This window comes from Bradyrhizobium sp. SZCCHNR2028, from assembly GCF_032380995.1.
Lineage (GTDB): Bacteria > Pseudomonadota > Alphaproteobacteria > Rhizobiales > Xanthobacteraceae > Bradyrhizobium.
On record NZ_JAUHJF010000005.1, the window covers coordinates 1 to 56147 of the forward strand.

The window sequence follows — 56147 nt, forward strand, 5'->3', positions numbered from 1 at the left end:
GCCCCGCGTTGACCGTTTCTTTCGAATGCCCATCGCAATCTCCTCATCGAGTGTTGCGACGACCAATTGAATCCACCGGTGTTCTCGGCCAGACCTGTGGTACCTGCCGCCTGCATTTTCTTTCGCAGGCGGGCCACGGGCGCGGCCAGCGCCCGGCCTTCCCCGCGCCCTCATGATTCGAGGGCGGTGAGTTTCAGCACAGCTCGGGCGCATCGTGTCGCGAGAACGAGATCGTTCGCCTTCGATCTGCGTCTCGGAGGCAACGACGGGCGCGCCAACCACAGCTGTCGTCCCGGGCAAGCGCGAAGCGCGCCGACCCGGGATCCATAACCACAGGGTTCAGTTGTCTTGCACGGGACTCGCAGCCTGCCCCTTACAAACACCATGCGGTATGGGTCCCGTTCGCAGGGACGACGCCGGTTATTTGGCGCGCGCTTGGCCCTCACGATCTCAATGATAAAGAGAGGGGCCCCAGCTTGCGCTGGGGCCCCTGAACGGTCAGGACATTGCCGGGTATTTGCCCGAACCGAAGTTGCGGACCTGGTCGCGTACGACCAAGTCCTGGGCTGTAGGCGCGCTCGCCGTGCTTGATATCCAGCGCTCCTCAATCCCTGTTGCCCGGCGTCTGAATGAACCCGCGATTCCATGTCGGGCTGATCAGGATCTCGTTGACGCAGACGCGCGGCGGCATGTTGGCCACGAACGCGATGGTGCGGCCGAGGTCTTCCGGCTGCAGCATCCGCGCCTGCTCCTCGGCGCTCGGCACCACCGGGCGCTGCTCCAGGATCGGCGTGGCGACCTCGCCGGGCATCAGGCAGCAGGCGCGCAGGCCGTTCACGCATTCCTCCATGTTGAACGAGTGCGTCAGCGCCAGCACCGCGTGCTTGGTCGAGGTGTAGGCCGGTCCCGGCATCTTCGAGACATGGCGGCCGGCCCACGACGAGACGTTGATGATGGTCCCATCCTGCTGCGCCCGCATCGCCGGCAGCACCGCCTTCATGCAGTAGAGCACACCGTTGAGATTGATCTCGACCAGCTGGTTCCAGCCATCGATCGTCAGGTCGTCCCAGCGCCGCTTCGGCACGTTGACGCCGGCCGAGTTGACCAGCAGATCGATGCGGCCGTGCCGCGCCAGGATGGCATCGGCCGCGGCCTGTACGTCGGCGGCCTTGGCGACATCGAGCGGCACGGCCTCGGCCGTGCCGCCGGCCGCGGCAATCTTGGCCACCACGGCCTGGAGCGCGGCCGTGCGCCGGCCCGAGACGATCACCATCCAGCCGTCGGCCGCGAGCGCCAGTGCGCCGGCCTCGCCGATTCCGGTGCCGCCACCGGTGATCCACGCGATCCGTTTTCCCTTGACCATATCCCAGCGTCTCCCGGTTGCCTTCGAAAGGGCGTTTTTGCTAGAGCAGCCTCGATCAGAGATGGCGACCGTGGTGACTGCGATGTCACCGGTCTTGTTCGCTGTCCCGGCCCTTTTCGTCTTCGTCGAGCATGATGTTCCGCCGGCTGGCACTGCCGGCCTGCCGATGCTCCCAGGGGAATGTTGCATGAACCAAGCCGCCAACGCCAATCTGTTCTCTCGCCTGTTCGATGGCCTCGACGATCCCAGCCGCCTGGCGATCGAGACCCACGACGGCCAGCGCATCACCTATGGCGATTTGATCGCGCGGGCAGGCCAGATGGCGAACGTGCTGGTGGCCCGTGGTGTGAAGCCGGGTGATCGCGTCGCGGCGCAGACCGAGAAGTCGGTGTCCGGCCTCGTGCTCTATCTTGCCACGGTGCGCGCCGGCGGCGTCTATCTGCCGCTCAACACCGCCTATACGCTCAACGAGCTCGACTATTTCATCGGCGACGCCGAGCCGACCGTCGTGGTGTGCGATCCCGCGAAGGCCGAAGGCATCGGCGCGCTGGCGGCCAAGGTCGGCGCCAAGGTGGAAACGCTCGATGCGTCAGGCACGGGCTCGCTGACGGAAGCCGCCGACAAGGCCGGCTCCGCCTTCACCACCGTGCCGCGCGGCGCCGACGATCTCGCCGCCATTCTCTATACGTCGGGCACCACCGGCCGCTCCAAGGGCGCGATGCTGTCTCACGACAATCTCGCCTCGAACTCGCTGACCCTGATCGACTACTGGCGCTTCACCAAGGACGACGTGCTGATCCACGCGCTGCCGATCTATCACACCCATGGCCTGTTCGTGGCCAGCAACGTCACGCTGTTCGCGCGGGCGTCGATGATCTTCCTGCCCAAGCTCGATCCGGACCTGATCATCAACCTGATGGCGCGCGCCACAGTGCTGATGGGTGTGCCGACGTTCTACACGCGCCTGTTGCAGAACCCGCGGCTGTCGAAGGAGACGACCAGCCACATGCGGCTGTTCATCTCCGGCTCGGCGCCGCTGCTCGCCGATACCCATCGCGAATGGTTCGCGCGGACCGGCCATGCCGTGCTCGAGCGCTACGGCATGACCGAGACCAACATGAACACGTCGAATCCTTACGAGGGCGAGCGCGTGCCCGGCGCGGTCGGCTTCCCGCTGCCCGGAGTCTCGGTGCGCGTCACCGATCCCGAGACGGCGAAGGAGCTCGCGCGCGACGAGATCGGCATGATCGAGGTGAAGGGCCCGAACGTGTTCAAGGGCTATTGGCGGATGCCTGAGAAGACCAAGTCGGAATTCCGTGACGATGGTTTCTTCATCACCGGCGATCTCGGCAAGATCGACAAACAGGGCTACGTCCACATCGTCGGCCGCGGCAAGGACCTCGTGATCTCCGGCGGCTTCAACGTCTACCCGAAGGAGATCGAGAGCGAGATCGACGCCATGCCGGGCGTGGTCGAGTCCGCCGTCATCGGTGTGCCGCATCCTGATTTCGGCGAAGGTGTCACCGCGGTCGTGGTGCGCCATCCGGGGGCTGATGTCAGCGAGGCCGGCGTGCTCAAGGGCCTCGACGGCCGACTGGCGAAATTCAAGATGCCCAAGCGCGTGTTCGTGGTCGACGAGCTGCCGCGCAATGCGATGAGCAAGGTGCAGAAGAACGTGCTGCGTGACCAGTACAAGGACATCTACACGAAGTGACGGCGGCCTAGCGCCGTCGTCCGATCGCGAGGCCGGCGAGCGCGGCCAGCGGCGGCGCGGCGCAGATCAGCACGAATTCGAGCACGGCGAGCGAGGCGATCTCGTGCTGGATGGCGAATGCGAGACAGGCGGCGAACAGGCCGGAGGCGGTGAAGCCGAGCACGCAGGTCAACGGCTCCTCGGCGGGCTCGTGCGACGACACCTTGCGCGCCGGCAGTGCCGCCGGGCGTTCGGTGGTTGTCGGTCGGACCGTCGGCAGCGGCATCAAGGCTCCCTGCACCGCGTCTGTTGCATGTCGCCTAAGACTAAGCCGCTTCGCCGGGCGGCGACATGCGGCAAAATCGACCGGCGAAGGGGCCGTGTGCGCGGCGAGGAACCTGGGAGATCGAGGGAGATTTGCTGCAGCGCAGGCGGTCGCCGACGCAGGTTGTTGCTCCGCGTATCGCTCCGGGCAGGTTTGCAGAATCGTCAGATGGCACTGGCTCTTGTCGCGAAACCCGCTTCCTCAAGACCGAGGTTAAGCGGTGAATCAGTGCTCGACAGTCGGCGCTATTCAACAGTCTCGCCGCGTTGGTAACGGCCTTGGTGAGGAGATAAGAATGAACGATGGTTCGTCATATCCGGTCAGGATGGGTTTCTGGTATACCACGGCGGCCATTGGTCCTTTTTCCACCGGTCGCCTAGCACTGAATCGTCGTTCGGTTTTGGGCGATTTGTTCGTTGCAACGCCTGTTCCTTCTCCGTAAATAAACCCCGCCTTGCCGATCCACATGGCCGCAAGCCCCTTCCGTTCACGGCCCACAAGAAATCATCAAAGCAACCAATGACAGCCAGGATCGAACGACCGCTTTCGCCGCATCTGCAAACCTACCGCTGGACGCTGACGATGATCCTCTCGATCGTCCATCGCGCCACCGGGGTTGCACTATATTTCGGGACGCTGCTGCTGGCCTGGTGGTTGATCGCCGCCGCGTCTGGTCCCAGCGCCTACTCCTACGTCCAGGGGTTCATGGGCAGCTTCCTCGGCCGCCTGATCGTGTTCGGCTACACCTGGGCGCTGCTGCACCATCTCTTGTCCGGCATCCGCCACTTCGTCTGGGACCTCGGCTACGGCTTCAAGCCCAATGAGCGCGAGACGCTCACCTGGGGCGCCCTGATCGGGGGCATCACGTTGACTGTCCTGGTCTGGATCGTGGCTTACGCAGTGGGAGGCGGCCGATGAGCAACGCACGCGCGAAGTCGATGCGCACCCCGCTCGGCCGCGTCCGCAACCTCGGCGCGGCCCATTCGGGCACCGGTGATTTCTGGCGCCAGCGCATCACCGCGGTCGCGATGACCCTGTTGATCGTGCCGGTCGTGATCGTGGTGATCATGCTGCTCGGCCGCAACCAGGCCGGCGCGGCGCAGATCCTGGGCTCGATTCCGATTGCGGTGATCATGCTGCTGTTCGTGATCGCGAGCTGCTGGCACATGAAGATCGGCATGCAGGTCGTGATCGAGGACTACGTGCACAGCGAGCCGCTCAAGCTCGTCGCGATCATGGCCAACAACTTCTTCGCGGTGACCGTGGCGCTCGCCTCGATCTACGCCCTCATCAAACTTTCCACTGGAGTCTAGGCCATGGCCGGCGGAGCAAATGGCAGCGCGAACGGCGCGCCCGCGACGAACGGAAAAGCATATCCGATCGAGGACCACACCTATGACGTCGTCGTGGTCGGCGCCGGCGGCGCCGGCCTGCGCGCGGTCGTCGGCTGCAGCGAGGCGGGCCTGCGCACCGCCTGCATCACCAAGGTGTTCCCGACCCGCTCGCATACGGTGGCGGCGCAGGGCGGCATCTCGGCCTCGCTCGGCAACATGCATCAGGACGATTGGCGCTGGCACATGTACGACACCGTCAAGGGGTCGGACTGGCTCGGCGACCAGGACGCGATCGAGTACATGGTGCGCAACGCGCCCGAGGCGGTCTACGAGCTCGAGCATTGGGGCGTGCCGTTCTCGCGCACCGAGGACGGCAAGATCTACCAGCGGCCGTTCGGCGGCATGACCCTGGACTACGGCAAGGGCCAGGCGCAGCGCACCTGCGCCGCCGCCGACCGCACCGGCCACGCCATGCTGCACACTATGTATGGCCAGTCGCTGCGGCACGCCGCAGAGTTCTTCATCGAGTTCTTCGCCATCGACCTGATCATGGACGACCAGGGCGTCTGCCGTGGCGTCATCGCGCTCAAGCTCGATGACGGCACGCTGCACCGCTTCCGCGCCCAGACCACGATCCTGGCGACGGGCGGCTATGGTCGGGCCTATGCCTCCTGTACCTCGGCGCACACCTGCACCGGTGACGGCGGCGGCATGGTGCTGCGCGCCGGCCTGCCGCTGCAGGACATGGAGTTCGTGCAGTTCCACCCGACCGGCATCTATGGCTCGGGCTGTCTTGTCACCGAAGGTGCGCGCGGCGAGGGCGGCTATCTCGTCAACGCCGAGGGCGAGCGCTTCATGGAGCGCTATGCGCCGTCCGCAAAGGACCTCGCCTCGCGAGACGTCGTCTCGCGCGCGATGACCGTCGAGATCCGCGAAGGCCGCGGCGTCGGCCGGAAGAAGGACCACATCTTCCTGCATCTCGACCATCTCGATCCGAAGGTGCTGCAGGAGCGCCTGCCCGGCATCTCCGAATCCGCCAAGATATTCGCCAATGTCGACGTCACGCGCGAGCCGATCCCGATCGTGCCGACCGCGCACTACAACATGGGCGGCATCCCGACCAACTATCGCGCCGAGGTGCTGACCAAGAAGGACGGCGACGACAACGCGATCGTGCCCGGCCTGATGGCGGTGGGCGAGGCGGCCTGCGTCTCCGTGCACGGCGCCAACCGGCTCGGCTCGAACTCGCTGATCGACCTCGTGGTGTTCGGCCGCGCGGCGGCGCTGCGTCTGGCCGAGAAGCTGACGCCGAACGGCAAGCAGCCGGACCTGCCGAAGGACTCCGCCGATAAGGCGCTGGGCCGGCTCGATCATTATCGCCACGCCTCCGGCGGCACGCCGACCGCGAAGCTGCGCGAAAGCATGCAGAACGTGATGCAGACCAACTGTGCCGTGTTCCGCACCGGCGAGGTGCTGCAGGAAGGCCACAACCTGATTCACAAGGTGTATGGCGGCATCGGCGACATCGCAGTGTTCGACCGCTCGCTGGTGTGGAATTCCGACCTGATCGAGACGCTGGAGTTCGACAATCTGATCGCGCAGGCGGTCGTGACGATGGACTCGGCGGCGAACCGGACCGAGAGCCGCGGCGCCCATGCACGCGAGGACTTCCCGGATCGCGACGACACGAACTGGATGAAGCACACGCTGGCGTGGATCGACAGCAAGGATGGCAAGACCACGATCGATTACCGTCCGGTGCACAACTACACCATGACCAACGACGTGCAGTACATTCCGCCGAAGGCGCGCGTGTACTGATCGCGTGTGACCTGAGCCCGTCCGTCAAACCCAAGAAGGCCTTCCGAAATGGCTGAGTTCGCACTTCCGAAGAATTCTCAGATCACCGGCGGCAAGACCTGGCCCAAGCCGGCCGGCGCCGCCGAGGTTCGCGAGTTCAAGGTCTATCGCTGGAATCCGGACGACGGCAAGAATCCGAGCGTCGATACCTATTACGTCGACGTCAAAGATTGCGGCCCGATGGTGCTGGACGGGCTGATCTGGATCAAGAACCACATCGATCCGTCGCTGACCTTCCGCCGCTCCTGCCGCGAGGGCGTGTGCGGCTCCTGCGCGATGAACATCGACGGCCAGAACACCCTGGCCTGCACCAAGTCGATGCACGACGTGAAGGACGGCGCGGTCAAGATCAACCCGCTGCCGCACCAGCCTGTCGTGAAGGACCTGGTGCCGGACCTCACCAATTTCTACGCGCAATACGCCTCGATCGAGCCCTGGCTGAAGACGACCTCGCCGACGCCGCAGAAGGAATGGCGGCAGAGCCACGAGGATCGCGAGAAGCTCGACGGCCTCTACGAGTGCATCCTGTGCGCCTGTTGCTCGACTTCGTGCCCGAGCTACTGGTGGAACAGCGAGCGCTATCTCGGTCCGGCCGCGCTGCTGCAGGCCAACCGCTGGGTCAAGGACAGCCGCGACGAGGCGACCGGCGAGCGGCTCGACAACCTCGAGGATCCGTTCCGGCTGTATCGCTGCCACACCATCATGAACTGCGCCAAGGCCTGCCCGAAGGGGCTCAACCCGGCCGAGGCGATCGCGGAGCTGAAGCTCAAGCTGGTCGAGCGGCAGATCTAGCCGGGCCGACCACTTTCGATCTGATCTTCCACGCCCGAAACTGGTGCAAGTTCCGGGCGCGGCTAGTTTGTAGCTGCCGTCGATTGCGTTAAGCTCGTGGCCCTTTGAAGCCGGAGCGACCGTGCAGACCGCACAACGCAAATCGCTGACGATGCTGCGCTGGATGATGATCGCGTCCCTCGCGCTTCCCGTCGCGCTGTTCGTGATCGCGGCCTACGTATCCCACGGCACGACATATGAGGAGGCCGATCGCGAGATCCGCCGCTCGCTCGAAATCGTCCACGAGCACGCGCTGAAGGTGTTCGAGACCATCGAACGCAGCCTCTCGGAGATCGACGAGGTCGTCCGCGACCTGTCGGATGCCGATATCAAGGCGCGCGAGCAGGTGCTGCATGCCCGGTTGCGGCAATTATCGGATGCGCTGCCGCAGATGAAGTCCGCCTGGGTGTTCGACGCCAATGGCCGGCCGCTGGTCAACAGCATGATCTATCCGGCGCCGGACATGACGTTCCTCGACCGCGACTACTTTAGTGCCCACGTCAAGGACAGCATCGGCACCTTCATCGGCGCGCAGTTGACGCCGCGGCCGCCCTATCAGGGCGCGCCGTTTTTCAGCATCAGCCGCCGCCGCCAGAGCGACGACGGCAGCTTCACCGGCATCATCCAGGCTTCGGTGCTTCCGGATTATTTCGAGCACTTCTATGCCCGGATCGGCCGGGCGCCCGGCAGCTACTTCGCGCTGCGCCGCTTCGATGGCCTCATTCTGGCGCGCTTCCCGGCCGCCGGGAGAAGCACGGCCGCGGACCCCAGCGACGTCCCCGCCGGGGCCGCAGATACGGAGCAGCTCGTGACCGAGATCTCGCCGGTCGATGGCGTTGAGCGTCTCGTCGGCTATCAGCGGCTCGGTGGCTATCCCGTCTACGTCTCGGCAGGGCTGGCGACGTCGACCATCCGCAACCGCTGGCTCGGCACGATCGGCCGGCACCTCATCTTCGGCATCCCGGCAACCGCGCTGCTCATCGTCTTCCTGGCCCTTGCCCGGCGGCGGACCGAGCGCCTGCATGTCGAGGCCGCCCGCCGCCTCGAAGCCGAGGATGCGCTCAAGCACGGTCAGCGCATGGAGGCGCTGGGACAACTGACCGGCGGCGTCGCGCACGACTTCAACAATCTGCTGACCGTGATCCGGGCCTCGGCCGATCTGTTGCGCCGGCCGAATCTGGCTGATGAGCGGCGGCAGCGCTATATCGACGCGATCTCGGATACGGTGGCGCGCGCATCGAAGCTCACGTCGCAGCTCCTCGCGTTCGCCCGGCGCCAGACGCTGAAGCCGGAGGTCTTCGACATCGGCCGCAGCGTCGTCGCCCTGCGCGACATGACCAAGACCCTGGTCGGGTCGCGCGTCGAGGTCGTGGTCTCCGTTCCCGACGAGCCGTGCTACGTTAATTCCGACGCCGGCCAGTTCGAGACGGCACTGATCAACCTGGCCGTCAATGCCCGCGATGCGATGGCCGGCCAGGGACGTCTCAGCATTACCGTCGCCCCAGCAGCGGCGCTGCCGACGCCGTCGGCGCCGCACGACCGTCCGCCGCTGGGCTATGTCGCCATCACTGTCCAGGACACCGGCGTCGGCATCCCGTCGGAGCATTTCGGACGCATCTTCGAGCCATTCTTTACGACCAAGACCATCGGCCAGGGCACCGGCCTCGGTCTCTCGCAAGTGTTTGGCTTCGCCAAGCAGTCCGGCGGCGAAATCGGGGTCACAAGCGAAAAGGGTCGCGGCGCGACGTTCACGCTCTATCTGCCGCGCGTCGCTCCTGCCCAAGTGCAGCGTGGCGAGGACGGCAGCCATGCGGAGCCGATCGGCGGTCGAGGCATGTCGGTGCTGGTGGTCGAGGACAACATCGACGTCGGCAGATCGGCGACCGAAGCGCTGGCCGAGCTCGGCTATCGCACCACGCTGGTCGACAACGCCAGAGACGCGCTGGAGGAGTTGATCGGCGGCACCAGCCGGTTCGACGTCGTCTTCACCGATGTCGTGATGCCCGGCATGACCGGGCTGGAGCTTGCCGAGGAAATCAGGCGGCTCGAGCTCAACGTGCCGGTCGTGCTGGCGAGCGGTTACAGCCATGTGCTGGTGCAGCGGGGCACGCACGGCTTCGAGCTGCTGCGCAAGCCCTATTCGATCGAGGAACTGTCGCGTGTGCTGCACAAGGTCGTTCCCGTGCCGCTGTATCGCGCCCCACCGATGGCGCCGAACACGCAGGTGCCCTGAAAGCGCCGCGAATTGCGCGGGAACCCGGGTGGGAACCTTCTGGTTGCGTTGCTGTTATCGCGGAATGGGACAGGTTCAGGACATCGCGCGGCCGGGGGGACAGGCGCCCGAGAAGGCGCCGATCATCGAGATCGCCGCTGAGAATGGTACCCAGGTCGAGCCGCCGCCGCCCGAATTGGTGGAGGCCGATCCGGAGCTGTCGCCCGAAGAGGCCGAGCAACTGCGCAAGCGCTATCTGCTGACCCGGTTCTGGATCAGCGCCCGCGGCTATTGGGGCAAGAGCGGCGACCGTCTGGCGTGGGCGTTCACGCTCGGGCTGCTGTTTCTGATCGTTGCGACTGTCGGATTTCAGTACGGCATCAACGTCTGGAATCGGTCGATCTTCGACGCTATCGAGAAGCGCGATTCGGCGACCGTCTTTCATCTCACCGCGATCTTCTTCCCGCTTGCGATCGGCAGCGTCATTCTCGGCGTCACCCAGGTCTATGCGCGCATGTCGATCCAGCGGCGCTGGCGTGCCTGGCTGACCAACAGCGTCGTCACCCGCTGGCTGGCCAGCGGGCGCTACTATCAGCTCAATCTCGTCAGCGGCGACCACAAGAATCCGGAATACCGGATCGCCGAGGACCTGCGCATCGCGACCGATTCGCCGGTCGACTTCATCGCCGGCGTGACCTCGGCGCTGTTGTCGGCTGCGACCTTCATCGTCGTGCTCTGGACCATCGGCGGCGCGCTGACGCTGCATCTCGGCGCAACTGAGATCACCATTCCCGGCTTTCTGGTCATCGCCGCGATCGCCTACGCCGCCATCGCCTCGGGCTCGATCATGACGATCGGCCGCCGCTTCGTGCAGGTCTCCGAGGACAAGAACCAGGCGGAGGCCGATTTCCGCTACACCCTGACCCGCGTCCGCGAAAACGGCGAGAGCATCGCCCTGCTCGGCGGCGAGACCGAAGAGCGCGCCGGCATCGACCGGACGTTCGGCAACGTGCTGCAGCAATGGGCGCGGCTCGCCGGCCAGCACATGCGCACCACCCTGGTGTCGCAGGGCTCCAGCCTCATCGCCCCTGTCGTGCCGCTGCTGCTGTGCGCGCCGAAATTTCTCGACGGCAGCATGACGCTCGGGCAGGTGATGCAGGCGGCGAGCGCGTTCACGATCGTGCAGACCGCGTTCGGCTGGCTGGTCGACAACTATCCGCGGCTCGCGGATTGGAATGCCTGTGCCCGCCGCATCGCCTCGCTGATGATGTCGCTCGATGCGCTGGAGCGTGCGGAGAGAGGCGACGGCATCGGCCGCATCAAGCGCGGCGAGACCTCCGGCGACGCGATGCTCAGCCTGAATGATCTGCAGGTGACCCTCGACGACGGCACCGCCGTGGTCGGCGAGACCGAGGTCGTGGTCGATCCCGGCGAGCGCCTGCTCGTCGCGGGCGAATCCGGCACCGGCAAGAGCACGCTCGTGCGCGCCATCGCCGGGCTGTGGCCGTGGGGCGGCGGCAGCATCAACTTCCACCCCGACCGCAAGCTGTTCATGCTGCCGCAGCGGCCCTACGTGCCATCGGGCACCCTGCGCCGGGCCGTCGCCTATCCCGGGGCTGCCGAGGATTGGAGCGTGGCGCAGGTCGGCGAAGCCCTGCACAAGGTCGGTCTCGACCATCTCAAGGACAAGATCGAGGAGGACGCGCCCTGGGATCAGACGCTCTCCGGCGGCGAGAAGCAGCGTCTCGCCTTCGCGCGCCTGCTGCTGCACAGCCCCGACATCGTCGTGCTCGATGAAGCCACCTCCGCGCTCGATGAGAAGAGCCAGGACCGGATGATGGAGATCGTGACGAGCGAGCTGCCGAAGGCCACCATCATCAGCGTGGCGCATCGCGCCGAGCTGGAGGCCTTCCACAGCCGCAAGATCGTGCTCGAGCGGCGCAAGGGCGGCGCCAAGCTCGTCAGCGACATTGATCTCATTCCGCGCAAGGGACGGCGTCGCCTGATCGGCCGCTTCCTGCGTCAGCGCAAGGCGGCCTGAGCGGCTCGGGTGTTGCCTCAGCGCGGTCCTGGTGACGACACAATGCGGCCACGCCGCCTGCATTGGAGATCGCGGCGAAACCGGCTATCACACGTCGCCCTCAGCCCAGGACGCGACCTTGACGCCCGACAACGATCCTTCTCCGCCCTCCTTTGGTGCCTTCGCTCCGAATGCCGCCCAGGCGCTGGTGATCCGGCTGGCGCACGGCTCCGGCCTGAAGCGCGGCGCGTTCCGGCCGATGTTGACGCGCGTCGTCAACGTGCTGGGGGCAGGTCCTCTGGATGTCGGCTATCAGGGCGCCAATTTCCGCTTCTATCATCAGGTCAGTGCGACCGAACGTGGTGCGCTGTTCAATCCCGACTACAATCGTGAGGAGCTGGATTTCCTGCGCAGCCACGTTCCGCCGGGCGGCGTGGTGGTGGACGTTGGCGCCAATGTCGGAACGTTCGCCTTGCCGCTCGCGCGTCACGTCGGGCCGGGCGGTCTCGTGATCGCAGTGGAGCCGCATCCGGTCACGCATGCGCGGCTGAGCTTCAATCGCGATGCGTCCGCGCTGTCCCAGGTCAAGCTCGTCGCGGCGGCGGCAGGCGAGAGCGACGGCGAGGTGATGATCGAGACCGATGGCGACAATCTCGGCGCCAGCCACATCGTGACCGGAGAGGCGGGTGCTGAAGCATTCAAGGTCCCGTCGTTGCGGCTGCAGACCATCCTCGAACAGGCCGGAGCGACCACGGTCGATGCGCTGAAGATCGACGTGGAAGGCTTCGAGGACCGCGTGCTGACCTGCTTCTTCCGTGACGCGCCTGCCGCGTTGTGGCCGCGGGCCGTTGTCATCGAACACCTGTCGCGCGACGAATGGCAGAACGATTGTCTCGCCGACATGCTCGGTCGCGGCTACCGCGAATGCGGCCGCACGCGCAGCAACACGCTGTTGCTGCGCGGCTGAATCGGCATTCTGTCGCCGTCCCCAATACGTCCGGAACATCGGCGCCCCACGCGGCGTTGTCGTCCCTGACATTGAGGGAGCCGGCCATGAGCAACGACGACGCGCGCGACCAGGGTCGCGTTTGGGACCTGATGAAGAAGATCGGCTTCGCGATGCTGGTCACCCGCGACGGTGACAGGCTGCGGGCACGGCCGATGAGCGCCTATCTCGCGCGCGACGAGAACATGATCTACTTTCTCACTGACGCGCGGCATCACAAGGACGAGGAGATCGCGCGCTCGCCCGAGGTCAACCTGTCGTTCGCAGACGTCGGCAGCCAGAAATACGTGTCGCTGACGGGCACCGCGGCCATTTCCAACGATCGCGGCAAGATCCGAGAGCTGTTCTCGACGCCGGCCAAGGCCTGGTGGGACAGCGCCGAGGATCCGAACATCCGCCTCTTGAAGATCACGCCTGACGACGCCGAGTTCTGGGACTCGCCCGGCACCATCGTGCGCTACGTCAAGATGGCGGCGGCCGCCGTCAGCGGCACGCGTCCCGACCTCGGCGACCATCGAAAGGTTGCGATGTGATGCCGATCGAACCGCCAGAGATTCCGCCGGCGACGCCGGGCCGCCCGGTCGAACCGCCGCCGGAGGATCCGGTCGGCAATCCGCAGCCCGACATTCCGCCGCCGGTGTACGAACCCGATGCGCCGGCGCCCCCGCGCGAGCTGCCCGGGCAGACGCCAGACGAGATCCCTGGCCGAGGGCCACTCGGCCCGACCACGCCCAATCCGGCCACGGATTGACCGCGATTGAGTGGTCATGATGATCGCCTGCGAAGGGGCTGGCCGTGCGCCGGTCCCGCATTTCGGCGATTGGGCCAAGTCCTTGAAAATCAAGACTGAATGAAACCTGAATGGCGGCCCTGCGGGGGTGGTTTCGCGTCGAAATAAATCCGCCTGCGGATTTGAACTGCGCCACAATCCGGCCTAACGCATACTCGTTGATCTCTCCGTGCTTGAAAAAGATCGTTCCGGGAAAACAAGACACATGAGCAAACTTCGCGTCCTGCTGCTGGCGACGACTGCGCTGTCGGCGATGCAACTAATGAGCTCCGGCTCCCGCGCGCAAAGCGCGCCGATGATCATGGCGCAGGGTCCAGGCGGCCCCGGCGGCGAGGTCGGCCCGGACGGTCGGCCCAAGCAACCGCCGCATGGTCAACCGCCAGGCCCGCCGCAGCGGCCGGGTGGCCCGCCGCCGGCCGCTGCACCGCCCCACCAGGCACCGCCTGCAGCTCCGCCGCCACCCGCGGCGGCTCCGCCTCGTCCTGCTCCCCCGCCGCCTCCCCCGGCAGCGGCGCCGCGGCCCGCGCCCCCGCCACCTCCCCCGCCGCCACCGCGTGCGGAGCCACCGCGCCCCGCACCGCCGCCGCCGCGCGCAGAGCCGCCTGCGGCTCCTCCGCCGCGTCCGACACCGCCGCCGCCCCCGGCCGCTGCGCCTCCCGCGCATCCGCCGGCTCCGCCGCCCGTGGTGCGCGAGCCTCCGCGTCCGGCGGCTCCGCCTGCTCCGCCGCCGCCCGCTGCGGCACCATCACGGCCGACGCCGCCCTCGCCGCCCGTGGTTGCTCCGCCTCCGCCTCCAGCTCCGCCTCCAAGTGCGGCGCCGACTCAGCGGCCTGGAACGCCGCCGCCCCCGGCTGGCGCGACGCCGCCCCATTCGCCGCCGGCCGCAAGCCCGTCGCCGCAGCCTTCCGCCGCGCCGACTCCCGCTCCGGGTGGACCGGCGCCGGGAGGCCGGCCGGGCGCTGGTGGCCCGCCGCCTGGCTCCCCGCAAGGCGGGCCCCCGCCGCGGGGTGCTCCCACCGCGCCGGCCGGTACGGTCGCGCCTGCTCCGGGAACCCCGCCGGCGCCACCCGCGCCTGCGGCCACCCAGACGCCGTCGCAGCAAGGCACGCCGTCCGGCAGCCCGCCGCCCGGCGGACGTCCGGGAACGCCTCCAGGCGCTCCGGGTGCGCCGCCTCCAGCGGCAGGTCCCGGTGCTGCTGGACCGGGGCCGGGACCCGCCGGCGCGCCGCAGGCCGGTCCGGGCGCTGTGCCGCCCGCCGGACCCCCGGCCATGTCCAATCGGCCGCCGCCGCAGGTCACTGCGCCCATCCCGGCGCCGCCACCGCCGACGGCACAGCAGCTCACACCGATCGCGCCGGGCGCGCCGATGGCTGGGCCGCAGCGGCTGGACGATTTCCGCGGCCAGCGCCGCGAGGTCCAGGAGGGCGGTCGCACGCTGATCTACGAGCCGGGACGCGTCATCGTGCGCGATCCGAGCGGCCAGTCCTTCGTGCGTCACGACGAGCTCGAGCGCTTCCGCTACGGCGCGCGTGACATCCGCGTGCAGCGGGAGGATCGCGGCGAGATGCGCACGGTGGTGATCCGCCCCGACGGTAGCCAGATCATCACGGTCACGGCCGCCGACGGCCGGCTGCTGCGCCGCATCCGCCGCGATATCGGCGGCCGCGAGATCATCATCATCGACAACGCCTATCGCGATCCCGCCGCGGTCGGCGGCTTCTATGTCGACCTGCCGCCGCCGGAGATCCGCATCCCCTACAACCGCTACATCGTCGACGCCGAGGAGGCGCCGCCGGATGTCATCTACGACACGCTGATCGCGCCACCGGTGGAGCGCGTCCAGCGCCGCTACTCGCTGGACGAGGTCCGCTACTCCCCGTCGGTGCGCCAGCTGATGCCGTCGATCGATCTCAACACGATCACCTTCGAAACCGGATCGTGGGAGATCGGTCCCGACCAGGTGGCGAAGCTGCAGGTCATCGCCGACGGCCTCAACCAGGCGATCCAGCGCAACCCGCGCGAGGTCTTCCTGATCGAAGGCCACACCGACGCGGTCGGCAACGAGACCGACAATTTGTCGCTCTCGGATCGCCGAGCCGAATCGGTCGCCACGCTGATGACGCAGCAGTTTGGCGTCCCCGCGGAGAATCTGACCTCGCAGGGCTATGGCGAGCAGTATCTGAAGGAGCAGACGCAGGGGCCGAGCCGCATCAACCGGCGCGTCACGGTCCGCCGCATCACGCCGCTGCTCAATGGCGGCCAGGCCGCGCTGCCGCCGCCGCCTCCGGGCGTGGCACCGCCGCGCTGAGGTTGCGTCCGATCTGAAAATGAAAATGGCCGGGAGCGATCCCGGCCATTTTTGTAAGTGGCAATCCGTTTCGTCCTGTTCGGTGTCGTCCCCGCGAACGCGGGGACCCATACTCACAGGATCCAGTTTTGCGACGGCTGGAGCCGCAGCCGGCTCTCACCATGTCAGTCGGTGGATATGGGTCCCTGCGTTCGCAGGGACGACAGCGGTGGAGACGGGGCGGATTGCGCTCGACAGCTCCAACTCAGCTCTTGTCGTGGCCGAGCTGGAAGATCTCCGCGCCTTCCGATCCCGACAGCAGGCCCGTGTCCGAATAGAGCTTCAGCTTGGAGCGGGTGTCGGTGATGTCGAGATTGCGCATCGTCAGCTGGCCGATGCGGTCGGCAGGCGTGAAGGCGGCGTCCTCGACCTTCTCCATGCTCAGCCGCTCCGGCTGGTAGGTCAGGTTGGGGCTCTCGGTGTTGAGGATCGAGTAGTCGTTGCCGCGGCGCAGCTCCAGGGTCACCTCACCGGTGACGGCGCGCGCTACCCAGCGCTGCGCGGTCTCGCGCAGCATCAGGGCCTGCGAATCGAACCAGCGGCCCTGATAGAGCAGGCGACCGAGGCGCATGCCGCTGATGCGGTACTGCTCGATCGTATCCTCGTTGTGGATGCCGGTGACGAGCCGCTCATAGGCGATGTGCAGCAGCGCCATGCCCGGCGCCTCGTAGATGCCGCGGCTCTTGGCCTCGATGATGCGGTTCTCGATCTGGTCGCTCATGCCGAGACCATGACGGCCGCCGATCGCGTTGGCCTCCAGGAACAGCGCCACGGGATCGCTGAAGGTCTGCCCGTTCAACGCGACCGGCTGACCCTCCTCGAAGCGGACCACGACCGTCTCCGGCTTCACGGCGCAATCCTCGCGCCAGAACGGCACGCCCATGATCGGATTGACGATGCGGATGCCGCTGCTGAGGCTCTCGAGATCCTTGGCCTCGTGGGTGGCGCCGAGCAGATTGCTGTCCGTCGAATACGCCTTCTCGGCGCTCATCTTGTAATTGAAGCCGTTGGCGGTCAGGAACGCCGACATCTCGGCGCGGCCCCCGAGCTCGTCGATGAACTGCTGGTCGAGCCAGGGCTTGTAGATCTTGAGATTGGGATTGGTGAGCAGGCCGTAGCGGTAGAACCGCTCGATATCGTTGCCCTTGTAAGTCGAGCCGTCGCCCCAGATGTTGACGCCGTCCTCCTTCATCGCGGCGACCAGCATGGTGCCGGTGACGGCGCGGCCGAGCGGCGTGGTGTTGAAATAGGTGATGCCGCCGGTCGAGATGTGGAAGGCGCCCGACTGAATCGCGGCGATGCCCTCATGCACCAGCTGAGTGCGGCAATCCACGAGGCGCGCCTTCTCCCCGCCGAAGCTCAGCGCCTTGCGCGGGATCTCGTCGTAGTCGGACTCGTCGGGCTGCCCGAGATTGGCCGTGTAGGCAAAGCAGCGCGCGCCCTTCTGCTTCATCCAGAGCAGCGCGGCGCTGGTGTCGAGGCCGCCGGAAAAGGCGATGCCGACTTTCTCGCCCTTGGGCAGGCTTTTCAGGATCGTGGTCATGGGGAGTCCAACCAGTGTTTAGGGCTGTGCCGTTCAGAAATTCGGGCGCGAATAGCAGATTTAGCCTCGATCGGCACGCGATTAATCGGTTTCGCGCCGCGCTCAGGCCGCGGGGCTGGTGTCTGGCTGGCGGCGGCCGAACAGCCGGCGCATCAGCCGGAAGCCCGGCCAGGCGAAGCGGGTCAGCGCGGCGTCGATGCCGGCGTCGGTGAGGCGGGTGGACGGCCAGCGGTAGATGTAGCCGTGCAGCAGCCAGATCACGATGAAGGTGACGAGGCCGGCGGCGGCGATGTCGGTGAGGAAGTGGCCGCCGAAGGCCATCCGCAACACCGAGGTGGCGAGGCCGAACAGGACGGCGGCGCCGTAGGCGACGGGCCGGATCGCCGGCGGCGTCAGCGCGGCCGGCGCCAGGGTCCAGAATGCGGTGGCACCCTCACCGGAGAAGAACGAGCAATTGCGGCCGCAGCCGCCGCGCGGATCCCACCACGGCACGAACTGCATGTCGCCGCCGAACTCGGCCACGACAACCGGGCGCGGCCGGCCCCAATAGGATTTGAAGGTGAAATTGGTGAGCACGCCGGCCGAGAGCGACAAGGTCAGCAGCAGGAACGCCATGGTGCGGCCCTTCACCAGCAGGGGCCGGTCGGGACGGATGAGCTTCACCACCAGCGCAACGATGGACGGCAGCGCGATGCCCCAGGCGAGCCACATCGCGGCATCGCGCGCGAACGCGGCATAGCCGTCGAGCTTCAAGGGGAAGCTGCGCGTGCGCGGATCGTAGAACAGCGCGGCCAGCTTGAGATCGAGCTCGGGATAGACGCCGAACAGCACGCCGATGACGAGCGCGAGCGACAATGCGATGAAGAGACCGGTCCGGTTCATGACGCGCGGTTTAGCGAAAGCAGGCGGCGATGGAAAGGCCGGCGGCTCAACGTGGCGATCCCGACGGCAATGGTGGCGGTGGCGGCAGACGCGGCGGCGGCTCGCGCCAGCGGCCGGCGTTGCGCCCGGCAATCAGCCAATAGACCAGTCCGCCGACGATGCCGGCGCCGGTCAGGATCTCGAGATGGCGGCGCACGATGCCTTCGAAGCGGAAGGTCTCGGGATCGAACGGGACGAGACCGAGATAGCAGGCTGCGCCGACCACCCCGCCGCCGATCGCATAAGCAACCACGCTGCGGATCGAGAACGCCTCGGTGATCAGTGAGATCAGCAGCGCCGGGATCAGCGCGAAGCCCGACACGAAGATGAAGCCGAAGCCGATGATGACCTCGAACGCGCCCTGATCGATCGGGCCGTTGCCGAGATCGGCGAACTCCGGAAACAGGATCGCGGTCACGACGATCAGCCCCGCGAGGAAGCACGCGCCGAGAAAGGCGAAAGCGATCACGAAGAGACGGCCAATCAGCGCCATGGCTTTAGACCCGTGTTACCCAAGCGAGGCCCCGCTTTCTTCGCCCGTCATGGGCCGGCTTGAGCCGGCCATCCATCATTCAGTCGATGAATTGATGGGTGGCCGGGTCAAGCCCGGGCATGACGATCTTGTTCGGAGATGCAGCCGCGATCAATCATCAATCCGTCATCGCCATCGCGCGCAGTGCCTGACGCTCCCGCGCGGACAGCTTCTCCGTCTCCGACTTCAACTGGCCGCAGGCGGCGAGGATGTCGCGGCCGCGCGGCGTGCGCACCGGCGAGGAGTAGCCGGCGTTGAAGACGTATTCGGAGAACTTCTCGATCTGCTCCCAGTCCGAGCACTCATAGGCCGAGCCGGGCCAGGGATTGAACGGGATCAAATTGATCTTGGCCGGGATGCCCTTGAGCAGCTTGACCAGCAGCCTGGCGTCATCGAGCGAATCGTTGACGCCCTTGAGCATCACATATTCGAAGGTGATGCGCCGCGCGTTGGAGGCGCCCGGGTAGTCGCGGCAGGCCTGCAGCAGCTCTTGGATCGGATATTTGCGATTCAGCGGCACCAGTTCGTTGCGCAGCTCGTCGCGCACGGCGTGCAGCGAGATCGCCAGCATCACGCCGATCTCCTCGCCGGCGCGCTTGATGTTCGGCACCACGCCCGAGGTCGACAGCGTGATCCGGCGGCGGGAGATGCCGATGCCCTCGTTGTCCGAGACGATCAGCAGCGCGTCGCGCACCGCATCGAAATTGTACAGCGGCTCGCCCATCCCCATCATGACGATGTTGGTGATCAGCCGGTTGCCGAGCGGGGTCTCGCGGTCGGCCCAGTCGTTCAACCGGTCGCGCGCCACCATGACCTGGCCCACGATCTCGCCCGCGGTGAGGTTGCGGACCAGCCGCTGCGTACCGGTATGGCAGAACGCGCAGTTCAGCGTGCAGCCGACCTGCGACGAGACGCACAAGGTGCCGCGATCGGTCTCGGGGATGTAGACGCACTCGACCTCGTGGGCCTTCTGCAGATCGTCGCCGCTCGGCAGCCGCAGCAGCCATTTGCGGGTGCCGTCGTTGGAAATCTGTTCGGCCACGACCTCGGGACGCTCGACCGTGAAACGTTCGGAAAGCGCGGTGCGCGTGTCCTTCGACACGGATGTCATCTCGTCGAACGACCTGGCGCCGCGGAAATAGATCCAGTGCCATAGTTGCTGCACCCGCATCTTCTGCTGCCGCTCGGGCACGCCGATGTCGCCGAGCCTGGCCGCCAGCTCCGCGCGCGACAGGCCGATCAGCGAAGGTTTCGCCGGCGGGACGTAGGTTTCGAGCGGAGTCTTTTCGAGGGGCGCGGAGGAATCGCGCAGCCCGGCAGTCGTTGCCATGTCGATGGGCCCAAAGTGCTGCCCGGCCGCGGCGGCCGAAGGCTTTCAGCGGGCATATATAACGATCCGGCCGGCAAATGCGACCCGCCCGGCGAGCGGTATCGGCGGCTGCCGTCTACCGGCGGCAATCCTGCGCGATGCGGTCGAGCGCCTGGGCCAGGCCCTTCATTGAGAACACGTCGGTGGTTTCCGTGCCCTTGACCGAGACGCCCTTGACCACCGCCTCGGGCGCCTTGCGCATGGCATCGACCATCCGCTCTTCCTCGGCGGCGTTCTTGATCCAGAGCCCGTCGCCCTGGGTATACATGGCATAGGAGGCGCCGCCGACTTCCACCGCGGCGTCGGATCCGGGCTTGAGCGCATAGCCGATCATGATCGAGACCTCGTTGAAGACCTTCTCGGAGGGCCGCGTCGACACGAAGGCATAGGCTGGATCGCGCGGACGGTTGGGCGGATTGGTCTTGGAAGATGTCGGCTTGGCCAGCGCGAAGCAAACCTTCTTGCCGCCGGGCATCGCGGTATAGGCGCCCCAGCCGCCGAACTGTCCGATCAGCGTCGGTTCCGCCCCCCCGATATTCGGGACGGCTGGCTTCGGTTCCGATTTCGGTGCCGCCTTCGATTGCGGAGCGGCGGCCCTCGGCGCAGCGCTCTGTGCCGCAGCGAGGCTCGGTGCTCCGAACAGCAGCACGCTGCCGACCAGCGTTGTCAACAATCGCCCGAACAACATGATACGTTGAGTTCCCCCGCGACTTCGTTCCACCAATATTGTGACTGGAAAATGGCCCGGAATCGCTGATCCTTGGTCGCGATGGATAGCGGCTAAACGCTTCGCTTGCAAAGGCCGCAGACCTGGATTGTCCGGCGCTCCGCGTCCTCGAACCGGCGCCGCGCACATGCCGCGGCCTCATGATGATTGTGGCGCGGCGGCAAATCCGGCATGACGTTCCCAAAGCCGGACCTCCGATCCGGCATCAACGACCAAGGAGCGCCAATGAAAGCCATTCTCTGCTCGCAATTCTGCCAGCCCGACGATCTCGTCCTCACCGAGGTGCCCGATCCGATGGCCGGTCCCGGCGAGGCTGTGATTGCGATCAAGGCGGCGGCGCTGAACTTCTTCGACATCCTGATGATCCAGGGCAAGTACCAGATCAAGCCGCCGTTCCCGTTCTCGCCGGGTGCGGAGGTCGCGGGTATCATCGAAAGCGTTGGCGATGGCGTCACCGACCTGAAGGTCGGCGACCGTGTCGTCGCCTCCTGCGGCCATAACGGCGCGCGCGAGAAGATCGCGCTGCCAGCAGCGTCGATCGTCAAGATCCCGGACAATCTCGATTTCGACCGCGCCGCCGGCATCATCATCATCTACGGCACTGCGCTGCATGCGCTGGAGGATCGCGCCAGTCCGAAGCCGGGCGAGACCTTGGCCGTGCTCGGCGCGGCCGGCGGCACCGGCCTTGCGGCTTGCGAGCTGGGCAAGCTGATGGGGTTGAAGGTCATCGCCTGTGCCTCTTCGGACGAGAAGCTCGAATTCGCCAGGCAGCACGGCGCGACGCTGACGCTGAACTACGCCAAGGAGGATCTCAAGGAGGGGCTGCGGCGGCTCACCGACGGCAAGGGCGCCGACATCATCTTCGATCCCGTCGGTGGTGCCTACGCCGAGGCGGCGCTGCGTTCCATCGCCTGGGAGGGCCGCTTCCTGGTGATCGGCTTCGCCGCCGGCGACATCCCGAAAATGCCGCTGAACCTCGCGCTGCTGAAGGGCTGTGATATCCGCGGCGTGTTCTGGGGCGCCTGGACCCGACTCAACCCCGCCAAGAACCGCGCCAACCTTGAAAAGCTCGTGCGGTGGACCGCAGAGGGCAAGCTGTCGTCGCATGTCGACCGCACCTTCCCGCTGGCGCAGACCGCCGATGCCTTGAAGGTGCTCGCCGGCCGCCAGGCGATGGGCAAGGTGATCCTGCACCCCTGAGGACGTGCAATGAAGGCGCCCGGGGTGCGTATCCCCGGGGTAGCCTCGCCCTGATCCGCGCAACCAAACCGAGCAGAGCCCTGCCTGCTCTGCGGACGGCTTGCTCGAGCCGGCCCGAGGTCGCTGTGACATCCTCGCGCTGCGAGGCGCCCCAAATTTGTTCTGCGGGCTGCCGCGCCGGCGTCACGGATTCGCAACCGGAAGCAGAAAATCCGAAAACGAGCGTTTCTTGGTTAACGCAACCGAGCCACATTGTGGCATGGTAAATTGTAGGGCTTGGCTGTTGTTATTTCGACGTTTCTGGATTTGGTGCGGTGCGATGTCGCACTCGCGTTGCCACAATCAGATCAAAATATTTCCAGAATCATGCCGGCTCTCGTCCACTTTTAGTCGGATTCAATTAGTCAATTAGTTGTCGGCAGTGGGGTGCCTCTGGCAATCGTGACGTGTCTCGAGCTTCTGACGGGCTTGGGACCAAAAGTATGTTGCGTGAAGTTGAGATGGGGATGAAGGCCATGGCTGAGCGGACGACGCGCGGGCGTTTCAACAACAGAACTCCTTCGGAGCCTGACTTCAGGCCTTTCCCCGATGAACTCCCTCAGGAGCGCCCACCGAACTATCGTTTCGGCCGGTCGACCCAGGACAACTATCCAAACGACGAATCGATGCCGATGTTCCTCTCTGAGTATGAGAGCGGCAATCAGATCGACAGCACGCATTTCGAGGACCAGTGGCCGGTGCGGACCCGCCGCGTGTCGGTCTCGTCCCGGATTCTTCTCGCCGTGGTGGCTGCGGCCGGCGTCGCGGTGCTCTTCGCGCTTGTCACCTCGGATGCGACGCGCGACCTGATCGCCAGTGCCAAGGCGTCCATCATCGGCGCCACGCCGGATCCGACGGCCCCGCCGCAGGCCACCAACACGCAGCTCACCGCGCGCGACATGCAGCTGAACGAGCCGGCGCGACTGCCGCCCGAGCCGCCGGCTGCGGCGGCGCCGGTGCAGACGGCAGCCGTGGCCCCGACGCGTGACGACATCGCCAACGCCTACCAGACAGCGCTGCAGAATCGTAGCGTGACGCAGCCCGCGCCGGCTGCAGCACCACCGAGCTTCGCCACGGCACCGGCCGCGCCGGCCCCGAGCGCGATGGAGCCATCCTCGATCAATTCGCCTGGCGCGGGATCGGCAATCGTCGCACCCGGCCTCGGCGCCGTGACCGCTGCTCCGCCGCCCGCGCAGGTCCGCCGGCTCGATCCCGACGAGCTCGCGGGCATCATGAAACGCGCCAAGAGCCTGCTGGCCGCGGGTGACATCCCGCCGGCGCGACTGCTGCTGGAGCGCGCCGCCGAGGCGCAAGAACCGGCCGCGGCGCTGATGCTTGCGCAGACCTACGATCCGCACGTGCTGGGAACGAAGGACATCCGCAACATCAATGCCGATCCGGCTGCGGCGCGCAACTGGTACCGCCGCGCCGCCCAGCTCGGCTCGACCGAAGCGCAGCGCAGGCTCGATCAGTTGCAGAACTGAACGCTCGTGACGGCAGCGATGCCGCCCCGTTTCATTTTTTTGTTTCACGCGTGATTTTCGAGTCCGTTCATGGGCGACGCCAGGCGAGACTTGGTGCTGCCCGCGTTCCGGCTCGTAAACATGTGCCAACCTTACATCGAGGGGGACAGATGCGACGTGTTGTTGGAGCGGCCGTAGCCGCAATGATGATGATAGCGTGCGGCTTTGCTGCCCACGCCGAGGAAGGCGAGTTCGACCCCGCCAAGGTGAGCGACAGCCTCAAGGCGATCTTCCAGTTCGGCTCGGTGCAGACCAAGCAGGCGCTGAACGCCAACACGGTGACGCTCATCACCGGCACCATCGGCGGCACCTATGTGCAGTTCGGCGCCGACCTGGCCTCGCTGCTCGATGACGGCAACAATCTGCGCGTCTTGCCGATCGTCGGCCGCGGCTCGGTCCAGAGCGTGGCCGACATCCTGTTCCTGCAGGGTGTCGATCTCGGCATCGTCCGAGCCGACACGCTCGACTATCTCGAGCGCAAGGGCTTCGCCAAGGACATCAAGCGGCAGTTCACCTACGTCACCAAGCTCTACAACGAGGAGATGCAGGTCATCGCGCCGCGCGCGGTGCGCACGCTGCGTGACCTCGAAGGCCGTCGGGTCAGCGTCGACCTGCCGAATGGCGGCACCTTCGTCACGGCGCTGACGGTGTTCGAGCGGTTGGGCCTGCGCGCCAACTTCGCCTATATCGAGCAGCGCATCGCGATGGAGAAGCTGAAGCGCGGCGAGCTCGATGCCGTCATCGTGGTCGGCGGCAAGCCCTACAAGTCGGTCAGCACCTTCGTCAACGACGGGCGCTTCCATCTCGTCAACGTCGATTACGATCGACCGCTGCAGACCGACTACCTGCCGGCGACCCTGACCGCGAAGGACTATCCGAACCTGATCGCCGAGGGCGAGAAGGTCGACACGATCGCGGTGCCGGCCGTGCTCGCCGCCTATAATTGGGCGCCGAACACCGACCGCTATCGCAAGCTCGCGACCTTCGTCGATGCCTTCTTCACCAAATTCCCGGCGTTCCAGAATCCGCCGTTCCATCCGAAGTGGAAGGAGGTCTCGCTGTCGGCGCCGCTGGCCGGCTGGCAGCGGCTGCCGTCCGCGAGCAAATGGCTGGAGAGCCATGCCATGGAAGGCGCACAGCGCGACCGCTTCGATGACTTCCTGAAGCAGAGCAGCGCCGGCAGGGCGATGCCGAGCGAGGCCGACCGCGAGGCACTGTTCAAGCAGTACCAGGCCTGGGAGGCCGAGAAGACCGGCAGCGCCCGCGCCCAGGCGCGCGGCCAGCGCTGAGATCGTAGCGTTCAACGAGGTCCCATCAGGAGAAAAGCCCCGCGAACGCGGGGCTTTTTGCTGTTGTTTGCCGTTGTGCCCTTCCGAGGCGCTGACTGCGGGAACCCGGCTTGCCGGCCCGAGCCGCCGTCAGCCGATATTCTCGCCGTCCTTCGCGACGTCAGCGTTCTTGTCTGCCGCCAGCCGCGCGAGTACGGCGCGGGCCGCGGCATGATGGTCGGGCGTGATGTTCGAGGCGACCATGCGGATGGCGGTGGCGAGCACCGCCGCGTCGTCGGTGAAGCCGAGGATGGGCAACACGTCAGGCATGAAGTCGAACGGCACGACGAAGTAGGCGATGGCGCCGAGCAGGGCGACCTGGACGTGCCGCGGTGTCTCCTTGTCGAAGGCGCAGTAATACGCCGCAAGCAGCTCCTCGGCGAACGGCAACCGCGCGACAACCGTCTTGAACTTGATCCAGAAACGGCGGCGAAGGGTCTCGCGATCCCGGGCCAGCCGCTCCGCGGGCTCGAAGCCAACGTTGTAGTCGGTCGCATCCGACATGATGTCCGATCTCCGGTTCCAGACGGCGCTGGAGGCGCCATGCTCGAGCTGTCATGTGGGGACGGCGACCTTGGCCGCAAGGCACCCGTATCCGCGTGGATTCGTCAGCCGCTGATCGTTGCGGCGATCGCATCCATCGCCTTGGCGAGCTCGATGTCGCGCGTGGTCACGCCGCCTGCGTCATGGGTCGTGAGGACCACCTCGACGGTGCGGTAGACGTTGCGCCACTCGGGATGATGGTCGTGCTTCTCGGCGACCAGCGCGACCCGGGTCATGAAGCCGAACGCTTCGTTGAAGTTCTTGAACGTGAAGGTGCGGGCGATGGCCTCACGGCCCTCCAGCTCGGACCAGTCGGGAAGCTCCCGCAGGGCGGTGGCGCGTGCCTCCGCCGACAATCGTTGCGGCATCTCGATCTCCTCTTGTGGTGCAATCGACTGGACACGTGGCAGCGTCCGGGCGATTGCGGGGCTACCTCCGGCTGGATCGCGCCGGTGTCCGGTTGCCAAGACTAGCCGAAAACGCATCCCGATCAGAGCCTTGTCACAGGCGCCATGCCGGGAGGGACTCGGAACTGTCCCGATCCTGCGGTAACTGGTGCGATGGTAACCATGACGCAGATGTCACGCCGGGCGGACAAGAAATTTGCTACAGTTCAACTCTATCGAAGGACGACGTGGCCAGACGAAGCCGCCTGTGGCATCGCCCGGGCCTGGGACCACCGGAGGACGGGAATCTGGTAGATACTCAGACCACGCCAGCGCAGCGCTCACGGATGCGCCCTGCCGTGTTCATCGTCATCGCCGGGATCCTCGCGGTCGTCGGCGCTTTGACGGGTGCCTACTATTTTGCGATGCGTCCCGTGGTGCTCAAGATCGCGGTCGGTCCGCCCAACAGCGACGACCTGAAGGTCGTCCAGGCCCTGACCCAGGCCTTTTCCCAGTCGCACGCCTCCGTCAGGCTGCGGCCGGTTCCGACCGAGGGCGCCGCCGAGAGCGCGCAGGCGCTGGCCGCCGCCAAGGTGGACCTTGCGATCGTGCGGGGTGACCTCGAGGTCCCAAAGAACGCACAGGCGGTAGCGACGCTGCGCAAGAACGTCGTCGTCCTCTGGGTGCCCTCGTCCGGCAAGGGCAAGAGCCGCAAGGGTGGCGCCAAGATCACGAAGATCTCGCAGCTCGCGGGCCACAAAGTCGGCATCATCGGCCGGACGCCGGCGAACGCGAACCTGCTGAAGGTCATCCTGCGCCAATATGGCGTCGACCCCGGCAAGGTCGAGATCGTCCAATTCCCGATCACCGAGGCCGCCGAAGCGGTCCGAAGCCAGAGGGCCGATGTCTATCTGGCGGCCGGTCCCATCAACAGCAAGATCACGGCGGATGCGATCGCAGCCGCCACCAAGGAGGGCGGCCCCCCCACCTTCCTGGCCATCGATTCCGCCGGAGCCATCGCACAGAACCATCCCGAATACGAGGCCACCGAGATTCCGGCCGGCGCGTTCGGCGGGGCGCCCGATCGCCCTGAAGATGAAGTGAAGACGATCAGCTTCAATCACCACATCGTGGCACGCAAGGGCCTCGCCGAATCGACGGTCTCGACGTTCACGCATCAGCTGTTCTCGGTGCGCCAGCAGCTGATGTCGGAATTTCCGCTTGCCGCCAAGATCGAGACGCCGGACACCGACAAGGACGCCGCGATCCCCGTCCATCCCGGCGCGGCGGCCTTCGTCGACGGCGAGGAGAAGACCTTCCTCGACCGCTACAGCGACTACATCTGGTGGAGCCTGATGGCGCTTTCGGCGATGGGCTCGGCCGGCGCGTGGTTCGCCGGCTATCTCAAGCGCGACGAACGCACCATCAACACCTCGCTGCGCGATCGTCTGCTGGAGATGATCACGATCGCGCGCAAGTGCGATTCGACCGAGGAGCTCGATCAGCTCCAGGCCGAGGCCGACGAGATCCTGCGCAACACGCTGACCTGCTTCGAGGACGGCGCGATCGAGCACGCGGCGTTGACCGCGTTCAACATCGCGCTCGAGCAGTTCCACAACGCGGTCGCCGATCGCAAGCTCATCCTGATGAGCATGCCCGCCAATCTGCAGCGAACCGGCGCGCAGTTGCGTGCCGCCGGCACCTGAGGTCTGCCACGCTCCCCTTGCGGCGGTGTCGCGCACTGCCCAAGACGCCGCGTGTAATTCCAGCGTCATCAATCTTTTCTAGGTCTGCCGGGCCGTGGCTCGCGCCTGCTCCCGCGCGCGATCCGACCAGGAGATCCGCATGACGCTTCGCATTCCTCGACCGCGCACAGCCCTGTCCCGCCGCCGCTTCCTGTCGACAGCCGCCGCAGCCGGCGTCACGACGCTGGCGATGCCCTATCTGAGCCGCGCCGCCGACCGGCCGCAGATCACGCATGGCGTGCAGTCCGGCGACGTTGGCATGGATGGCGGCGTGGTCTGGGCGCGTGCCGACCGGCCGTCGCAGATGCTGGTCGAGGTGGCGACCACCGAGTCGTTCAAGGACGCGCGTACGCTGCCTCCGGTCGCCGCACTTCCGGAAAGCGACTTCACGGCCAAGATGCTGATCGACGGTCTGCCCAGCGGCCAGGACATCTTCTACCGCGTCAAGTTCCGCGACCTTTCGCATGTCGCGGTCGAAAGCGAGGCCGCGCTTGGCCGCTTCCGCACCGCGCCCGGCAACAGGCGCGACGTCTCGTTCGTCTGGGGCGGCGACGTGGCGGGGCAGGGCTGGGGCATCAACCCCGACGATGGCGGCATGTTCACCTTCTCGACGATGAAGAAGCACCGCCCGGACTTCTTCCTGCACTCCGGCGACACCATCTACGCCGACGGTCCGATCAAGTCCGAGGTGAAGCTGCCGGACAACAAGGTGTGGAAGAATCTCACCGTGGAAGAGAAGGCGAAGGTCGCCGAGACGCTCGACGAGTTCCGTGCCGCTCACAAATACAATTTCCTCGACGAGAACGTCCGCGCCTTCAATGCCGAGGTGCCGATCTTCGTGCAGTGGGACGATCATGAGGTCACCAACAACTGGTCGGCCTCCAAGGAGCTGCCGGCCAGCTACAAGGAGCGCAACATCCAGCTGCTCGCGGCCCGCGCGGCGCGCGCCTTTCACGAGATGTATCCCATGCGCGAGAGCATCATCGAGCCGGGGCGCGTCTATCGCACGATCAATTACGGCCCTCATCTCGACGTGTTCGTGCTCGACGAGCGCAGCTACCGCGGCGCCAACGGTCCCAATCTCGAGGACAAATATGGTCCGGCGTCCTACTTCATCGGGCCGGAGCAGATGCGCTGGCTGAAGCAGGCGCTGCTCAATTCGCGCGCGACCTGGAAGGTGATCGCCTCCGACATGCCGCTCAGCATCATCGTCTATGACGACGCGGCCAACAAGAAGGGCTCGGAAGCGGTTGCCCAAGGGGACGGCCCGGCGCGCGGCCGCGAGCTCGAGATTGCCGAGATCCTGCGCTTCATCAAGACGGCGCCGATCCAGAACACGGTGTGGCTGACGGCGGACGTGCACTACGCGGCCGCGCACTATTACGATCCGAACAAGGCGCAGTTTCAGGACTTCGAGCCGTTCTGGGAGTTCGTCTCCGGTCCGCTGCATGCCGGCACGTTCGGTCCGAACGAGCTCGACAACACCTTCGGCCCCGAGGTGCGGTTCATCAAGGCGCCGGGCCTCGATAAGCAGAACCTGCCGCCATCGGCCGGCATGCAGTTCTTCGGCCACGTCAAGATCGAGGGCGCCACGGGCCAGATGACCGTGACCCTGCGCGATCGCGCCGACGTCGCGCTGTGGTCGACCACGCTCGATCCGAAGCTCGGCTGAGCTGTCGTTGTTCGGCGGCAAGACGATCGCGTGCTGCGACGGCAACTAGTCGCGTCGGCGCAGCACCGCCTCCAGCGCGTCGGTCGGGCAAGGCTTCGGCAGCCGTGGCCGGTCGGCGAACGCGGCCGGCACGCGGTCGGCGCCATAGCCGGTGGAGAAGGCGAAGGGAATGCCGAGCGCCGTCAGCCGCTCGGCAATCGCAAAGCTCTTTTCGCGGACCAGGCCGACATCGAGCAATGCGAATTGCGGGGCGCGCTCCGCGATCATGGCGAGCGCGGTCGCGACGTCGGCTGCGATCCTGATGTCGGGAACGCCGAGGTCGGTGATCGTGTCTTCCAATCCGAGCGCAATGATGGGGTCGTCTTCGACGACCAGCACATGTTGATAAAGCTCGGGCACGCCTGATTGCGAGCTGGTCATGGGATCTGCGGGTTCCAGGATGAGGGATGGGCGCCGCAGCCGGCGTCTCCTCTTGAGTGCGCTGGCGGGTTCCTGGAACCAAGGCAGCATATCAGAGTTCGTGTGTCGGTGCACTTGTGAACACAAGGAGCACGAATCACGCACATGCGTTGCGCGCAGGGGATGACGATGCTGAGCCAGGGTGTGACCACGCTGAACCGGGAGCGGCCCCACAACAACCTGCTGCTGCGGCTGAGTGCGGCCGACTACGCGCTGATTTCGCCGTATCTGGTGGAGGACGAGGCAACGCCGAACGATCTGCTCTACAGTCCCGGGGACGACGTGCAGATCGTGCATTTTCCCTGTGGGCCGGCGCTCACGTCCTATCTCGTCCCCAATGAGGACGGCCGCGACGTCGAGACCATCCTGGTCGGCCGCGAGGGCGCCGTCGGCGGCATCGTCAGCGAGGGCTTCCTGCCGGCCTATACGCGGATCGTCGTCAAGTTCGGCGGCCCGTTTGCACGGCTGCCACTGTCCCGCCTGGCGGCCGCCAAGCTGCAATCCAAGACGCTGCGCAACGTGTTCGCGCGCTACGCCGATTGCATGCTGGCGCAGATGTTCCAGTCGACCGCCTGCAATGCGATTCATTCGATCGAGCAGCGGACGGCGAAGTGGATCGTGGCCGCGATGGACCGCACCGACGGCGAGCCGATCGTGCCCCTGACGCATGAGCAGCTGGCGACGCTGCTCGGCGTCGGCCGCAGCTATGTCAGCCGGGTCGTCCAGACCTTCCGAGCCGAGGGCATTCTCGAAACCCGCCGCGGCGCCTTCATGGTGCGCGACTTCGACGCGCTGAAGCGCCGCTCCTGCCTGTGCAACGAGGCCGTGAAGACCCATTTCGAGGAGGTCCTGCGCGGCGTCTATCCGACCGAGCAGGCCGCGACGGGCTGAGCCCACAAGCGTTTTTTTCTTTCCGCGCATAGGCGCAGCCGACGGCTGTCGGCGCTGGTCCTCGTGGGATTGCCGGTCGGAGTGGTTGGTCTCGTCTTCTACCGCGCCGCCCGGAAGCGTGCGGTCGCGGAGGCGTTAGCCAGCCGCTCGGAAACCGCTCCTCGTTCCTGAAAGCAGTCATTGTTTTTTGGCATTTTCTGCCTATATTGCGCCGCAACGCGTGAGGTCTGCCCGGTCGATTGGCCGGGCTTCCTATTTGGGGCTGCCGGCCCCTGCCGCCGAACGAGTTTCGCGAGCGCGCGTCGTAAAGCTAACAGCTTGATTCGACTATAACAAAGCGCGCGCCCCGCCGGGGACAGAGCACGGGCTCTTGAGAAAGCTTAGAAGACACCGACCATGAATCTTCGCAACATCGCCATCATCGCCCACGTCGACCACGGCAAGACCACCCTGGTTGACCGTCTCCTGCAGCAGTCGGGTACCTTCCGCGAGAACCAGAAGGTTGCCGAGCGCGCCATGGACTCGAATGACCTGGAGCGCGAGCGCGGCATCACCATCCTGGCCAAGGCCGCCTCGGTGCAGTGGAAGGACACCCGCATCAACATCGTCGACACCCCCGGCCACGCCGATTTCGGCGGCGAGGTCGAGCGCATCCTGAACATGGTGGACGGCGCCCTGGTGCTGGTCGACGCCGCCGAGGGCCCGCTGCCGCAGACCAAGTTCGTGGTCTCCAAGGCGCTCAAGGTCGGCCTCAAGCCGATCGTCGTCATCAACAAGGTCGACCGTCCCGACGCCCGTCCGACCGAGGTCATCAACGAGGTGTTCGACCTGTTCGCCGCACTCGACGCGTCCGAGGAGCAGCTCGACTTCCCGATCCTGTACGGGTCGGCCAAGCAGGGTTGGATGGCCGAGAGCCCGGAAGGTCCGAAGGACGCCGGGATGCAGCCGCTGTTCGACCTGGTGCTGCGCCATGTGCCGGCGCCGTCGGTCGAAGAGGGGCCGTTCCGCATGATCGGCACCATCTTGGAGGCCAACAACTTCCTGGGGCGCATCATCACCGGCCGCATCACCTCGGGCAGCATCAAGCCCAACCAGGCCGTGAAGGTGCTGAACGCCGAGGGCAAGGTCGTCGAGCAGGGCCGTATTTCCAAAATTCTCGCGTTCCGCGGCATCGAGCGCGTGCCGCTCGACGAGGCCGAGGCCGGTGACATCGTCGCCATCGCAGGCCTGACCAAGGGCACCGTCGCCGACACGTTCTGCGATCCCTCGGTCGAGACGCCGCTCCCGGCGCAGCCGATCGACCCGCCAACCGTGTCGATGTCCTTCATCGTCAACAACTCGCCGCTGGCGGGCACCGAAGGCGACAAGGTCACGAGCCGCATGATCCGCGACCGCCTGCTGCGCGAGGCCGAGGGCAATGTCGCGCTGCGCGTCGTCGAATCCGCCGACAAGGACGCCATGGAAGTGTCGGGTCGCGGCGAATTGCAGCTCGCGATCCTGATCGAGACCATGCGCCGCGAAGGCTTCGAGCTGTCGGTGTCGCGTCCGCGCGTGGTGCTGCAGAAGGACGAGGCCACCGGCGCGTGGCTGGAGCCGATCGAGGAGGTCGTGATCGACGTCGACGAGGAGCATTCCGGCGTCGTCGTGCAGAAGATGAGCGAGCGCAAGTCCGAGATGATCGAGATGCGCCCGTCCGGCGGCAACCGCCTGCGGCTGGTGTTCTACGCGCCGACCCGCGGCCTGATCGGCTATCAGGGCGAGCTGCTGACGGACACCCGCGGTACCGCGATCATGAACCGCCTGTTCCACGGTTATGCCCCGTTCAAGGGCGAGATCGCCGGCCGCCGCAACGGCGTCCTGATCTCCAACGACCAGGGCGAGGCGGTGGCCTACGCGATGTTCAAGCTGGAGGACCGCGGCCCGATGATGATCGAGCCGGGCTGGAAGGTCTATCGCGGCATGATCGTCGGCGAGCACACCCGCGACAACGATCTCGAGATCAACGTGCTGAAGGGCAAGCAGCTCACCAACATCCGCACCACGTCGAAGGACGAGGCGGTCCGTTTGACGCCGCCGATCCGGATGACGCTGGAGAAGGCGCTGGCCTATATCGAGGACGACGAGCTGGTCGAGGTCACGCCGAAGTCGATCCGCCTGCGCAAGAAGCATCTCGATCCGAACGAGCGCAAGCGCGCCGAGAAACAGAAGGAAGCGGTGGCGTAATTTCCGCCCTCCATCCTCAAATGCGTCATGGCCGGGCTTGTCCCGGCCATCCACGTTTTGGGGCTTGCGAGGACGACGTGGATGCCCGGCACAAGGCCGGGCATGACGACGGAGTTGGATGAGCCAATGTCTTTCCCATCCTCCATCGACATCGCCATCATCGGTGCGGGTGCCGCGGGCCTCGGCGCCGCACATGCGCTGCAGGACAAGGGCGTCTCGTTCATCGTCCTGGAGGCCCGCGACCGCATCGGCGGCCGTGCTCACACCATCATGGCTTCGCCTGACGTCACCTTCGATCTCGGCTGCGGCTGGCTGCATTCGGCTGATCGCAACTCCTTCGTCGGCATCGCCGAGCAGCTTGCTTTCACTATCGACACCAGCCGGCCGCCCTGGCGCGACCAGGCCTATGACGCGGCATTTCCGCGCCACGGGCGCGAGGAGTTCTTGCGGGCGCTGGAGGCGTTCTTTACGCGCACCGCAGAGGCCGCCAAGAGTGGCCGCGATGCCCCGGCGAGCATCTGCCTGGAGCCCGGCAATCGCTGGAACGGCATGATCGATGCGATCTGCACCTATCTCAACGGCTGCGAGCTCGACCAGATGTCGCTGCTCGACTTCGAAGCCTATGAGGACACCGAGCTGAACTGGCGCGTTCGCCACGGCTATGGCGCGCTGGTCGCCGCCTATGGCGGGGGCCTGCCGATCGCCTTGAACTGCAACGTGACCCTGATCGATCACGGCGACACGCGCATTCGCTTGACGACCTCGCGGGGCACGGTGACGGCCGACAAGGTCATCGTGACCGTGCCGACCAGTCTCATCGTCGACGAAGCGCTCCGCTTTTCGCCGGCCCTGCCGAGCAAGGTCGAAGCCGCCGCTGGCCTGCCGCTCGGTCTCGACAACAAGGTGACGCTGGCGCTCGACGGCTGGGAGCACCTGCCGAGGGATTCGGGCATGCGCGGCCGAAGCCACACCGCGCGGGTCGGCAGCTTCCAGCTGCGCCCGTTCGGCCAGCCCTGCATCGAAGGTTTTTATGGCGGCAGCTTCGCTCGCGAGATCGAAGTGGCGGGCGAGGGGGCCTTGGCGGCGCAGGCGATCGACGACATCGTGGCCCTGCTCGGCAACGACATCCGCAAGAGCCTCCGTCCGCTCGCCGAGTCCCGCTGGGGCGCCGACCCGTTCGCGCGCGGCGCCTATTCGCATGCACTGCCCGGACATGCCGACAAGCGCGCCGTGCTGGCCGCGCCGGTTGATGATCGGCTGTTCTTCGCCGGCGAGGCGACGCCCTCGGATTTCTTCTCGACCGCCCATGGCGCGCGCGACAGCGGCGAGCGCGCGGCGCGGGAAGCTCTGGCGTCAGTAACCAAGCGCTAGCACATCCACCGTCGTTGCGAGCACAGCGAGGCACTCCAGACTGTCACCGCGGTGGGATTTCTGGATCGCTTTCGCTACGCTCGGGATGACCTGCCCCAATCAATGCGTCTCCCCCACCATCCGCAGAAACTCCCGTGCGGCCTGCGTCTGGTGATGCTCTTTGTGGCGCAGGCTGTAGAAGTGCCGCTTGGGCAGCTCGATGTTGGCGACGGCGAGCAGCCCCGCCTTGACGGCGCGCATTGCCACCAGGCGCGACAGCACCGTGACGCCGGCGCCGGCTTCGACGGCGCCGCGCACGGCCTCGTTGGACGGCAGGTCGAACACCACATCGAGCTCGGCCGGAGTGATTCCGAAGCGGCCCAGCGCTGTTTCGAGCGCGGCGCGCGTGCCGGAGCCCTGCTCGCGCAACACCCAGCGCGCCGTCCTCAGGTCGCTGGTTGTCACGGACCTGCCGCGGCACAGCGGATGATCGATCGGGCCGACCAGCACCATGTCGTCGTCCGCGACCGGCTGGGCCGTGAGCACGGGATCGTCGACATCGCCCTCGACGAAGCCGAGATCGGCAGAGCCCTCGCGGACCTGGGTCGCAACCTGCTCGGTATTGCCAATCGACAGTTGCAGCTTGATCGCCGGATGCGCGGCATTGAAGCGGTGAATGAAGGCCGGCAGCCAATAGCCCGCGATGGTCTGGCTGGCCGCCAGCGCCAGCTGCCCCCGCTTCAGGCCGGCGAGATCGTTCAGCACGGTCTCGGCGGCGGCCGCGCGCGCCAGCACCGCCTTTGCTTCGACGAGAAACGCCTTCCCGGTCGCCGTGAGCACGATGCGGCGTCCGACGCGATCGAACAGCTTGGTCTCGTAGCGGGCTTCGAGCGCGGCTACAGCCGCGGATGTCGCCGACTGGGTCAAATTGAGGTCGCGGGCCGCCTGGGTGACGTGCTCGCGGGTCGCGACCGCCACGAAGATCCTGAGCTGTTCGAGCGTCACGTGCGTCCTATGTGGTCAGCTTCACCAGGGCCAGGCTGAAGCCTGCGATGAACAGGAAGGCGAGCAGGCCCAGCGCCAGGGGCCGCAGGCCCTTGGCCTTGAGCTTGGCGAAATCCGTTTCCAGTCCCATCGCGGCCAGCGCCATCGACAGCAGGAACGTGGTCGCCGTCACGATCACGGTCTTCATCTCGGCGGGTATGCTGATCACGCTGTTGAGGCCGACCAGCGCAATGAAGCCGAATACGAACCAGGGCAGCGGCGGCTGCGCATTGCTCCGGGTCTCGCCGCCATGGCGCGCGCGCCGCGTTGCCAGCAGGCCGAGCGTGAGCACGACCGGTGCCAGCAGCATCACGCGGGCCAACTTGGCGATGGTGCCGAACTCGCCGGCCTGCTGGCCCTGCTGAAACGCGGCCGCGACCACCTGGGCGATCTCGTGAATGGAGGCGCCGCTCCACAGGCCGAAGGCGTGCGCGTCGAGATGCAGCAGTGTCGGAAGCAGCGGATAGATGAACATTGCGATCGAGCCGAACACTGTGACGCAGGCCACCGCATAGGCGACGTCCTCGTCATGGGCGCGCGTGACCGTGTTGGTCGCGATCACGGCGGACGCGCCGCAGATCGAGGTGCCGGCGGCGATCAGCTCCGCCAGCTTACGATCGACGCCGAGCAGCCGTCCCACCCACACCGTAAACAGGAAGGTGCCGGTGAGGCTCAGCGCGATCACCACGAGTCCGCGGGCGCCGACCTCGACGATCTGGGCGGCCGTCAGTTGCAGGCCGAGCAGGATGATCGCCAGCCGCAGCACGCGGCGCATCGAGAAGGCGACGCCGGGCTTGGCTCGCGCCGGCGTGCCGATGACGTTATGCAATGCCATCCCTGCCACGATCGCGAGGATCATCGGGCTGAACAGGCCGAGGCCCGGCACCAGGCGCAGCCCGAAGGCGCCGGCCGCGAGCGCCGCGGACAGCGCGAGCCCGGGCAGCAGCGTCGGTGCCGCCGGCGTCGCAGGCGCGTGGGCAGGTCGATGAGGAACGGCAACGGGCGCATCGGCGATCAAATCATGCGACGGGGCAGCCATGGAAAACTCTCCCAAACAGGGTCTGGAGAGGAGAATTTCATGCTGCGATCAATCGATCCAACAGATTATATCGTATATATCATTCGTTCAAATCGATCAATTCCTGGCTCGCTCCCGCATCTCACCCGCGGATCGGATCACGACTCCAGCACCCGCCTCCGGAGCTCGGCATCGGGCACGAAGCAGGATTCGTATTTGCCGAAGATGCGGTAGCGGTTGCGCGCGACCAGGCTGTAGACCGCATCGCGCAGCGGCTTCGGGATGGCGAGCAGCGCGCGCGTCCAGCCCCAGCCCGGCAGGCTCGACAATACGGTCAGCGCAGCATCGGATTTCAGATGCGCCTTGCCGCCATGCACCACCGCGTTGGTGTCGGGCTCCTGGGGATCGATGCCGAAGGCCTGCGCCAGCCGGGTGCCGTAAGGCGACTGGATCGGCGTGAAGCGGAAGCGCTTGGCGGTGTCGCGCGCGATCACGAACTGCACCCAGCGGGAGCAGAACACGCAGACGCCGTCGTAGAGGATCACATCATCGTCGGGCCAGTTGGTCATCAGCGATTGTCCATCATGAGCAGCGCGACCAGCATCAGCACGATCGCAGGTCCCGTCTTCACCAGCGCGCCGAGCGGCTCGAGCCAGAGGTCGGGCGTGAGGATCGCGCAGCCGAGCATGTAGCCGAGCGAGACGAGGATGCCGGCGGCGAGCCCGAATGCTGCGGTTCTGCGGAACGCGATCAATACGCCGACCGAAATGTCCATCATGCTGGTGATCGCCGCAAATGGGACGGCGAACCAGTCGGGCCAGCCGCGCGTGGTCAGGATCGCCGTGGTCGCGGGGAACGAGACCAACAGTGCGATCGACCCCGACGCGACCCAGAACAACACCAAGCCGGCAATGATCAGCGCCTTGATCAGGAACAGGCGTGCGAACCATTTGTCCTGAATGGTGGCGCCATGTGCGCCGACGGCGCGGTCCAGCGTCGTGGGTGTGATGCCGGTCGCAGCGATCCACGGTGCGGGATCGCCGTGCACCCCGCGGCGAAGCTCGGCAATCGCGGTGGTGCGCATCGGCGGCATCCAGCCGAGCCGGCTGCAGAGGTCACCGGCGAAAGCGCCGAGATTGATCAGCGGCGCGGGCACGGCAACGCGTGGCCAATCCATTGTGCCGAAACTGCGCCGAAACGCACCGAGCACGTCGCCAAGCGTCACCGCCTCGGGCTGCATCAGGTCCCAGCTCACCGCGCGCGTCGCCTCGTCATCGATCGGCCGCATCGCGAGCCAGGCGATGGTCGCGGCGATGTCCGCGACCGCCACCGGCTGGAACGGTGTCGCCGCATCCTTCGCCGGCAGGTCGACCGGAAGCGCCGCGAGCGCGCGGACCATCGCGCTGCCGCCATAGGCCGACGGCGCGATCACGAAGCCGGGGCGCAGGATGGCGTAGGGAATGCCTGAGGATGCAATCAGCCGCTCCGCCTCGCGCTTGGTCGTAGCGAAGGCGGTGTGATCCTCATCGGCCGTGCCGGGGATCGAGATGTGAATGAAGCGCACGCGACGGCCGCAGGCCGTGATCGCTGCGAGCACGCGCGCGACGAACTCACGATGCACGGCCGTAGTGTCGCTGCCCGGGCCATCCTGCAGCACGCCGAGGCAGTTGACGACGACATCGATCTCGTGGGCGCGGATCAGACTCGCCAGAGCCGGCGCATCGAGCGCCATGATCGGCAGCTCGATGTCGAACGGCGACACGCGTTGTGATGGCGAGAACGCGCGCGCCACACCGACCGTCGCACAGCCACGCTGGCGCAGATCGTCGGTGATGAAGCGTCCGATCAGGCCGGAAGCGCCAAGCACGAGGATGCGGTGGTTGGTCGACGTGATCATGCGCGTCTCGTCAGAACGGCTTTGCGATCATCAGCCAGAGAATGGCCATGACCGCGCCGAAGCCGGGGATGCCGCACAGGAACCAGCGGCGGAAGACGATGAAGTAGCGCGGCGGCAGCTCCTCGGCGCCGACGTCCGCGAGGCGCGCCAGGTCGCGCAGCTCGATCTGCATGAAGATCACCGGCACCCAGAACAGCCCGGCGACCGCGTAGAGCGCGAGCGAGGTGAGCAGCCAGCGATCGGTCATCGCTGTCGACGACAGCCATATCAACGTGCCGCCGGTGACCGGTTGCAGCAGCACCGCCGAGAGCGTGAACAGCATGTCGGCAATGACGACGACGCCTGCGGTGTGCGCGATGAACGCGGCCTCGCCGCTCAGATGCGCCATCAGCATGAAGAATGCGATCCCCGTGCCGGTGCCGAGAATGACGATGGCGCCGAGCACGTGCAGATATTTGACCAGGAAATACAGCGTCATCGTGTCCTGCTAGTTCGGCGGCATCGGATGCGTCGACCGACGTGTCGTTGTCAGCGCCCGCGGCAGCAAATCCGCCGCCAGTGCCACGCCGTCGTCGTGCTCGATCATCCAATGCCCCTCCTCGCCGAACGCTGGCAACAGCTTGAAGCCCGCCTGGCCTCCGGCCGAGTTGAAGGCCTCCGCAAGCCGACGCGAAAGCGGTGGTGGAAAGTAGCTGTCATTGGCCGCAACCAGCCATGTGACCGGCACGCGCGCGCCGCGTCCGAACGCGCGGGCCGTATCAAGCAGGCGCGCCTCTGCACAGACACGCCCGGGCACGTCGTCGGCATGCCCGCCACGGCCGGGAGCGAACACGACGATTGCTGAGACGATCTGCGGCGGCTGATCGGCGAGCGCCAGCGCGCCCCAGCCGCCGGCCGAATGGCCGATGATGACGGCGCCGCCCTTCGCGGCAAACGGCTGCTCGCGCATGTCCGCGAGCGCGCGCAAAATCTGCGCCGCCGTTGCGCGTCCTGCTTTCTCATAGTCCGCGTCGGCGCAGCCGCCCTGGTCTTCGACGTAGGGACCGCCCGTGCGGCCGTGCCCGAGCCGCTCCGGGACCAGCACGGCATAGCCCCGCCCCACCAGGAGACGCGCCAGCGCCGTGTAGGTGGGCTGCGGCAGCTGTGCCCGCCACAGCGGATTCTGCGTCGAGGCATGCGCGATCACGGCCAGCGGAAACGGCCCGTGGCCGGCAGGCCGATAGAGGATCGCACGCGCGGGAATTTCGGTCTTGATGGACGGTATCAGCCATTGCTGCCGGCGCGCCGGCTCGGCTTCGGGCGACGCGGGACCGAACGGCTGTGCCGTTGCGCCGGCTGCCGACAGGACGACCAGTGCGAGCAACCATGAGACGCAGCGAAGCAGCACCATTCAGCCGAACGGGAAGATGTTGAGCTTGCGCCACACTAGCCCACGCCGCGGCCGGTCAGATGCAGTTTTTCCCGCGACGTATGAATCGGCGGTGACAGGACACCACCGACGCCCGACAATGTTGCGAAATTGTCCCTTTTCGGCACAGCTTTCCGCCACGGTGATGCCGAAAGTCCACAGGTTAACCGATCTTTAACGTGGCACCTTGAAGGCGGACCGCCGACTTGCTTTGATCTCGTTATGAGCACAACCCTGATCGAAGTCCGTCCGGCCAAGGCTGCAGATGCGGCTGCGGTGGCGTCAGCCCATGATGAAGCCTGGCGTTCCGCCTACCAGGGGATCATCCCTGGCGCAGAGCTGGAGAAGCTGATCAACCGGCGCGGCCCCCAATGGTGGGACAGCGCGATCCGCAAAGGCAGCCGCGTCAGCGTGCTGGTGTTCAACGACAAGGTCGCAGGCTATGCGAATTACGGCCGCAATCGCGCCCGCAGCCTGCATTTTGACGGAGAAGTCTACGAGCTTTATCTGCGACCGGAATTTCAGGGGCTGGGGTTCGGTCGCCGGCTCTTTCAGTCCGCCAAGCGCGACCTCGCGCAGAGCGGCCTGAAGAGCATGGTGGTGTGGGCGTTGTCCGACAACGATCCCGCCACCGAGTTCTACCGCGCATTGGGCGGCCGCATGGTCGCGCGGTCGTCGGAGCGCTTCGGGCCGAAGTCGCTCGACAAGGTCGCCTTTGCCTGGACCAACTGAGCCTGGACCGGCTGTGCTCTGTGCGCGTTAGGCGTTAACGCGCCCTCGAATTGAACTGAAAGTGTTGGCCTGAGGTAGCTGTTGCGCAGCCGCGATTTTTTTGCGACTGCGAATGCCAGCGCTCATTCCACGGGCGTCCGACCCTGAAACGTTCAAGTTCTACGGAGCATCCATGCGCATCGACGCCATCCCGATCGGGAAAGATCCGCCGCGCGAGGTCAACGTCGTCATCGAAGTGCCGGTTGGCGGCGAGCCGATCAAGTACGAGCTCGACAAGGAAGCCGGCACGCTGTTCGTCGACCGCTTCCTCTATACGGCGATGCGCTACCCCGGCAATTACGGCTTCATCCCGCACACGCTGTCCAACGACGGCGATCCCTGCGACGTGCTGGTGGCCAACACGCGCGCGATCGTGCCCGGCGCGGTCATGAGCGTGCGCCCGGTCGGCGTGCTGCTGATGGAGGACGAGGCTGGCGGCGATGAGAAGATCATCGCGGTGCCGTCCTCGAAGCTGACCCAGCGCTACGACAAGGTCCGCACCTATTCGGACCTGCCGGACATTACGCTGCAGCAGATCCAGCACTTCTACGAGCACTACAAGGATCTCGAGCCCGGCAAGTGGGTGAAGGTGCTACGTTGGGGCAATGCCGACGACGCCCACCAGCTGATCGCCGAGGGCATCGCGCGCGCCAAGGCCGCGAAGAAGTGAGAACGATTGACGTCATTCCGGGGCAGCCGCGCAGCGGCTGAACCCGGAATGACGCAGGTGGTTACACCGCCGGCTTCGGCAGCCCGGCAATGGCGCAGGCGGCGCGCAGCGTGTTGACCAGGAGGCACGCGACCGTCATCTGGCCGACGCCGCCGGGCACCGGCGTGATCGCACCCGCCACTTCGGCAACTTCAGCATAGGCGACATCGCCGACCAGCTTCGTCTTGCCGTCAGCCGTTGGGATACGGTTGATGCCGACGTCGATCACGGTCGCGCCCGGCTTGATCCAGTCGCGCTTCACCATCTCCGGGCGGCCCACGGCGGCGTAGACCAGATCGGCGCGCGCGGTCAGCGCTGGCAGGTCGCGCGAGCGCGAATGCGCGATCGTCACCGTGGCGTTCTCGTTCAGCAGCAACTGCACCAGCGGGCGGCCGACCAGGTTGGAGCGGCCGATCACGATCGCGTTCAGGCCCTCGAGCGAGCCGTGGACGGTCTTGCTGAGGATGATGCAGCCGAGCGGCGTGCACGGCGCCAGCGCCGGCTGGCCGCCGGCGAGACGGCCGGCATTGTGCGGATGCAGACCGTCGACGTCCTTGGCCGGATCGATGGCGTTGATGACGGCCTCGGTCTCCAGCCCCTTCGGCAGCGGCAGTTGCACCAGGATGCCGTGCACGGCGGGATCGCGGTTGAGCTTGCCGATCAAGGCCAGCAGCGCGTCCTGCGAGACGTCGGCGGGCAGCTTGTGCTCGAACGAGGCCATGCCGGCGGCCTGGGTCTGGGTGTGCTTGCTGCGGACATAGACCTCGGACGCCGGATCGTTGCCGACCAGCACCACGGCGAGGCCGGGTGTCAGGCCATGGTCGCGCTTGACCCGCTCGACCTCACGGGCGACCTGCGCGCGCAGGTCGGCTGCGATGATCTTTCCGTCGATGATGATCGCGGTCATTTTGCTCTATCCTCGGTTCAAAGGCTGTTCATCGAGCAAGATGCTGGCCGCGTGCTCCCACCCTCCCCTGGAGGGGGAGGGTCGATCGCACGCGAAGCGGGCGAGCGGGGTGGGGTGAAAGCCACGGATGCCGGTGCCGGTGGAGAGATCACCCCACCCCGCCTCACGCTCGCTTCGCTCACCGTGAGGCGACCCTCCCCCTCCAGGGGAGGGTGAAGATCGCCGCTTGCGAAGCCGAAAGGCCTCGGCTCGCGCTTCTTGCGTCTATTCTCGTTGTTTCCGGGTCGGCTTATGGGCTGCAATGAGGTCGCGCAAGGCCTGATCGAGCGCGGACGGATCGCCGTCGATGGCGACCTGCTTCAGCCGTGACGTCGCGCCCGAGGTGATTCGCACGGCCTTCTTGGTGACGCCGATCGCCTTGGCCAGCAGCTCGGTCACGGCGCGATTCGCCTCGCCGCCATCGGCGATCGCGCGCACCCGGACCTTCAGCACATTGCGGCCGTCGGACAGCGTCTCGACGCCATCGACGGCGTCCCGGCCGCCGCGTGGGGTCACCCGCAATGCGAGGGTGACGCCGCCCTTCGAACATCGCCAAGGGACCATCGATAGGGACCCTCGATCCGAATCAGCATCAGACCTGAGTTGACGCAAGCAGCACCCTTGAATCCCGCGCGTCTACGTCAGTGCGTGCAGGCGCTAGACAAACAGACCCTGAAGCGCCGGGATGATCACGAACCGGATGAACTGGATGAGGATGAAGAGAACGAGAAACGAAAGGTCCAACGCTCCGGCAGGAGGCACGAAGCGCCGAATCTGTCGGAGCGCGGGCTCTGTCAGAGCATCAAGCGTGTAAAGCACCTGTCGGACCAAGTCGTTCCGGACGTTGATGACGCTGAACGCGACCAGCCAGGACATGATTGCCGCAACGACCAGGATGAACACGTACAGGCCGAGAAGCCAGTCAACGAAGTCTAAGAGGCGTATCATCCGGGGTTCCTGGAACGAGATATCACCCGGTTAGATATCTGTTCCCTCCCGCGCAAACAAGGGAAGGTGCCCGTCAAGGCTAACAGGCGATGTGACCGTTCTTGACTTGACCAGGGCACCGACTGTAAATGGCGCCCGATCTGCCGGCCGCCTGTTCCCAACATCAAAGCGGTCGTGTTACGGGGCCATAGCTCAGCTGGGAGAGCGCGTCGTTCGCAATGACGAGGTCGGCGGTTCGATCCCGCCTGGCTCCACCACGCTTCGCCTTTCAGGCTACGCGTGGCGCAGCCACGCAATGCCTGAAAGGCGAAGCGTGGTGTCCGGCGTAGCCTCCTGGCGAAGCCGGGCTGAAGTCTGAACATTCCAAGCCAATCGACTGACCAGGACGCCGATCCTACTCCGCCGCCTCGGCCATCGCAGCCGCCGGCTCGCGCGCCAGCCAGCCATCCAGAAAATGTGCCAGCCAGGCCCGCTCGGCGGCATCATGCACGGCGCGACCCTCGAAATGATGGTGGCGCAGACGGGCGCCGGGGGTGTCCAACCGGGCATGACCGCGGGTGGTCCAGCGGCACATCATCGCGTAGGTCACGTCGGGGTGGAACTGCAGCCCGGTGGCGTTCTGGTATTGATAGGCCTGCACCGGAAAGTCGCCGCCCTCGGCGAGCAGCTCGGCGCCATCGGGCAGGTCGAAGCCCTCGCGGTGCCAATGATAGACGTGATCAGGCCAATGCGGGCAAAGCCTGCGCCCGGCCCGGGTCGGGCGGATCGGATAATAGCCGATCTCGGCGCGTCCCTCTGGATGCGGCGCAACCGGGGCGCCGAGCTGGATCGCCAGCATCTGCGCGCCCAGGCAGATCCCGAGAAACGGACGCTGCTCCCGCAGCGGCACCTCGATCCAGTCGATCTCGCGGCGGACGAAGTCGTCCGGATCGTTCGCGCTCATCGGACCGCCGAAAATAACGGCACCCGCATGCCCATCGAGCGTCTCCGGTAGCGGATCACCGAACCGCGGCCGGCGGATGTCGAGCGGATAGCCGCGGGCGCGCAGGGCGTTGCCCACGCGGCCAGGGCTCGATGTTTCCTGATGCAGGATGATGAGGACGGGCCGCTGCGGCGCAGCCGCCGGGGCCAGCTTCGAGTAGAGATGCCGAACGTCCGCCTGGGTCCCGTTCGGATGGAGCGAAGGGTCTTGCCTGAGCATCACCTGGCGATCATAGCTAAGCAAAGGTTAACGGCGCGTGAGCGAGCGCACATTGCAAAGCAAGCGCCGGGCCAGCGCGATCAGGTCCGCTTCAGCTGCAGCCGGCCGACCGCGGCGAGGATGAAGCCGCGCGGGAACCAGCGCAGCATGAACGGCACGATCTTGATGCCGAGCCCGGGCAGCACCACGCGCTTGTCGGCCATCAGGCCGCGATAGCCGGCTTCCGCCACGGCCTTGGGCGAGACGTTGAGGATCACCGAATCCACGCCCGGCTTGAAGCCGGCGCGGTCCTGGAATTCCGACGGCACCGGACCGGGACACAGCACCGTGACCCGGACGCCATGCGGCGCCAGCTCCTTGCGCAGCGCCTCGGTGAACGAGATCACATAGGCCTTCGAGGCGTAATAGACCGCCATGCCAGGCCCCGGCAGGAACCCGGCCACCGATCCCAGATTGAGGATGCCGCCCTTGTTGCGGATCAACTGGTCGGAAAAGCGCAGCGACAGCTCGGTCAGGGCGCGGACGTTCACCGAGATCATGTCGAGCTGCTCGGCGCGGTCGAGCTGCACCGCCTTGCCGAACAGGCCGAAGCCGGCGTTGTTGACGAGATATTGCAGCTCCAGGCCGGCAGCCGACAGCGCAGCCTCGATGGTCGCGCCGGCGTCGGGGGAGGTGAGGTCACAGGGGATCACCAGCGGCGCCGGGCCGCCCTTGGCGGCGATCTCCTGCGCCAGCGCCTCGAGCCGGTCTTCGCGCCGGGCCGTCAATACGAGCCGGTGCCCGTTCGCGGCAAACACGCGCGCCAATTCGCTGCCGATTCCGGCAGAGGCACCCGTTACGAGCGTGACACGTTCACCCACGATCCCTGCTCTTCGATCACAATTTGCACATCATCCAATTGCGGCGGACGAGAGCATAGTGGGACGGGAACATGCAAGACACCGCGATGCATGGCCTTGCGCTGGATTGCGGCAATAGCCTCGGATTCACATGGATTTACATGAACGGGGGTGTCCGGAACAAAATTAAAGTTTGTTCATCTCCGCATGAAGTCGGTTCCACCCGGAGCGACGCGGTTCAAGCCGGGGCGCCGGACTTGCGCGCCGCCATCCGGTGCTTGAGGTCGAGGCGGTCATGCGTGGAGATGCCGAGCAGCTCCGAGGCGCGCCAGACCACATTGTCCTCGAATTCGGTGACCTTGCCGTCGGCGTAGACCAGCTCCCACATCATCTCGACGATGCGCAGGCGGCCGGCTTCGTCGACCTCGCGCATGATGACGCTGGTGAAGCGATAGAGATCGACCGCGTCGCCCTCCGCCAGCATGCCTTGCGCGATCAGCCGGTCGGCGCTGCCGGGATCGAGCCCGAAGCGCCGCTCGATCAGGCCGTGCAGCTTGCGACGCTCGATCTGGCTCGGTTCGCCGTCCAGCGAGATGACGTGGATCAGCAGGGCCGTCGCCGCGAGCTGATAGCCATTGTCGTCGAACGCCGGGGTCTGCTGCGGCGAAACGACGTCGGCGATGAATTGGCGCAGTCCTTCGAGCATGGCGTCCTTCGCTGTCAGATCCGTAGCGGACCGCAAACCGGCCGGCGAATGCTCATTATATGCAAATGCCGCGCTGCGCCGGCAATCCGCTGCGACCTTTGGACTGCATGACATTTCGGTAAGCCTCAGGGGATTTCGTACACCATCATGCGGTCGGCGATGCCGCGCAGCGCGGCGTGCTTCTGGATGGGCGCGATCTTCGCGCTCCGCAGGATGTCGGCAACGCCGGGGCTCTCGATCACGGGCGCGGTGAGATGGATCTCCTGCGCGGTCGACAGGCTCTGCACGCGCGACGCGATGTTGACGGTCTGGCCGAAATAGTCCTGGCGGTCGTTCAACATCACCGCGAGGCACGGCCCCTCGTGGATGCCGATCTTGACCACGAGATCCTCGGTTCCGCGCTCGGCATTGAGCTGCTGCATCGCCGCGCGCATGCGCAGGCCCGCGGACAGCGCATGCTCGGGCTGGATGAAGGTCGCCATCACGGCATCGCCGATGGTCTTCACCACCGCGCCCTTCTCGGCGTTGATGATCTCCAGCAGCGCGCGGAAATGCGCGCGCACCAGGTCGAAGGCCGCGAGATCGCCGACGCGCTCATACAGCGCGGTCGAGCTCTTGAGGTCGGTGAACAGGAAGGTGAGTGAGGTGATCTTCAGCCGCTGGTCGATGTTGAGATTGTCCGCCTTGAACACGTCGCGAAAGGTCTGGTTGGACAATATGCGCTTGGCGGTCAGGAAAGGCCGGCGCTTGCCGAGGAGATGGTGGAGCGCATCGCCGGCAACGAAGACGGTCGGCAGCGTCCGTACGCCGGCCTGATTGTCGAGCGCCAGTCGCAGCGGGCCTGGACGCAACGTGATCGATCCGGTCGGAGGATGCGCCCTGTTGAATAGCAGTCCGAGCTGCTGGCGCTCCTTGGTGGGCTCGCCCTGAACGTCGATGAAATGCGCAGAATGCGTCACCGGTTCGAAGATGATGATGAAATCGGATGGGAGCTGCAGTGAGAGCACGGCCTTCTCACCGGCTGGCAGCTCGAGCGCATCAAGCGTCACTTCTTCGCTGAGCGAGGCAAAAGACTCCCGGTTGAGGTCGATCCCGGAACTCCAGAAGACCTGCTTGTAATACTCCCAGAGCGGCAGCGTGTTCGGATCGTGAGCGGCGATGCTCCTGACCTTGGAGCTCACGGTGAAAGCAACTTCGACCTGCTCGTCGATGGAAGGCTCGTAGCCGCAAGCGCATAGTCCGCAATGGTAATCGTCATGGCGGAGAGATTTCAGCGTGGCGTGCGCATCCAGCACGCCGCTGCAGCCAGGACAGAGCACGTTCCAGGTCAGATCGAACAAGCCGATCCGTGCAGCATGCAGGAACCCGGAAATAACCCGTTCTTCATCGAGACCGGCGCGCGCCGAGAACTCCAGGGCATTGATACGGTTGAGTTCGTGATCTTCACCCGCCTCAATCAACCGTGTGATCGCGTCCGCAACGGCCGGATCGGCGGTCTGCTTCAGAACCGAAAGCTGGGCCTGGATGTCGCTCATGGCGTGTTAAGATGGTGCCTAGCAAACCCACAAGCAAGAGACGAAGCGATGGCCCGGCCGCCGCCGGGATCAGACGCCCGCCCTGGGCGTGAGCTTGAACAGCGGCGAGCGATCCGGCTGGGTCGTGACCACGCCGACCGGCATCACGGGTGCGGCGTCGAGCATTTCGATGTCGAAGGCCGCCACCAGCCGTGCCAGCGCCAGCACCGCCTCGGTCAGGGCGAAATGAGCCCCGATGCAGACCCGCGCGCCCGCTCCGAACGGCAGATAGGCAAAGCGCTCCGGCGGCGGCGCGCCCGGCATGAAGCGATCCGGTATGAAGGCGTTGGGTGTTTGCCACAGCCTCTCGTGCCGGTGCAGCAGCCAGGGCGAGATCAGCACGACGTCGCCGCGCTTCACCTGGAACTCGGCGATACGGTCCGGCCCGCTTGCGGCGCGCGCAATCAGGAAGGCGGGCGGATAAAGCCGCAGCGTTTCGTCGATCACCGCGCGTGTGAACGGCAACTGATCCGGATTGCTCAGATCCGTCGCGGCGCGCGCCTCCTGCGCCAGCCTGTCCTGATTGGCCGGGTCGAGCGCGATGAGATACAGCGCCCAGAACAGCGCCGTCGCGGTCGTCTCGTGCCCGGCGAGGATCATGGTCGCGACCTCGTCGGCGAGCTGCGCATCGGTGAACGCAGCGCCCGTTTCCGGATCGCGTGCCGCGCCCATCAGGTCGAACAGGTCGCGCGGCGGCGCATCCTCCAGCTTGCCGGCCGCGCGCCGCTCGGCCATCAGCATGGCGACGAAATCGGTCCAGCGCTTGCGGAAGCGTCGGCGCGCGAAGTCGCGCGGCGTCGGCCAGGACAGCGGCAACACGATGTCGAGCAGATGCGGGCTGGCCAGCCGCGCGCCATACTCGTAGACGAAATCGCGCAGGGTGGCGCCGTGCCGGCCCATCTCGAACGAGAACATCGTGCGGCCGGCGATGTCGAGCGTCATGCGCTGCATGATCTCGCGCAGGTCGAGCGGCTGACCGCATTGCTCTCTCAGCCGGACAACGGTCTCGTCGGTCACCGCGACCATGTGCGGAACGAGGCCGGAAACGGCGCGCGGCGTGAAAGCCGGCGCCAAGGTGCGGCGCTGGTGCTTCCACGCCTTGCCTTCGGCGATCAGCAGCCCCTCGCCGAGCACTGGACGCAGCACGCGGATGGCGCCGACGGTGCGGACGTAGTTCTCCCAATTGTCGACCAGCACATGCTTGATGGTATCAGGCGTATTGAGAATGTAGCTGGAGCTGCCGAAGAAGCGGCCGCGGATGATGTCGTCCTCATAGGCGCGCTGGCTCCAGGTCGCGATCGCGTTGTCGCCCATCATCAGCACGCGGCGCAGCGCGCCCATGCTGTCCGGCGCCCGCGGCGGCGTTGGAGGAACCAGTGGCACGCGTGCCTGCGGCAGGTAGTGGACTTCGGCGGTACTCATTCACTGCCTCTCGACGCTGTCGTGAGCGGGGAACGGCGGACCGGCGGCATGCCGAGCGCCGGCTGCTGTAGGACGAACCGGCCGGCCGCGGAACGGCGGTTTCCTGCCAGAGGTAATTCGGTCACCTCGCTTGCAACATGCGTGGGAGAGCGCGATTCAGCGCTCTCCGAGGCCGTGATGTACCATCATACTCCAGCAACTAATTAGTCAGCTCGATCATCGCAATCCTGCTCTCCGATGCTGGCCAAAGACGGGCGGCGATGCGTTCCTCGTTGAACAGTCCGATGACGCTGCGCCCGACGTCGCCCGCCGGCAGCCGCAATGTCGTCGCTGCATCGGTCGGTATTCCCTTCTGTACGTCCCCGGGTTCCTTGCCGTCGAGCAGCACGATGTCGCGCGGCAGGCCGAAATAGCCGCGCGGCCTGATCATGATGAGAATCGCTCCGGCGCCGGCATCGGCCTGGCCGAGCGGCCGCGCCGCGCGCAGATGCACGACGTCGGACGAACGCGGGAACGGCGAACGGTAGAAGTGCGTGATCGGCGCGCCCGGCGAGGTCAGCACGATCTCGAGATAGGATGTCGGATCGACCTTCGCGGGACCCCAGCGTCCGTCGGCGCCGGCCTGGCCGCGATAGACAGGCTCGCCGTTGCGTGCGCCGGTCTCGATCGAGACGCGATAGACCTCCACGCTTGCGCCCGCCACTGGGCGATTGGTCGGCGCGCCGCCCGGCGTTCCCGTCACCAGGCCGCTGATCCGCACCTGCTGCTCGGGCTGGATCGCGATCTGCGTCGGCTCACGGCCGGCGATGAATTTGTAGATCTCGCGGAACGCGCGCGGGTGGAATGCGACCTCGCGATGGTCGAGCGCGCCGATCACGAGATTGGTCGCGCCCTTCAACGCCGGCCCTTCGGCCGTGATCCCGGTCGGCACACCAGGCTTGCCGACCAGGCGGCCATCGGCCTGCGCATATTTGTCGAGGCCATCGCTGCGCAGCGTGAGGAAGGCGGTGCCCGCGGTCACCTCGCTGTCACCGGCATTCAGTCCGCGCAGGAACGGGCCGCGGCCGTTGAACTCGCTGCCGGGACTGTCCTCCCAGTCGAACACGCCATGATTGGGCGTGCCGCACAGTACGGCATGGCTGATATCGCCGCCGCCGCCGTTCTTCACCACATTGCGGATCGCGTTGCCGCCGCGCGAGCTGCCGACCAGCGCGATCCGTGCTGCACCGGTGCGCTCCTTGAGCGCCTTGATCGCTTCGGCAAGTTCGCGCCGCTGGTCGTCGGTCGACGAGCGACCCGGCTGCGCCACGGCGTCGTCATTGCGCGCCAGCGGGTCGGTGAAGTTGAGCGCGGCAAGGCGCGTTCGCGGCACGCCGTTGGATTCCATCCGCCACAGCGTCGTCAGCCAGAGCGCCGCGTGGTCGCCATTGCCATGCACGAACAGGATCGGGGGAATCTCGCCTGCCGATGTGGTCGCCGCCGCCGTTTGCGCACGTGCAGGTAAGGTCAGACCGCTGGTGAGCAGGGGCAGGGTTCCCATGGTCTGCAGAATGGTGCGGCGCGTCAGCTTCATCGGCGGTCTCCCTTTCGTCTCATTCATTTTGTGTTCGTTGGCCGCGGTCCATGATGCGAGCCTGAATAGCGAGCACTGGACAGCGGCGGACATTCGCAGGCATCACATACGTCCGGGCGGAATCAAGCGATAGTTCAATGCGGACGGACGACGTGGACGGAACGGCATGAATGCGCCGCAGAAACGTGAGCTGTTTGCGGCCGAGAGCATCGCCGCGCCGCTGCGGCACGCTGTGTTCCGTCGCATCTGGCTGGCGAGCCTGCTGTCGAATCTGGGCCTGCTGATCCAGGCCGTGGGCGCCGCCTGGGCGATGACGCAGATGACGTCGTCGGCCGACAAGGTGGCGCTGGTGCAGACCGCCTTGATGCTGCCGGTCATGTTCATCTCGATGCCGGCCGGTGCCATCGCCGACATGTATGATCGGCGCATCGTCGCGCTGGTTGCGCTTGCGGTGGCCCTGGGCGGCGCCACCACCCTGACCATGCTGGCCTGGCTCGGCCTCGTGACCCCAGAGCGGCTGCTGGCGCTGTGCTTCGTGATCGGCAGCGGCATGGCGCTGATGGGGCCGGCGTGGCAATCCTCGGTCAGCGAGCAGGTGCCGCCGGAGACGCTGCCGGCCGCGGTCGCGCTGAACGGCATCAGCTACAACATCGCCCGCAGCTTCGGCCCGGCCATCGGCGGCGTGGTGGTCGCCGCTGCCGGCGCGGTCGCAGCCTTTGCGGCGAATGCGCTGCTGTATCTGCCGCTGCTGGCCGCGCTGTTCCTGTGGCGGCGCGTCGTCGAACCGAGCCGGCTGCCGCGCGAGCCGCTCAACCGCGCCATCGTCTCTGGCGTCCGCTACATCGTGCATTCGCCGTCGATCCGGATCGTGCTGATCCGCACGCTGGTCACCGGCATCATCGGCGGCTCGATCTCGGCGCTGATGCCGCTGGTGGCGCGCGACCTGCTGCATGGCGGCGCGCAGACCTACGGCATCATGCTCGGCGCCTTCGGCATGGGCGCGGTGGTCGGCGCGCTCAACATCGGCGAGATCAGGAAGCGGCTGTCCGGTGAGGCCGCGATCCGCACCTGCGCGCTGACCTTGGGCGCGGCCACCGCCGCCGTCGCACTCAGCACCGCGCCGGTGCTGACGGCGGCGGCGCTCGTCATCGCCGGCGCGGTGTGGATGCTGGCGGTGGCGCTGTTCAACATCGGCGTGCAGCTTTCGGCGCCCCGCTGGGTCGCGGGCCGCGCGCTGGCGGCATTTCAGGCGGCGATCTCCGGCGGCATCGCGATCGGCAGCTGGGGCTGGGGCCGCCTCACCGACGCCGCCGGCGTCGAGGTCGCGCTGCTGGTGTCGGGCGCGCTGATGATGGTGTCGCCGCTGCTCGGCCTGTGGCTGCGGATGCCGCCGATCGGCGCCCGCAACGAGGACGGCGAGACCTTGGCCGATCCGGAGGTGCAGCTCGAGCTGACGCCGCGCTCGGGGCCGCTGGTGGTCGAGATCGAGTACCGCGTCGCCGAGGACAATGCCCGCGCCTTCCACGACCTGATGCAGGACGTGCAGCTCAGCCGCCAGCGCAACGGCGCCTATGGCTGGTCGATCGCCCGCGACATCGCCGATCCCGAATTATGGACAGAGCGCTATCACTGCCCGACCTGGATCGACTATCTGCGTCAGCGCAACCGCTCGACCCGCGCCGAGCGCGAGCTGCACAAGCGCGCGATCGACTTCCACATCGGGACGGATCCGGTGCGCATCCGCCGCATGCTGGAGCGTCCGTTCGGCTCGGTCCGCGCCAGGGATGACATCGACCGCACCGCCGAGCAGGCGCCGGCCGTTGCGACGGGTGCCCGCAGCGGGCCTTAGAACGGCGAGGGCAAGCGTAGCCTTCGCAAGCTATGCCCGCTTTAGGATGCTGCTCTCAGCTGCAATCAAGAAACCCGCTACTGCACCTTGATCACGACCTTGCCCTTTGCACGGCCGGTCTCGACATAGGCGAGCGCCTCGGGCGTCTGGGTGAAGGGGAATATCTTGTCGACGACGGGGCGAATCGCGCCGCTATCGATCAACCCGGCGATCTGCTCGAGTTGCCGGCCATCGGCGTGCATGAACAGGAATGAATAGTCAACGCCGAGGCTCTTTGCCCTCTTGCGCACGCTGCGGCTCAACAGCCGGATAACAAGCTTCAGAACGGCGTTCAGCCCGAGAGCCGTGGCAAAGGCCGGGTCGGGCGGCCCCGAAATCGAGACAAGGCGGCCGCCCGGCTTCAGCACGTTCAGGGATTTTGCTAGCGTCTTCGGATCCTGGCTGTGCAGCACGACGTCGTAGCCGGAGAGAACTTTCTCGAAGTCCTGGGTCGTGTAGTCGATCACCACATCGGCGCCGAGGCTGTTGACGAGGGCGGCGTTCTTCGCACTCGTCGTCGTCGCGACCGTCGCCCCCAGATGCTTGGCAAGCTGGATCGCGATCGTGCCGACTCCGCCGGAGCCAGCCTGAATGAAGACCTTCTCGCCCGGCTTCACCTTCGCGACATCGACCAGAGCCTGCCACGCCGTCAGCGCGACCAGCGGCACGGACGACGCCTCTTCCATCGTCAGTGTGCGGGGCTTGAGTGCGACATCGTCTTGGTGGATGGCGATGAATTCCGCGAAGGTGCCAATGCGGTGATCTCTTGGCCGGGCATAGATCTCGTCGCCGACCCTGAAGCGGCTGACCCCATCGCCGACCTTGACGACGGTCCCGGCGACGTCGTGACCGAGCACAAAGGGCAGACGGTAGGGCAGGAAGATCTTGAACTCGCCGTCCCTGACCTTCGAGTCGATCAGGTTCACGGCCGAGGCATGAACGCGAATGAGGACGTCAGCGCTCTGGACCTGCGGATTGGGCCGTTCGACGAGGCGTAGCGGGCCCTTCTTCTTGTACTTCTCGACGACGTAGGCTTTCACTGGGCTCTCCGGTCTGTGTTCCTTGCCTGGCAAGGTTTGGCTTCCGCCGTGCGATCTGCACAAATTCAGGTGTGGTCGAGGCTGATGGCGCCGCGCGTGACGTCATCCGAACGCACACGACGCGCGCATCGGGGGTTCATTCAGGCTTAGGAAGCTGATGCGCGCGAAGGCCAGCCAAGGTGCGGATCGCGAGTTTTCCGCTCCGCAGGATGCCACTCGACGCCTCTTCGTCGACTGCGCGTGCCAGTTGGAGCGTCCCGATCAGGGTCGCAAAGATCGCGCATGCCACATCTTCCCTCGCTTCGACATGGGCCGGAAGTGCTTCCGCGAGAAGCAGCACAAGGGCGCGAGACTGTTGGGCATACATGCCGCGCGTCTCTTCCGGCTGCCGCGCAAGCTCCGGTAACAGTGCCGCGGAGGCGCAGCCCTGCCCCGGATGGTCCCGGTGTTCGGGGGAAAGATAGATGTCGATCAAGCGATCGAGTCCCCCTTCGTCCAGCACCTCGCGCAGCCATACGGCCTGCCTGCCGAGGGAGTCGGAGATCGTCTCGCGGACGAGATCGGCCTTCGAAGGGAAGTGGGGATAGAAGGCGCCGTTCGTCAGGCCGGCATCCTTCATGATCGTCGCCAGACCTGAGCCCGCAATTCCATCCGTGCGGAAGCGCTCGACAGCGACGTCCATGATCCTGCGGCGCGACGTGTCTTTTCGGCCCTTTTCGTATCGCATGAAGCCTTCGTCCGCATCTCTATTGCATTATGATCATAATATCATTAAACGATCATAATGCAACCCGTCTCTGACGCGAAGTCCGAGATTACGCGAGGAAAACACATGGCCGCCGTAAGAACTGCAATCGTGACCGGGGCATCCTCCGGCATCGGCTACGCTGCCGCCGAAGGTCTAGCTCGTGCGGGTTTCACGGTGTTCGGAACGAGCCGGAAAATCGCCAATGACGGCCCCCAGGGGGTCACAATGCTGGCCTGCGACGTCACCGACGAGGCGTCGGTTTCCGCGCTGATCGCAGACGTCGTCTCGCGGGTGGGGAGGATCGATCTCCTCGTCAACAATGCCGGCATCGGCATGTTCGGCGGTGCGGAGGAGTCCTCGATCCCGCAGTCGCAGGCGCTCTTCGACGTCAATGTTTTCGGCGTGATGCGGATGACGAATGCCGTTCTGCCGGCGATGAAACGCCAGGGCGGCGGCCGCATTCTCAACATCGGCTCCATCCTCGGCGTCATCCCGGCGCCGTACTCGGCGCATTACTCGGCCGCCAAGCATGCGATCGAGGGCTATTCGGAATCGCTCGACCACGAGGTCCGGGCCTTCAATGTCCGCGTTTCCGTCATCGAACCGGCCTATGTCCGCACCGTTTTCGATCAGAACGGCATGGAGCCCGACCAGCAGAAGGCCGAATACGATCAGGCGCGCATGGCTGTCGCGGCGCTGCTGCGGGATGTCATGCCCAAGGCCGACCTGCCGGATGTCGTCGTGAAGGTGATCATCAAGGCGGCGAGCGATCAGGTCCCGCGCCGGCGCTACACCGCAGGCAATGCGGCGCGCATGGTCAGTCTGCTGCGCCGGTTCGCAACCGCCGGACTATTCGACAAGACCCTGCGCAAGCAGTTCCGCCTCGCGTAGTCAGACGCTTCCGACCGCCTTCGGGCGGGCCGCACCAGTTCGCGAAAATTGCTGTCCGTGCTGCGGGACGGATCTTACTGCCCGTGCTCGGTCAGCACCTTTTCGCAAGCCTTCGACAGCTTGGCCCGATGCTCCTTGAGACAGGCCAGCACCGCCTGATCGCCGTTGTTCATCACGGCGCGGCAATGCCGCGAGACGTCGCGCGCGCAGGCATCCTGGCCGGGCTGCTGCTGGGCTGAGGCCGCCGACGCCATCAGGACCAGAGGAATGATCGTTAGGATTTTGTTCATGACTGGCGCCTCGCTCCCGGCATTGAAAGGTTGGCGGCGCTTTTAGTGGTCACAACCGGCCGTCGCAAGCGCCACGGTCGCAGCCGGGGCGCGCAGGGGAGCCAAGAGCGGTTCCTCAATTGGCGTCGTTGACTTCGGCGACCTTGCCGCTGCGCCGGGAGACCTCCTTGTCGAGCACGGCGCGGCAGCCGGAGCTGAGCGACGAGCGGTTCTTGATCATGCAGGCGGTGATCGCCGGGATGTTCGGGATCTCGCTGCTGCACAGGCGGAAGGCGTCGCCGGTGCACATCTGCTGCGCTTCGGCGCTGAAGGCGAAGCTCGCAGTCGAGGTGAAGGTCGAGACGGCGGCGACGCTGATGGCGGTCAGAACGGCCTTTCGCAGAACATTGGTGGACGTCGTCATGGCTGGCTCCCATTGGCGCCGCATGTTTGCGGAGCCGCGTGTTTCAATGCGCCCATCATGGCCTGATCGCTCTCTAGCAACCGTGATGCGGGTCACGCCAGATCCAAACCTGGTCGGCAGTTCCGGCAGGCCGATGGCCGCGGCGACACGTCGCTCCGGTGAACTGCCGCTTCGGCGCCGGCATCATCCTGGAAATCTTGCCCGATCCTGGTCGTGTTGGCACCGCGTTAAGGAATCGTTGGCACTAATGGAAGCTAATTGAAGGAGGCGGACAGCGTTGCGTCCGCCATCGAGTGTCTCGCGCTTTCGGGAAGAGTAACCATGCGTAATGCGTTAGGCTTGCTGCTGGCCACCGTCGTCGCGGCGTTGGCGATCACCGGTGTCTGGTACTACGTATCGAAGCCCAGCGCCGCCAAGGCCGCCGCGCAGAGCGCAGCGGCGCGGCCGTCCGAGCCGGCGCCGCCGCCTCCGGCACGCGTCGCCGCCAAGGCCAGCGCCAAGGACGATGTCGAGATTACCGGCACGATTTCCACGCGCATGGCGGCAAGCGCGCCGGCGCCCGTGCAGCCCAAATCGACCTGCGCCAATCCTGACGCGCT

The 56147-nt window shown here is 66.2% G+C and carries 53 protein-coding genes and 1 tRNA gene (1 of these 54 running past the window's edge); 25 read left to right on the forward strand and 29 right to left on the reverse strand.

Features of this window, described 5'->3' with window-relative positions:
• Positions 1-604 precede the first annotated feature (604 nt).
• Complete coding sequence (locus QX121_RS10240; RefSeq protein WP_315811853.1) at positions 605-1363, reverse strand: SDR family oxidoreductase; 759 nt, start codon at positions 1361-1363, stop codon at positions 605-607.
• A 187-nt stretch (positions 1364-1550) separates the two neighbouring features.
• On the opposite strand from QX121_RS10240, the gene QX121_RS10245 reads away from it, so the two are divergent.
• Positions 1551-3077, forward strand: coding sequence for a malonyl-CoA synthase (locus tag QX121_RS10245; RefSeq protein ID WP_315811854.1), 1527 nt, complete (start codon positions 1551-1553; stop codon positions 3075-3077).
• A 7-nt stretch (positions 3078-3084) separates the two neighbouring features.
• Here QX121_RS10245 and QX121_RS10250 read toward each other — a convergent pair whose 3' ends face one another.
• The gene (locus QX121_RS10250; RefSeq protein WP_315778175.1) at positions 3085-3342 is read right to left on the reverse strand and encodes a hypothetical protein; all 258 of its coding nucleotides are present in this window, start codon (positions 3340-3342) and stop codon (positions 3085-3087) included.
• A gap of 558 nt (positions 3343-3900) precedes the next feature.
• Between QX121_RS10250 and sdhC the strand changes: the two genes are divergently transcribed.
• From sdhC to QX121_RS10300, 10 genes are all read left to right on the forward strand, one after another.
• On the forward strand, positions 3901-4299 hold the full coding sequence (gene sdhC / locus QX121_RS10255) for a succinate dehydrogenase, cytochrome b556 subunit (protein ID WP_008965547.1): 399 nt from the start codon (positions 3901-3903) through the stop codon (positions 4297-4299).
• A 20-nt stretch (positions 4300-4319) separates the two neighbouring features.
• Positions 4320-4694 carry a succinate dehydrogenase, hydrophobic membrane anchor protein gene (sdhD, locus tag QX121_RS10260; RefSeq protein WP_315740508.1) on the forward strand — a complete coding sequence of 125 codons (375 nt, stop codon included), beginning with the start codon at positions 4320-4322 and terminating at the stop codon, positions 4692-4694.
• Between the two features lie 3 nt (positions 4695-4697).
• Positions 4698-6536, forward strand: coding sequence for a succinate dehydrogenase flavoprotein subunit (gene sdhA, locus QX121_RS10265; protein ID WP_315778176.1), 1839 nt, complete (start codon positions 4698-4700; stop codon positions 6534-6536).
• Between the two features lie 48 nt (positions 6537-6584).
• Positions 6585-7367: a succinate dehydrogenase iron-sulfur subunit gene (locus QX121_RS10270; RefSeq protein ID WP_315740445.1), complete on the forward strand. Its 783-nt coding sequence runs from the start codon at positions 6585-6587 to the stop codon at positions 7365-7367.
• Between the two features lie 121 nt (positions 7368-7488).
• Complete coding sequence (locus QX121_RS10275) at positions 7489-9639, forward strand: ATP-binding protein (RefSeq protein WP_315778177.1); 2151 nt, start codon at positions 7489-7491, stop codon at positions 9637-9639.
• Between the two features lie 64 nt (positions 9640-9703).
• Positions 9704-11659, forward strand: a complete 1956-nt coding sequence (locus QX121_RS10280) for an ABC transporter ATP-binding protein/permease (RefSeq protein WP_315811855.1) — start codon at positions 9704-9706, stop codon at positions 11657-11659.
• A gap of 118 nt (positions 11660-11777) precedes the next feature.
• The gene (locus tag QX121_RS10285; RefSeq protein ID WP_315811856.1) at positions 11778-12605 is read left to right on the forward strand and encodes an FkbM family methyltransferase; all 828 of its coding nucleotides are present in this window, start codon (positions 11778-11780) and stop codon (positions 12603-12605) included.
• 86 nt (positions 12606-12691) lie between these two features.
• Complete coding sequence (locus QX121_RS10290; protein WP_315778180.1) at positions 12692-13177, forward strand: pyridoxamine 5'-phosphate oxidase family protein; 486 nt, start codon at positions 12692-12694, stop codon at positions 13175-13177.
• Positions 13177-13395, forward strand: coding sequence for a hypothetical protein (locus QX121_RS10295; RefSeq protein WP_315758646.1), 219 nt, complete (start codon positions 13177-13179; stop codon positions 13393-13395). The genes QX121_RS10290 and QX121_RS10295 overlap by 1 nt, the downstream gene beginning before the upstream one ends.
• Positions 13396-13639: 244 nt before the next feature.
• Positions 13640-15742: an OmpA family protein gene (locus QX121_RS10300; protein WP_315811857.1), complete on the forward strand. Its 2103-nt coding sequence runs from the start codon at positions 13640-13642 to the stop codon at positions 15740-15742.
• A 244-nt stretch (positions 15743-15986) separates the two neighbouring features.
• On the opposite strand, the gene argG is transcribed toward QX121_RS10300, so the two are convergent.
• The 5 genes from argG to QX121_RS10325 form a co-directional block, all read right to left on the reverse strand.
• Positions 15987-17324, reverse strand: a complete 1338-nt coding sequence (gene argG / locus QX121_RS10305; protein WP_315758649.1) for an argininosuccinate synthase — start codon at positions 17322-17324, stop codon at positions 15987-15989.
• A gap of 102 nt (positions 17325-17426) precedes the next feature.
• Entirely contained in the window at positions 17427-18206 is a 780-nt protein-coding gene (locus QX121_RS10310) for a phosphatase PAP2 family protein (RefSeq protein WP_315758650.1), read from the reverse strand.
• A gap of 46 nt (positions 18207-18252) precedes the next feature.
• Positions 18253-18738, reverse strand: coding sequence for a hypothetical protein (locus tag QX121_RS10315; protein ID WP_315740454.1), 486 nt, complete (start codon positions 18736-18738; stop codon positions 18253-18255).
• A 157-nt stretch (positions 18739-18895) separates the two neighbouring features.
• Positions 18896-20107: a 23S rRNA (adenine(2503)-C(2))-methyltransferase RlmN gene (gene rlmN, locus QX121_RS10320; RefSeq protein WP_315811858.1), complete on the reverse strand. Its 1212-nt coding sequence runs from the start codon at positions 20105-20107 to the stop codon at positions 18896-18898.
• 115 nt (positions 20108-20222) lie between these two features.
• Positions 20223-20834, reverse strand: a complete 612-nt coding sequence (locus tag QX121_RS10325; RefSeq protein ID WP_315740456.1) for an invasion associated locus B family protein — start codon at positions 20832-20834, stop codon at positions 20223-20225.
• A 264-nt stretch (positions 20835-21098) separates the two neighbouring features.
• On the opposite strand from QX121_RS10325, the gene QX121_RS10330 reads away from it, so the two are divergent.
• The 3 genes from QX121_RS10330 to QX121_RS10340 all read left to right on the forward strand — a co-directional run bounded on the left by QX121_RS10330 (position 21099) and on the right by QX121_RS10340 (position 24924).
• Entirely contained in the window at positions 21099-22073 is a 975-nt protein-coding gene (locus QX121_RS10330) for an NADPH:quinone oxidoreductase family protein (protein WP_315811859.1), read from the forward strand.
• Positions 22074-22588: 515 nt separating this feature from the next.
• Positions 22589-23596: a hypothetical protein gene (locus tag QX121_RS10335; RefSeq protein ID WP_315811860.1), complete on the forward strand. Its 1008-nt coding sequence runs from the start codon at positions 22589-22591 to the stop codon at positions 23594-23596.
• Between the two features lie 149 nt (positions 23597-23745).
• Entirely contained in the window at positions 23746-24924 is a 1179-nt protein-coding gene (locus tag QX121_RS10340; protein WP_315740459.1) for a TAXI family TRAP transporter solute-binding subunit, read from the forward strand.
• A gap of 129 nt (positions 24925-25053) precedes the next feature.
• Here QX121_RS10340 and QX121_RS10345 read toward each other — a convergent pair whose 3' ends face one another.
• Complete coding sequence (locus tag QX121_RS10345) at positions 25054-25467, reverse strand: YkvA family protein (protein WP_315740460.1); 414 nt, start codon at positions 25465-25467, stop codon at positions 25054-25056.
• Positions 25468-25571: 104 nt separating this feature from the next.
• Positions 25572-25991, reverse strand: a complete 420-nt coding sequence (locus QX121_RS10350; protein ID WP_315811861.1) for a 4a-hydroxytetrahydrobiopterin dehydratase — start codon at positions 25989-25991, stop codon at positions 25572-25574.
• Positions 25992-26251: 260 nt separating this feature from the next.
• On the opposite strand from QX121_RS10350, the gene QX121_RS10355 reads away from it, so the two are divergent.
• Positions 26252-27598, forward strand: a complete 1347-nt coding sequence (locus tag QX121_RS10355; protein WP_315740462.1) for a TAXI family TRAP transporter solute-binding subunit — start codon at positions 26252-26254, stop codon at positions 27596-27598.
• 139 nt (positions 27599-27737) lie between these two features.
• Positions 27738-29309, forward strand: a complete 1572-nt coding sequence (locus tag QX121_RS10360) for an alkaline phosphatase D family protein (protein WP_315778186.1) — start codon at positions 27738-27740, stop codon at positions 29307-29309.
• Positions 29310-29354: 45 nt separating this feature from the next.
• On the opposite strand, the gene QX121_RS10365 is transcribed toward QX121_RS10360, so the two are convergent.
• On the reverse strand, positions 29355-29729 hold the full coding sequence (locus tag QX121_RS10365) for a response regulator (protein WP_315778187.1): 375 nt from the start codon (positions 29727-29729) through the stop codon (positions 29355-29357).
• A 168-nt stretch (positions 29730-29897) separates the two neighbouring features.
• On the opposite strand from QX121_RS10365, the gene QX121_RS10370 reads away from it, so the two are divergent.
• From QX121_RS10370 to QX121_RS10380, 3 genes are all read left to right on the forward strand, one after another.
• Entirely contained in the window at positions 29898-30659 is a 762-nt protein-coding gene (locus tag QX121_RS10370) for a Crp/Fnr family transcriptional regulator (RefSeq protein ID WP_315778188.1), read from the forward strand.
• Between the two features lie 396 nt (positions 30660-31055).
• On the forward strand, positions 31056-32882 hold the full coding sequence (gene typA / locus QX121_RS10375; RefSeq protein ID WP_315740466.1) for a translational GTPase TypA: 1827 nt from the start codon (positions 31056-31058) through the stop codon (positions 32880-32882).
• 126 nt (positions 32883-33008) lie between these two features.
• Positions 33009-34253, forward strand: coding sequence for an NAD(P)/FAD-dependent oxidoreductase (locus tag QX121_RS10380; RefSeq protein ID WP_315811862.1), 1245 nt, complete (start codon positions 33009-33011; stop codon positions 34251-34253).
• Positions 34254-34352: 99 nt separating this feature from the next.
• Here QX121_RS10380 and QX121_RS10385 read toward each other — a convergent pair whose 3' ends face one another.
• The 6 genes from QX121_RS10385 to QX121_RS10410 all read right to left on the reverse strand — a co-directional run bounded on the left by QX121_RS10385 (position 34353) and on the right by QX121_RS10410 (position 39581).
• A complete protein-coding gene (locus tag QX121_RS10385) occupies positions 34353-35237 on the reverse strand; it encodes a LysR family transcriptional regulator (protein ID WP_315811863.1) in 885 nt (294 codons plus the stop codon).
• Positions 35238-35244: 7 nt separating this feature from the next.
• Positions 35245-36315 (reverse strand): YeiH family protein, encoded by a 1071-nt coding sequence (locus QX121_RS10390; RefSeq protein WP_315811864.1) that lies wholly within the window; start codon positions 36313-36315, stop codon positions 35245-35247.
• Between the two features lie 137 nt (positions 36316-36452).
• Complete coding sequence (locus tag QX121_RS10395) at positions 36453-36863, reverse strand: thiol-disulfide oxidoreductase DCC family protein (protein WP_315811865.1); 411 nt, start codon at positions 36861-36863, stop codon at positions 36453-36455.
• On the reverse strand, positions 36863-38191 hold the full coding sequence (locus QX121_RS10400; protein ID WP_315811866.1) for an SDR family oxidoreductase: 1329 nt from the start codon (positions 38189-38191) through the stop codon (positions 36863-36865). The genes QX121_RS10395 and QX121_RS10400 overlap by 1 nt, the downstream gene beginning before the upstream one ends.
• Positions 38192-38201: 10 nt before the next feature.
• Positions 38202-38669 (reverse strand): DUF2269 domain-containing protein, encoded by a 468-nt coding sequence (locus QX121_RS10405; protein WP_315811867.1) that lies wholly within the window; start codon positions 38667-38669, stop codon positions 38202-38204.
• A 9-nt stretch (positions 38670-38678) separates the two neighbouring features.
• A complete protein-coding gene (locus QX121_RS10410; RefSeq protein ID WP_315811868.1) occupies positions 38679-39581 on the reverse strand; it encodes an alpha/beta hydrolase family protein in 903 nt (300 codons plus the stop codon).
• A gap of 240 nt (positions 39582-39821) precedes the next feature.
• On the opposite strand from QX121_RS10410, the gene QX121_RS10415 reads away from it, so the two are divergent.
• Both QX121_RS10415 and ppa read left to right on the forward strand, forming a co-directional pair.
• Positions 39822-40331, forward strand: a complete 510-nt coding sequence (locus QX121_RS10415; protein WP_006611902.1) for a GNAT family N-acetyltransferase — start codon at positions 39822-39824, stop codon at positions 40329-40331.
• Positions 40332-40503: 172 nt separating this feature from the next.
• The gene (gene ppa / locus QX121_RS10420; protein WP_011923519.1) at positions 40504-41040 is read left to right on the forward strand and encodes an inorganic diphosphatase; all 537 of its coding nucleotides are present in this window, start codon (positions 40504-40506) and stop codon (positions 41038-41040) included.
• A gap of 61 nt (positions 41041-41101) precedes the next feature.
• Here the strand turns inward: ppa and folD are convergent, their stop codons facing one another.
• The 3 genes from folD to QX121_RS10435 all read right to left on the reverse strand — a co-directional run bounded on the left by folD (position 41102) and on the right by QX121_RS10435 (position 42973).
• The gene (gene folD, locus QX121_RS10425; protein WP_315811869.1) at positions 41102-41986 is read right to left on the reverse strand and encodes a bifunctional methylenetetrahydrofolate dehydrogenase/methenyltetrahydrofolate cyclohydrolase FolD; all 885 of its coding nucleotides are present in this window, start codon (positions 41984-41986) and stop codon (positions 41102-41104) included.
• A gap of 264 nt (positions 41987-42250) precedes the next feature.
• Positions 42251-42589, reverse strand: coding sequence for a DUF167 domain-containing protein (locus QX121_RS10430; protein WP_315811870.1), 339 nt, complete (start codon positions 42587-42589; stop codon positions 42251-42253).
• 93 nt (positions 42590-42682) lie between these two features.
• Positions 42683-42973, reverse strand: a complete 291-nt coding sequence (locus QX121_RS10435; RefSeq protein ID WP_315740475.1) for a YggT family protein — start codon at positions 42971-42973, stop codon at positions 42683-42685.
• A gap of 181 nt (positions 42974-43154) precedes the next feature.
• Between QX121_RS10435 and QX121_RS10440 the strand changes: the two genes are divergently transcribed.
• A tRNA-Ala gene (locus tag QX121_RS10440) sits at positions 43155-43230 on the forward strand.
• 137 nt (positions 43231-43367) lie between these two features.
• Here the strand turns inward: QX121_RS10440 and QX121_RS10445 are convergent.
• The 6 genes from QX121_RS10445 to QX121_RS10470 form a co-directional block, all read right to left on the reverse strand.
• Positions 43368-44174: a glutamine amidotransferase gene (locus QX121_RS10445; protein ID WP_315811871.1), complete on the reverse strand. Its 807-nt coding sequence runs from the start codon at positions 44172-44174 to the stop codon at positions 43368-43370.
• An 80-nt stretch (positions 44175-44254) separates the two neighbouring features.
• Positions 44255-45034, reverse strand: a complete 780-nt coding sequence (locus tag QX121_RS10450; RefSeq protein WP_315758673.1) for an SDR family oxidoreductase — start codon at positions 45032-45034, stop codon at positions 44255-44257.
• 217 nt (positions 45035-45251) lie between these two features.
• Complete coding sequence (locus QX121_RS10455; RefSeq protein WP_315811872.1) at positions 45252-45719, reverse strand: TerB family tellurite resistance protein; 468 nt, start codon at positions 45717-45719, stop codon at positions 45252-45254.
• Positions 45720-45844: 125 nt separating this feature from the next.
• Positions 45845-47254 (reverse strand): adenylate/guanylate cyclase domain-containing protein, encoded by a 1410-nt coding sequence (locus QX121_RS10460; RefSeq protein WP_315811873.1) that lies wholly within the window; start codon positions 47252-47254, stop codon positions 45845-45847.
• Positions 47255-47323: 69 nt separating this feature from the next.
• Complete coding sequence (locus QX121_RS10465; protein WP_315778199.1) at positions 47324-48715, reverse strand: cytochrome P450; 1392 nt, start codon at positions 48713-48715, stop codon at positions 47324-47326.
• A gap of 199 nt (positions 48716-48914) precedes the next feature.
• Positions 48915-50288, reverse strand: a complete 1374-nt coding sequence (locus tag QX121_RS10470) for a hydrolase (protein ID WP_315811874.1) — start codon at positions 50286-50288, stop codon at positions 48915-48917.
• Between the two features lie 166 nt (positions 50289-50454).
• On the opposite strand from QX121_RS10470, the gene QX121_RS10475 reads away from it, so the two are divergent.
• Positions 50455-52137, forward strand: a complete 1683-nt coding sequence (locus tag QX121_RS10475) for an MFS transporter (RefSeq protein ID WP_315811875.1) — start codon at positions 50455-50457, stop codon at positions 52135-52137.
• Between the two features lie 77 nt (positions 52138-52214).
• Here the strand turns inward: QX121_RS10475 and QX121_RS10480 are convergent, their stop codons facing one another.
• Entirely contained in the window at positions 52215-53216 is a 1002-nt protein-coding gene (locus QX121_RS10480) for an NADP-dependent oxidoreductase (RefSeq protein WP_315811876.1), read from the reverse strand.
• Between the two features lie 136 nt (positions 53217-53352).
• Positions 53353-53943, reverse strand: a complete 591-nt coding sequence (locus tag QX121_RS10485) for a TetR/AcrR family transcriptional regulator (protein WP_315740483.1) — start codon at positions 53941-53943, stop codon at positions 53353-53355.
• Between the two features lie 105 nt (positions 53944-54048).
• Here QX121_RS10485 and QX121_RS10490 point away from each other — a divergent pair, with 105 nt between their 5' ends.
• A complete protein-coding gene (locus QX121_RS10490) occupies positions 54049-54855 on the forward strand; it encodes an oxidoreductase (protein ID WP_315811877.1) in 807 nt (268 codons plus the stop codon).
• Between the two features lie 74 nt (positions 54856-54929).
• On the opposite strand, the gene QX121_RS10495 is transcribed toward QX121_RS10490, so the two are convergent.
• The gene (locus QX121_RS10495; RefSeq protein ID WP_315811878.1) at positions 54930-55145 is read right to left on the reverse strand and encodes a hypothetical protein; all 216 of its coding nucleotides are present in this window, start codon (positions 55143-55145) and stop codon (positions 54930-54932) included.
• 115 nt (positions 55146-55260) lie between these two features.
• Positions 55261-55548, reverse strand: a complete 288-nt coding sequence (locus tag QX121_RS10500; RefSeq protein WP_315811879.1) for a hypothetical protein — start codon at positions 55546-55548, stop codon at positions 55261-55263.
• Between the two features lie 321 nt (positions 55549-55869).
• Between QX121_RS10500 and QX121_RS10505 the strand changes: the two genes are divergently transcribed.
• Positions 55870-56147, forward strand: partial view of a polysaccharide deacetylase family protein gene (locus QX121_RS10505; protein WP_315811880.1) — the beginning only. Its footprint extends 769 nt past the window's final position; 278 of the gene's 1047 nt are visible here — the first part of the coding sequence; its start codon is at positions 55870-55872; its stop codon lies beyond the right edge, outside the window.

Excerpts from the sequence above, each read along its gene's own strand:
- QX121_RS10240 (WP_315811853.1), bottom strand. The coding sequence starts at position 1,363 with ATGGTCAAGGGAAAACGGATCGCGTGGATCACCGGTGGCGGCACCGGA.
- QX121_RS10245 (WP_315811854.1), top strand. The coding sequence starts at position 1,551 with ATGAACCAAGCCGCCAACGCCAATCTGTTCTCTCGCCTGTTCGATGGC.
- QX121_RS10250 (WP_315778175.1), bottom strand. The coding sequence starts at position 3,342 with ATGCCGCTGCCGACGGTCCGACCGACAACCACCGAACGCCCGGCGGCA.
- sdhC (WP_008965547.1), top strand. The coding sequence starts at position 3,901 with ATGACAGCCAGGATCGAACGACCGCTTTCGCCGCATCTGCAAACCTAC.
- sdhD (WP_315740508.1), top strand. The coding sequence starts at position 4,320 with ATGCGCACCCCGCTCGGCCGCGTCCGCAACCTCGGCGCGGCCCATTCG.
- sdhA (WP_315778176.1), top strand. The coding sequence starts at position 4,698 with ATGGCCGGCGGAGCAAATGGCAGCGCGAACGGCGCGCCCGCGACGAAC.
- QX121_RS10270 (WP_315740445.1), top strand. The coding sequence starts at position 6,585 with ATGGCTGAGTTCGCACTTCCGAAGAATTCTCAGATCACCGGCGGCAAG.
- QX121_RS10280 (WP_315811855.1), top strand. The coding sequence starts at position 9,704 with ATGGGACAGGTTCAGGACATCGCGCGGCCGGGGGGACAGGCGCCCGAG.
- QX121_RS10290 (WP_315778180.1), top strand. The coding sequence starts at position 12,692 with ATGAGCAACGACGACGCGCGCGACCAGGGTCGCGTTTGGGACCTGATG.
- QX121_RS10295 (WP_315758646.1), top strand. The coding sequence starts at position 13,177 with ATGCCGATCGAACCGCCAGAGATTCCGCCGGCGACGCCGGGCCGCCCG.
- QX121_RS10300 (WP_315811857.1), top strand. The coding sequence starts at position 13,640 with ATGAGCAAACTTCGCGTCCTGCTGCTGGCGACGACTGCGCTGTCGGCG.
- argG (WP_315758649.1), bottom strand. The coding sequence starts at position 17,324 with ATGACCACGATCCTGAAAAGCCTGCCCAAGGGCGAGAAAGTCGGCATC.
- QX121_RS10310 (WP_315758650.1), bottom strand. The coding sequence starts at position 18,206 with ATGAACCGGACCGGTCTCTTCATCGCATTGTCGCTCGCGCTCGTCATC.
- QX121_RS10315 (WP_315740454.1), bottom strand. The coding sequence starts at position 18,738 with ATGGCGCTGATTGGCCGTCTCTTCGTGATCGCTTTCGCCTTTCTCGGC.
- rlmN (WP_315811858.1), bottom strand. The coding sequence starts at position 20,107 with ATGGCAACGACTGCCGGGCTGCGCGATTCCTCCGCGCCCCTCGAAAAG.
- QX121_RS10325 (WP_315740456.1), bottom strand. The coding sequence starts at position 20,834 with ATGTTGTTCGGGCGATTGTTGACAACGCTGGTCGGCAGCGTGCTGCTG.
- QX121_RS10330 (WP_315811859.1), top strand. The coding sequence starts at position 21,099 with ATGAAAGCCATTCTCTGCTCGCAATTCTGCCAGCCCGACGATCTCGTC.
- QX121_RS10335 (WP_315811860.1), top strand. The coding sequence starts at position 22,589 with ATGGCTGAGCGGACGACGCGCGGGCGTTTCAACAACAGAACTCCTTCG.
- QX121_RS10340 (WP_315740459.1), top strand. The coding sequence starts at position 23,746 with ATGCGACGTGTTGTTGGAGCGGCCGTAGCCGCAATGATGATGATAGCG.
- QX121_RS10345 (WP_315740460.1), bottom strand. The coding sequence starts at position 25,467 with ATGTCGGATGCGACCGACTACAACGTTGGCTTCGAGCCCGCGGAGCGG.
- QX121_RS10350 (WP_315811861.1), bottom strand. The coding sequence starts at position 25,991 with ATGCGTTTTCGGCTAGTCTTGGCAACCGGACACCGGCGCGATCCAGCC.
- QX121_RS10360 (WP_315778186.1), top strand. The coding sequence starts at position 27,738 with ATGACGCTTCGCATTCCTCGACCGCGCACAGCCCTGTCCCGCCGCCGC.
- QX121_RS10365 (WP_315778187.1), bottom strand. The coding sequence starts at position 29,729 with ATGACCAGCTCGCAATCAGGCGTGCCCGAGCTTTATCAACATGTGCTG.
- QX121_RS10370 (WP_315778188.1), top strand. The coding sequence starts at position 29,898 with ATGCTGAGCCAGGGTGTGACCACGCTGAACCGGGAGCGGCCCCACAAC.
- typA (WP_315740466.1), top strand. The coding sequence starts at position 31,056 with ATGAATCTTCGCAACATCGCCATCATCGCCCACGTCGACCACGGCAAG.
- QX121_RS10380 (WP_315811862.1), top strand. The coding sequence starts at position 33,009 with ATGTCTTTCCCATCCTCCATCGACATCGCCATCATCGGTGCGGGTGCC.
- QX121_RS10390 (WP_315811864.1), bottom strand. The coding sequence starts at position 36,315 with ATGGCTGCCCCGTCGCATGATTTGATCGCCGATGCGCCCGTTGCCGTT.
- QX121_RS10395 (WP_315811865.1), bottom strand. The coding sequence starts at position 36,863 with ATGACCAACTGGCCCGACGATGATGTGATCCTCTACGACGGCGTCTGC.
- QX121_RS10400 (WP_315811866.1), bottom strand. The coding sequence starts at position 38,191 with ATGATCACGTCGACCAACCACCGCATCCTCGTGCTTGGCGCTTCCGGC.
- QX121_RS10405 (WP_315811867.1), bottom strand. The coding sequence starts at position 38,669 with ATGACGCTGTATTTCCTGGTCAAATATCTGCACGTGCTCGGCGCCATC.
- QX121_RS10410 (WP_315811868.1), bottom strand. The coding sequence starts at position 39,581 with ATGGTGCTGCTTCGCTGCGTCTCATGGTTGCTCGCACTGGTCGTCCTG.
- QX121_RS10415 (WP_006611902.1), top strand. The coding sequence starts at position 39,822 with ATGAGCACAACCCTGATCGAAGTCCGTCCGGCCAAGGCTGCAGATGCG.
- ppa (WP_011923519.1), top strand. The coding sequence starts at position 40,504 with ATGCGCATCGACGCCATCCCGATCGGGAAAGATCCGCCGCGCGAGGTC.
- folD (WP_315811869.1), bottom strand. The coding sequence starts at position 41,986 with ATGACCGCGATCATCATCGACGGAAAGATCATCGCAGCCGACCTGCGC.
- QX121_RS10430 (WP_315811870.1), bottom strand. The coding sequence starts at position 42,589 with ATGGTCCCTTGGCGATGTTCGAAGGGCGGCGTCACCCTCGCATTGCGG.
- QX121_RS10435 (WP_315740475.1), bottom strand. The coding sequence starts at position 42,973 with ATGATACGCCTCTTAGACTTCGTTGACTGGCTTCTCGGCCTGTACGTG.
- QX121_RS10445 (WP_315811871.1), bottom strand. The coding sequence starts at position 44,174 with ATGCTCAGGCAAGACCCTTCGCTCCATCCGAACGGGACCCAGGCGGAC.
- QX121_RS10455 (WP_315811872.1), bottom strand. The coding sequence starts at position 45,719 with ATGCTCGAAGGACTGCGCCAATTCATCGCCGACGTCGTTTCGCCGCAG.
- QX121_RS10460 (WP_315811873.1), bottom strand. The coding sequence starts at position 47,254 with ATGAGCGACATCCAGGCCCAGCTTTCGGTTCTGAAGCAGACCGCCGAT.
- QX121_RS10465 (WP_315778199.1), bottom strand. The coding sequence starts at position 48,715 with ATGAGTACCGCCGAAGTCCACTACCTGCCGCAGGCACGCGTGCCACTG.
- QX121_RS10470 (WP_315811874.1), bottom strand. The coding sequence starts at position 50,288 with ATGAAGCTGACGCGCCGCACCATTCTGCAGACCATGGGAACCCTGCCC.
- QX121_RS10475 (WP_315811875.1), top strand. The coding sequence starts at position 50,455 with ATGAATGCGCCGCAGAAACGTGAGCTGTTTGCGGCCGAGAGCATCGCC.
- QX121_RS10485 (WP_315740483.1), bottom strand. The coding sequence starts at position 53,943 with ATGCGATACGAAAAGGGCCGAAAAGACACGTCGCGCCGCAGGATCATG.
- QX121_RS10490 (WP_315811877.1), top strand. The coding sequence starts at position 54,049 with ATGGCCGCCGTAAGAACTGCAATCGTGACCGGGGCATCCTCCGGCATC.
- QX121_RS10495 (WP_315811878.1), bottom strand. The coding sequence starts at position 55,145 with ATGAACAAAATCCTAACGATCATTCCTCTGGTCCTGATGGCGTCGGCG.
- QX121_RS10500 (WP_315811879.1), bottom strand. The coding sequence starts at position 55,548 with ATGACGACGTCCACCAATGTTCTGCGAAAGGCCGTTCTGACCGCCATC.